The following is a 54,360-nucleotide window of genomic DNA, read 5'->3' on the forward strand; positions in this document are numbered from 1 at the left end:
AACGGCCAGCGGTTCGACGTCCCCTTCCTCGAGACGTGTTTCGACGTCTCGGTCGATGTCCCCCACGTCGATCTCATGTACCCCTGCAAGAAGCTGGGGCTGGACGGCGGGCTGAAGGCGATCGAACGCGAGATCGGCATCGACCGCGACATGCCGGAGCTGAGCGGCCGCGACGCCGTCCGTCTCTGGCACGAGTACGAAAGTGGCGACGAGGGGTCCCTCGAGACGCTCGTCGAGTACAACCGGGCCGACACCCGCAACATGGAACCGCTGATGGAACACGTCGCCGACCGGCTCCACGAGGACGTCTTCGAGGCGGCAACGGCCGGCGACTGACAGCGATCGCGGTCCGCTCGCATCTCGAGGCCGCCGGCCGCGAGTGACCAGCTATACGGTACCCCCGCTCCTACGCGTTCGCCGATGGCCGACTACAGCTACGAGACCGAGATCGACGTCCGGCTCCGCGACATCGACTTCATGGGCCACGTCAACAACGCGGTCTACGCGACCTACCTCGAGCAGGCCCGGGAGGCCTACTTCCGGGACGTCCTCGATATCTCGCTCGAGGAAACGACGACCGTCCTCGTGAGCCTCGAGATCGAGTACGAGCGACCGATCGAGGCCGACGAGACGGTCACCGTCGCGCTTTCCGTGTCGGAACTGGGCGAGGCGAGCCTGCCGATGACCTACGAGGTCCGCGCCGACGGAGAGCGGGCGGCGACGGCCCGGACCGTCCAGGTGCTGGCCGATCCGGACGGAGACGGCTCGCGGCCGATTCCCGCCGAGTGGCGGCGCCGAATCGAGAGTCAGCGGGAGTAAGCCGTTACTCGAGGTCCGTCTCGGGGTCGGAGACTTCTATTTCGCCGTCGCTGCCGACGACCACGTGATAGCCACAGAAGGGGAATTCGACGCGGCCGGTCGGCCGCTGTGTGCCGTTCGTGCGGGTCGCAAACAGTGCATCGAGCGCCTCCGGGTTGACGACATCGTAGAGTGCCTCGTACTCGGGCGGTTCGAGATCTACCGGATCGATGCCTTCCCGCTCGGCGACAGCGGCGATAATGTCGAAACAAACTGATTGACCGGCTGTCGCGTCGGAGCGATCGACTGAGAGTAGCATTGGCCGGACTCTTACTTCGATCGGATATAAATCCTCTGGCCCGAGCCTGAATTGAATAGACAGGTCAGTTCAATAGCAGCCACTTCAGTACTCTGGTGTATTTGTTGGAGGCTAATTTATGGATGGTTCTACTATACTCAACAAATCTAAAACTATTCAAGGGTCGACAGTAACAGGGAAATAACCGGTTATACCACCGATAACGGCACCTCAGTGAAAACGGACGGCCGACGACGAATCGAGGGGTACATGTTCGGGAAACCGTACTGGGTGGTTCGGGCAGTAGGAACGAGTACGATGAATCCCTTCTCGAGCGGGCGATCGGCGGACGACGGCGACGGGTTCGACGACCCCGAGGAGTTCGTTCCGGAACACCTCCCGGAACCGGGACGGTTCCTCGAGGGTCACGACCTCCTCGAAAGAGAGGATCACGTCGCCTTCCACGATATCTCGCGGGAACTGTTCGAGGAACGGGGCGTCTACGACGCGACGTTCGGCTACAACCTCGCGCGACTCAACCTCGACCAGCGCCATCCCGACGCCGGCTACCGGTACGCGGTCGACGCCGACGACCCGACGGTCCTGCGGGCGGAGTTCAGTCCGACCACGGAGTTCTGTCCCCAGGCCGACGCCCTGGTCAAGGGGTCGTTCCGCGCGTGGAACGGCCTCAGCGAACGCCACGAGTACGATCTCGTCCGAGTACGCGTCCGCGAGAGCCATCACCAATCCGATACCCTGAACGACGCGCTGGCTACCCTCGAGGATACCTACCTCGAGTCGGGCGAGATGCCAAGCGAACCCGATGGGCCGGCCGTACCGAGTCCGACCACCGCCGACGGGGACGAGGACGACTCGAGCGTCCAGTCGCCCTTCTGAGGATCGATGGGCGCGTCCGGGACCGCGGCGGCGACGGTCACGCGGTGGTCGCGGACGTTCGTCGCGGTCGGCGTCGGCTTCTTTCTCGCGTGGCAAGTCGCCGTCGCAGCCGGTCTCCCGAGGGCGGCGACGGTCCCGCTCGGCGTGTATGGATTCGTCTTCCACGTCGTCTTCGGGAAGGCCTACACCCTCGTCCCGTCCTATTTCGCACGGGAGTTGGCAGTCCCGCTGGCACCCGCGATCCACCTGCCGTTCGCGCTGCTTGGCACGCTCGGGTCGGTTGCCGCCGGTGCCGGACGCGGGCCGGCTATGGTCGGTCCCGTGGCCGCGATCTGCTGGTTCGCCGGCGTGATCGTCTTCGTCGCCGCGATCGGCTGGACCGTCCGCGACAACCCGACGGGACGGGAGACCGGTACCGGCGACACCGACGCCCACCGCCGGCGGGTCGACCGGCTCGCGAACGCCGCCGTCCCCGTCGTCGTCGCCTATCTGCTCGCCGGATCGGCGCTGGAGATGGCGCGGGCGTTCGGCCTCGAGCCGACGATCGCCCCCGCTGCCGGCCCGGCAACGACCCACCTGTTCGCGGCGGGAACGGCTGCTCTCCTCGTGTTTGCGATCGGGTTTCGCTTGCTGCCGCGGCTGCTGGTCGCCGATGTCCACCCGGCGCTCGCGGCCGTCGTCTTGACTGGCGGCGGCGTCGGCCCCGTGCTGCTCGCCGTCGACTTCCGCAGCGGACCGGTCTTCTCGCTCGGGGCCGGCCTCGAGGCGGTCGCGCTGGTGGGCTTCGCGGCCGCCGTCACCGATCTCTCCCGACAGAGCGACCGCGACCGTGTCGGAAGCCGTGCGCTGCTGGGGGCCGCCGGCTGTGCCGGGGCCGTTGCCCTACTGGGGCTCGGGTTCGCGTTCGCGTCCGCTGGGCTCCTTCCGGCGACCGCATACACAGCTCACTACCGGCTCGCCGTCGGCGGCTTCCTCGCGCTGACGATCGTCGGCGTCAGCTACCGCTTCTATCCGCCCGCGGTCGCCTCGGCGTCCGGGATCGGCGACCGCACCGCGCGGGTCTCGATCGCGGCCCTGCTCGGCGGCCTCGCGCTCGAGGTCGCGGGCCTGCTCGGATCCGTGCCCGCGCTCGTCGGCCCCGGCCGGTGGCTCTCGGTCCTCGGCGCGGCCCTCTACGCCGCGGTCTGCTGGACGATCTTCCTCGAGCGGTCCGCGCTGACCGGCTGACGGGACGGCCGTGCGGTATCGAACGAGGAGAGCAAGTCGGGTCGCGGCTCGGTCGCATCGCGCCGTGACGTTTTAGGTCCCGGACGAGACGTATCGGACGATGGCTACCGAGGCTTCCTTTACCGTTCCGGCGGACGAGTTCCCGCTGGGGACGGTGTTCGAACGGTTGCCGGACGTGACGGTCGAACTCGAGCGGATCATCCCCGCTCGAGACGTCGTGATCCCCTACTTCTGGGTTCGCGGAACGGAGATCGACGACATCGAGAGCGCGTTCACGAACCATCCGGGCGTAGAGCGAATCCGGTTCGTCGACTCCGTCGAGGACGAGTATCTGTTGCGCGTCGAATGGGCGGTTGATTACGACGACGTGTTGACGGTCCTGACGGACACGGAGATCGCGCTCATCGAAGCCGTCGGAACGAACGTACAGTGGACCTTCGAGATCCGAGGCGACGACCGGAGCGACATCGCGGCGTTTCAGTCCCGCTGTCGGGAGTTGGGCATCCCGATCACGTTGACGGGACTGAACGCGCTCACGCCGGTCGAAACGGCCACCGAGGCGGCCGTGACCGAGACCCAGCAGGAGGCGCTGGAACTGGCCTACGAGCGGGGCTATTTCGAATCGCCGCGCGAAGTGACGATGGAAGAGATCGGCGACGAACTCGGGATCACACAGCAGGCCGTCGCGTCCCGTCTCCGGCGGGGCATCAACCACGTTCTCGGCAACACGCTCTCCGACGTTTCGGCCGATCGCCGAGAGAGTCCTTAAAAGGGTTTTGAATACTAAAAAGTGAACGTGAAGCCCGAAGGCATGCTGAAACACGCGTAATGAGCAAGAAGCCGATCGCGTTCGAAACGGTACTCGACCTCTGTCGGAATCGGCGCCGCCGCGTCGTCCTCGCAGTACTCGACGGGGAGCGGCGGCCGTTGACGGTGAACGATCTCAGGCGGACGGTCCTCACTCAAACCCATCAGACGTCAGTTACCGACGTTTCCGACGGTGTGTTAACCGAAATTCGACTCTCGCTCCGTCACACGCACATTCCGAAGTTGGAATCCGAAGGCGTGATCGAGTACGACTCGGAGCGAAAGCTCGTGCGACCGACGGACCGGTTCGACCGGCTACAGCCCCAGCTGTCCGCGATCCTCGGTGCCGATCCCGAACTCGAGGACGGAATCGAACTCCGGATTTGAACGGGAGATCCGCTGCCCGAACGGTGCGATGGGTGCCGCTCGAGCGGGGCGATTTTGCCCGTCGTTTCGACCGGCGGGCCGTCGCGTCGCGGACCGTTACTCCCGGTTCTCCGCCCGCGCCTCGAGCCAGCGGACCGCCGGCGTCGCGGTGATCCCGTGGACGACGACCGAGACGAGGACGACGGCCCCCACGAGCGCCCACAGGCGGTCGGCGTCGGGGAACGCGGCGTGGTTCAGCGCGTAGGCGAGGTAGTAAAAGGAGCCGATCCCGCGGACGCCGAAGAAGGCGATCGTCGCCCGCTCGGCCGGGTCGCGATCGAACCCGAGGAAGCCGATCAGCCCCGCCAACGGCCGGACGAGAAAGACGATCGCGACGACCGCAACGACCGCCTCGAGGGTGAGCGGTTCCAGCAATCCGCCGACGATCGCGCCGCCGAAAAAGAGCATGATCAGCGCCATCATCACCTGTTCGGCGAACTCGCTGACCTCGTGGAGCGACCGGTTGTAGTCGTGGGAGCGCTCGTAGTGGCGGACCATCAGGGCAGCTACGAAAACGGCGATGAAGCCGTAGCCGCCGACGAGTTCGGTCGCGCCGTAGACCGCCAGCGTGCCCGCGATCGCCTCGAGCCCCTGTACCGATTTGGCGACCGGCGTGTCAGGCTCGGTGGCGAAGACGAGGCGAGCAGTCAGAGCGCCGGGGACGATCCCGGCGATCACGCCGACGACGATCCGGTAGCCCACGTCGACCAGCAGCCACTCGCCGATCCAGTTGCCGGGCGCGAGTCCGACGAGCGCGGCGGCGATCGCGAGGTTCGTGAAGGGGAAGGCGAGCCCGTCGTTCAGCCCGGCCTCGGAGGTGAGCGCGAACCGGACCTCGTCTTCCATCCCCGCCTTTTCGTCGGCCGACTTCGCCTCGGTGCCCATCCCCGGCCCGCGGACCTGCACCTCCGAGGCCAACACGGGATCCGTCGGGGCGATACAGGCCCCGAGCAGGACCGCGGCCGGAACGGCGAAGCCGAGCCACCGGCCCAGCAGCGCCGCGCCGGCGATCGACAGCGGCATCGTGACCGCCAGCAACCGCCAGGTCGAGGCCCACTCGCGCAGTCCGGGGACGCGGTCGATCTTCAGTCCGACGCCCATCAGGGCGACGATGACGCCGATCTCCGCGAGGTGTTCGGTCGTCGTCCCCTGCTCGAGGGGGTCCGGCGCTGGCAGACCGATCGGCAGCCCGAACGCGAGCATTCCGAACGCCACGAAGAAGATCGGCAGCGAGATCGCTCGGTCGGAGACAAACCGGGGAAGGACGGCGACGCCGAACAGCGCGACCCCGATCACGACGTGGCCGACGGTGTACAGCTCGAGGGCCATCCCGGGGTGAGCGACCCTACGGGAAATCGTCCCTTTACCCCGCTGCCGGCGTTTGCAGAACGAACCCATTTGCCCCGCGGCGACGAGACCGAACGTATGGATCGGGACGCGACGGAGACGGGCGGTCGAACGCGGACGCGCCGTCGGTTCCTGCGAGCGGGAACCGTCGCCGCGACCGCCGCCCTCGCCGGCTGCATCGAGGAGATGGGAACGGAGTTTCCGACGAACGAGAAATGGCCGATATCGGAGTACGTTCCCTCGCTGCCCGTCGCGGAACGGAGCGCGATCCTCGAGGAGCGGATTCCGGAACTCGCAGGTGCCGACATCACCGATCCCGAGGGGCTCGGATCGGCCCTCGAGGAGTACGACGTGGCCGTCGAGTCGATCGAGCGCGAGCGCGACGTACTGACCCTCGAGTACGTCAATACGGACCGCCACGACGAGGGCAACGTCCACGACGTGGCGCTGCTCGCCGGCGGCTACGCCGCGCTGATCGAGACGGGGTACGACGCCGTCGCGTTAGGGGCGACGATCCTCGACGATGCGCCGGCGTCGTACGGATCGGCGACCGTCGAGACGACCTATGCCGAGGAGTACAACGCGGGCGAACTGACCGCCGCCGAGTACGGCGAGTTGGTGGTCTCGACGATCGAGTCACAGCGGTACGAGCCGGGGGTTGACGTCTCCCCCGACGAGTAGAGTCCCGTCTACTGGTCCGGCGGCACGTCGACGTCGGGCTCGCTACCCGCCGCGGGCGACTCCTCGCCCGACTCGAGCGCGCTCGAGAGGACGCCCGCGAGTCCGTCGGGCCCGTGGCGGTGGATCGTCCACAGCATGTTCGCGACGAACAGGCCGACGCCGACGGTCGCAAGGGCGCTGCTGGCCGCGACGGCGGCCCCCGGGAGGTCGACCAGCGGCGCAGCCGCGAGGCCGGCGAACCCGACGAGCGTGGCCCAGAAGTCGGCCCGCTCGAGGCGGTCGTCGTAGAGATCGTCGATCATCGGGACCTGTTCGAAGCCCAGCCGGTCGCTGTAGCGCTCGATCCAGATGATGAAGGGGACGATGTGATACAGCGACCCGATGACGACGAAGCCGAAGACGCCGAACAACAGGAGGTTCCGCCCGTCGGGATGGCCGAAGAGCGCGTCGTAGGCGAGCGGGTCGGCCCACCACGTCGGCGCGGCCAGCGCGATCCAGGCGAACAGCGCCACGACGACGACCCAGTAGCGGGCGAGCATCGGCGACTGCTCGACGGTCGCGCCGACCAGTAACCGGCTGATAACGACCGTGAACGCCGCCAACCCGATGAGTAGCCCGACCGCGCCGGCACGGGCCAGCGGTTCGACGGTGAGCCCGCGGCCGAGCGCGAGCGCGACCAGCCCCGCGGGGAACGTGACCTGCTCGAGTCGGAGCAGCCACTGATCGAGCCGGTCGGGGTCGGCCTGCGTGAACATCTTCCCGAGTTGGTAGAGCGCGCCGACGACGGTCGAAAGCAGGGCACCGAACAGCGCGAGCGTCGCGTGCGCGAGATGCACTTCGAACCGAGCGACGCCGACCGAGTCGAACACGGGTCGCGTGAACCCGACTGCCAGCAGGATTCCGAAGGGCGCAACGAGGGCGAACGCGGCGAGTGCGAACGCGAAGTGTCGCTCAGTGAAATCGAACGGGCGCGCGCGGGCGAGCGTCCGGCCGACGTTGTAGACGAACGTCCAGATCCCCGCCAGCATCAGGGCGGCGGGGACCGGCAACGCGGCGTAGGTACCCGCGAGCAGCGCCGTCGCGAAGCCGGCCACGCCGACGACGAGCAGCCACAGCTGTGCGACCGCGAGCCGCCGCGAGTGGATCGTCACGCCGGACCAGACGGGGACGAACTGGGTCATCGCGCCCATGATCGTCACCGCGACCCAGCCCACCAGCAGCGTGTGCAGGTGGGCGAGACCCGACAGTCCGGGAAGCGACGCGACGGCCATGACGAACCCGCCGCCGACCCCGACGACCAGAAACCCCAGCGCGAGGACGAAGTGTCGCAGCGGGATCGCCATCGGGGGCTGTTGATCGGTCCGTAACCCGCCCGGTATCCCGTTCATGTCCCGGGGTTCGGCCCGGATCGCCGTCCCCTTCTTCCCGAACACGTTCGGAGGGTACTGTTTGCCCGCTCGGACCGTACGCATACCCATGCAAACGGACCAAGCGACCACCGGTGAGACGCGACCGGCCACGACAGCCGACCGAGACATCGAGACGACGACCGTGACCGTCCGCTGTACCGGTCACGTCCGGACCGCCGTCGGGACTCACGAACTCGAGTTCACCTTCGAGGGCGACCGCCTGCGGGACTTCCTCGAGGACTTCTTTGCCGAGTACGACCTCGAGGACATGCTCATCGCCGAAACCGAGGCGGACGCGACCCACAGCGGCTGGGCCCCGGTGCCCGACGATCTGCCCGGGACCTGGCGCAAGAACCCCGAGGGCGACCAGACCAGGCCCTACGCTCGCGTCTGTGTCAACGGCCGCTTCAACGAACACCTCGGCGGATTCGAGACGGAACTCGACGAGGACGACCGCGTCGCCCTGATCTACCCGTTCATGTTCTGCTGTTGAGACGGGTGTGGGGCCGCGACCCTCGACGGGGACCGGGACCATGGGCGAAGACGTTCGGCTCAGTCCTTACCCCCGTCGACGGCCGAGTGACGACTATGACCGAAGACGTCTCCGGCGTCGAACCCGTGACCCGCGGCGAACACGACGCGTCCTGGTCGGCGAACCTCGAGGGGCCCGAACACGCGATGGACCGGGACCTCATCGTCGAACAGGCGAAAGACGCGATCGTGGCGACGACCGCCGGCTACCACGTCAACCTCGTCACCCACGGCGACCACGGCCACCCCGAGACCTACCTCTGGGACGAACTCGAGGCGGCCTTCGACGGCCTCCGGCTCGAGTACGTCGATCAGTGTGGCTGTGGCGGCCACGTCACTCGCGCGCACGTCCTCGAGGAGTAGATCGACCGACGGCGACGGCCTTGCAAACGTCAGCCCGGCGGCTATTCGCTCCCGTTTCGTAGCGTCGCCGATGCGTTCTCGCACGACCTCGATCGACGACCCGGTCACCTGTCGGCACTGCGGTACGGAAAACGAACACCTGTACACCTACTGTCGCCGCTGTACTGGCCACCTGCCGGCGCGGCCCGACGCCCGACGCCGAGCCGGCGGTCCGGACTGAACGCCCGCTCGATCGTTCGCTTCGTCCGATTCCCCGTCAGTCGGCTCCAGCCCCGGCCGCGCCGCCGACGGCCGACCCCGTACCCGCGACCTCTTCGTCGGTGAGGTAACACTGCGGGTCCGGCGCGAACAGATCGCCCGTCGTCGCCAGCGCCCGCAGCCGCGACGCACCGCGACAGATCGACTTGTACTGACAGTCCGCGCACTTGCCGTTCAGCCGCTCCTCGCGGTTCCGTAGGGCCTTGAGCAACGGATTGGACTCGTCCTCCCAGATCTCGCCGAAGGGCCGGTCGCGGACGTTCCCGAGGCTGTAGCCCTGCCAGAACTGGGTGAGGTGGACGTTGCCCTGGTAGTCGACGTCGGCGATCCGCTCGCCAGTCGGATCGCCGCCGTTTCGCTCGAGGTAGTCGTAGACCGCCTGCGCCTTCGCCTCGCCGAACTCCTCACGGGCGTACTCGACGAGGTAGGCCGCGTCGGCGTAGTTGCCCACGAGCAGGGTCTCGATCTCCTCGCCGCGGTCGTGGTACTCGAGCGTGAGGTCGGCGACCTGCTTGACCGCCTCGCGTTTCTCCGCGGGGGAGAGGTCGGCGTCGACGATTTCGGCCCCGCGACCGCCGTAGTCCAGATGGTAGAAACAGAACCGGTCGAGACCTTTCTCGGCCAGCAGGTCGACGACGCCCTCGAGATCGGGCGCGTTGGCCTCGGTGATCGTATAGCGCAGGCCGGTCTTGAGTCCGACCTCGAGGCAGTTCTCGATGCCGCGGACGGCGGCGTCGAACGCCCCTTCTTCGCCGCGGAACCGGTCGTTGCGCTCGGGGAGTCCGTCGACGGAGATCCCGGCGTACTGGAGCCCGGCGTCTTTCAGGGCCATGGCCTTCTCGCGGGTCAGCAACGTTCCGTTCGAGGATAGTACCGGGCGAACGCCCCGGTCGGCGGCGTAGCCGACGAGTTCGATCAGGTCCTCGCGAACCAGCGGCTCGCCGCCGGAGAACAACAGGACGGGCGCGCCGAAGTCGGCGAGCTGGTCGATGAACGTCTTCGCCTCGGCCGTGGAGAACTCGCCGGTCGCGGCCTGGTTCTCCGCGCCGGCATAGCAGTGCGAACAGTAGAGGTTACACCGGCGGGTGGTGTTCCAGACGACGACCGGTCGGTGCTGTTTCTCGTCGGTGATCTGGGGCTTTTTCGACTCGTCGGCCGCGTCGTAGCGCAGCCCGTCGCCCTCGGCGTCGAGATCACAGAGCAGTTTGCTGATCGAGATCACAGGCTGTTCACCTCCGACGCGCCGGCCGTCTCCTTGTAGACGCGGGGTTCGTCGCTCCCGTCGTCATCGTCGTCGGCCTCCTCGTCCGGCCGCTCCTCGGCGTCGGCGGCCAATCCGCGCGTCGAGAACCGTTCGACCGACTCCGCCGGACAGACCCACAGATCGACGGCGTACCAGCCGAACAACCGACCGGCGTGTTCGTGGGCTTCCGTCGCGCTGGCCGCGGCGACGCTGCCGACGTGGCGCATCGGATCGCCCGCCTCGTTGCGGACGAAGACCTCCCACTGTGGCGTCGGGTTCCCGCGTTCGTCGCTGTCGACCGGGGCGCGGCGTGCTTTCTCGACCATGTCGATGTCTTCGGGACGAAAACGAAGGCCGTTGCGCGACCTCCCAACACGCGGGAATTCCCCTCGGCCGGCCCGAACATCTTCCGGTCTTCCCGACCCGCGGGAACAGGAGCGGCGTTTTCGGTTCGACGGTCCCGAGACTCCGCCATGCGCCCCGGCAATCTCGACACGTCCGAACGGCCGTTCGTCCTCATCTGGGAACTTACCCAGGCCTGTGGCCTCGCCTGTGACCACTGTCGGGCCGACGCCAAGCCCCAGCGCCACCCCGACGAACTCTCGACCGCCGAGGGGAAAGCGCTGCTCGAGGATGCGGCCGAGTTCGGCGACGGCCAGTTGGTCGTCCTTTCGGGCGGCGACCCGCTCGTCCGCGACGACGTTCCGGAGCTGATCGCCCACGGCGACGATCTCGGCTTGCGGATGACGATCACCCCCAGCGGGACCGGCTCGCTGACCGCCGACCGGATCGAGGAGATGGCCGACGCGGGGCTCAAACGGATGGCCGTCAGCCTCGACGGGGCCTCGCCGGAGACCCACGACGCCTTCCGCGGCGAGGACGGCAGCTTCGAGGAGACGATCAGGGCCGTCGAGGACGCCCGCGAGGCTGGGCTGCCGGTCCAGGTCAACACCACCGTCTGCCAGCAGACGGTCGCGGAACTCCCCGCGATCCGGGACCTGCTGACCGAGATCGGGGCCGTCATGTGGAGCGTCTTCTTCCTCGTCCCCGTCGGTCGTGGACGGGTCCTCGAGCCGATCGCACCCGATCGGGCCGACGCGGTCATGGAGTGGCTCCACGAGGTCAGCGACACCGAACCGTTCGGCGTCAAGACGACCGAAGCGCCGCAGTACCGGCGGGTCGCGATGCAGCGGCGAGCCGACGAAGACGAGGGCGGCCAGAGCGGCGGCCGACCCGGCCCGGGCGACGGGATCGAACGACGGACGGGGATCGTCGCGGGCGACGGCTTCGCCTTCGTCAGCCACACCGGCGAGGTGTTCCCCTCGGGATTCCTGCCGGAGTCGGCCGGCAACGTCCGCGACCGACCGGTCACGGAGCTGTATCGCGATTCAGAGCTGTTCCGCTCGCTCCGGGACCGGGACAACCTCTCGGGCAAGTGCGGGGCCTGTCCCTACCGCCACGTCTGTGGCGGCAGTCGCTCGCGCGCGTTCGCCCACACCGGCGACCCGCTCGCCAGCGACCCGCTCTGTCCGTTCGTTCCCGAGGGCTACGACGGCCCGCTCCCCTGGGACGACACCGAGGGCGACGCTCGAGGCGTCTCAACCGGCGACTGATCGACACTCGTTCTCCGCGACGCGTGCTGTCCCCAACTCGAGGACCGCTACCGGCGACTACAGAGAACGGGGGTCGAGAGAAGCAAGTCGGAGACGGTCGCGGCCGCGGTATAGCCGCCACGAAACTGGCGACAATGGCTGACCGAACGACCACTGTGACGCGTCGATCGTTCGACGCAGCGCGACCGTCGTCCGTGACGATGGCTCGGTGCTGCCGCACATCGACATACCGGTCGCGTTACCGATCGTATTCGCGGGCACGCGGCGTCGAGTATGGATGGTGGGTGGCGGTCACCGGGGTCGCTCTCCGCTCCCGGTCGACCGCCCGCAGGGTCTCGCCGACGTCGCGTGCGATCGATCGTTGGGCAGGGACCCCCTTCGCCGTTCGGGCGAAGACGTTCGTCCGCGGGCGAGCGCTACTCGAGGACGACTAACGTGTCGCCCATGTCGACGCTCTCGCCTTCCTCGACGGCGATCTGGGTGACGGTTCCGCCGCGAGAGGCGACGATGTCGTTTTCCATCTTCATGGCTTCGAGGACGACCAGCACGTCGCCGGCCGCGACCTCGTCGCCCTCCTCGACCTCGACGTCGAGGATCGTCCCCTGCATCTCGGCGTCGACGGTCTCGCCGTCGCCCTCGAGTTCGGCACCGCCGTCGTCGCCGCCGGAACCGCCCGCCGGCTCCGGTCGGCTGGCACCGCCGCCGGCCTCGACGTTGCCCGTCGGGATGGCTGGCGCACCGTGTTCCTCGAGTTCGACCTCGAAGCGCTTGCCGTTGACCTCGACGGTGAACTCGCGCTCGGTGGACTCCTCGTCGTCTTCACTGCCGCCGGAGCCGGTGTCGCCGCCCCACTGCTCCTGGGCCTCCTCGATACGGCTCTCGTCGAGTTCCTCGTCCAGATACTTCGTCGTGTGCGTACTCGCGACGAACTCCTCGTCGGTGAGCATCAGCCGGTGGAACGGGATGATCGTCGGGATCCCCTCGATCTCGTACTCGCGCAGGGCCCGCAGCGAGCGCTCGATACACTCGTCGCGATCCTCGCCCCAGACGACGAGCTTGGCGATCATCGAGTCGTAGTCGGTGACGAGTTCGTCGCCCTGTCGCAGGGCGTCGTCGAGTCGAACGCCGATCCCGCCCGGCGGGTCGTAGGTCTCGAGGGTCCCACCGGTCGCGGGCGCGAAGTCGTTGGCCGCGTTCTCGGCGTTGATACGGAACTCCATCGCGTGACCGTCGATATCGACATCGTCCTGCTCGAAGTCGATTTCCTCGCCGGCGGCGACCTCGATCTGGCGCTTGACGATGTCGAGGCCGGTGATCTGCTCGGTGACCGTGTGTTCGACCTGAATGCGGGTGTTGACCTCGAGGAAGAAGAAGTTCGCGTCGGGGCCGAGCAGTTCGCCCGCCTCGCGGTCCTCCTCTTCGACGAGGAACTCGACGGTGCCGGCGTTGGTGTAGTCCGCGGCGGCGACGCCGCGACGGGCGGCCTCGCCGATCTTCTCGCGGAGTTCGTCCGAGAGCGCGGCCGATGGTCCCTCCTCGATGACCTTCTGATGACGTCGCTGGAGCGAACAATCACGCTCGCCCAGATGGCGGACGTTGCCGTGTTCGTCCGCGAGGATCTGGACCTCGATGTGACGGGGCTGTTCGAGGTACCGCTCGAGGTAGACCGAGTCGTTGTCGAAGTAGGCCTCGCCCTCGCGCTGGGCGCTCTCGAGTTGGTCTTCGACCTCGCTTTCGTCCCAGACGACCTTCATTCCGCGACCGCCGCCGCCACCTTCGGCCTTGATGGCGATCGGGTAGCCGTGTTTCTCGCCGAACTCCTTGACCTCCGCGGGCTCGGTGACGGGGTCGGTCGTCCCGGGGACGATCGGCACGTCGGCCTCGTTCATGATCGTCCGGGCCTTGGTCTTCTCGCCAAGCGACTCCATCGCATCGCTGGACGGGCCGATCCAGGTGATCCCCTCGGCGTCCTCGACCTTGCCCGCGAACTCGGCGTTCTCCGCGAGGAAACCGTAGCCGGGGTGGATGGCATCGGCGTCGGCCTTCCGTGCGGCCTCGATGACCCCCTCGTGATCGAGATAGGAGTCGGCAGCCCGCGCCGGCCCCACGTTGTACGCTTCGTCCGCGTAGCGGACGTGTCCCGAGTCCTTGTCCGCCTCGGAGTACACGGCGACGGTCCCGATATTCAACTCCTCACACGCCCGCATGACGCGGACGGCGATCTCCCCGCGGTTCGCCACGAGAACCTTCCTGAACATTCCTGTGAGAACCGTCGGCAGGACCCTACCTTACTTTTTCGCAACGGGTTCGACAACGCGTCAGTTTTTGCCAGTTGACGACCCCGATCGCCGCCGATTCGAGTCGGACTCGGCGACCGCGATCCCTCACCGACCGGACCCATGCTAGTTATGGGCAATCGTTATCCGATCACGGACCCTGAATCAGGCATGTCCGAGTTCGTACCCGGTCCGCTACAGACCCAGTCGGTACTCGAGGACCCCCTCTTGCTCATCGGTGCCGTGGGGCTGTTGCTCGTGGTGATCACGGTCTGGCAGATGGTCGAGATCGTCGACGCCTACGACCGGGCCGCACTGACCGTCTTCGGCGAGTATCGCAAACTGCTCGAGCCGGGGCTGAACATCGTGCCACCGTTCGTCTCCCGGATCTACACGTTCGACATGCGGACCCAGACGTTGGACGTGCCCCAGCAGGAGGCCATCACGCGGGACAACTCCCCCGTCACGGCCGACGCCGTCGTCTACATCCGGGTGATGAACGCCAAACGTGCCTTCCTCGAGGTCGACGACTACCAGCGCGCCGTCTCGAACCTCGCCCAGACGACGCTGCGGGCCGTGATCGGCGACATGGAACTCGACGACACCCTCTCCCGACGGGAGATGATCAACGAGCGGATCCGGACCGAACTCGACGAACCCACCGACGAGTGGGGTATTCGAGTGGAGTCGGTTGAGGTCCGCGAGGTCACGCCCTCCGCGGGCGTCAAGGGCGCGATGGAGGAACAGACCTCCGCCGAGCGCCGCCGCCGTGCCATGATCCTCGAGGCCCAAGGTGAACGCCGCAGCGCCGTCGAGAAAGCCGAAGGGGACAAGCAGTCGAACATCATCCGCGCACAGGGTGAAAAGCAGAGCCAGATCCTCGAGTCACAGGGCGACGCGATCTCGACCGTCCTGCGAGCGCGTTCGGCCGAGTCGATGGGCGAGCGCGCGGTCATCGACAAGGGGATGGAGACGCTGGCCGAGATCGGGCAAGGTGAATCGACGACCTTCGTCATGCCTCAGGAACTCACCTCGCTGGTCGGTCGCTACGGCAAGCACCTCTCGGGCAGCGACGTGAAGAAAAACGGCTCGGAACTCGACAGTCTCGAGTTCGACGACGAGACGCGCGAACTGATCGGGCTGGACGACATCGCGGACATCATCGGCGAGATCGACGAACAGGCCGAGATGGACGTCGAAGCGATGGAACAGCAGGCCCAGGCGATCAAGGAAGGGCAGGACGTAGGCATGGATCCGGACGAGCCGATCACCATGTCCGAGACTGACGACGAACCGGAACCCGAACTGGGCTCGGACTCGGAATAGCGCCGTCCGGTTCCGTCGGTGTAAGATCGCTCTTTCTGGCCGACTAACCGATCGAAAACGGGTCGTCGGACGCTTAGAACTGCTCGGTCCGTCCCGCTGCCGACCACGCGTCGGTCGGCGCGCCGCGGGGCACGCGGACGGTCCGGTGTTGCTGTGCGCGGACCCGGCCGGCGAAGGCCCACCGCTTGTCGTCCCACGTCTCCTCACCGTCGGCGGCGGCCGCGGCGGCCGCGAGCGCGTGGTCGTGGAGGTGGGCACCGATCGCGGCCGCGATGGCCGCGGCCTCCTCGTCGTCGGCGTCGTCGGGCAACTCGATCGAAACGTCGCCGGGCAGGGCCGCCTCGAGGCCCATCGACGCATCGTCGTCCCCCGCGCCGCCCGCGTCGGCGGCCCGGTCGTCGGCCGACGGCTGTTGCTGGGAGGTCATGTTACAGCGGGATGTTGCCGTGTTTCTTGTCCGGGTTCGACTCGCGTTTCGTCTCGAGCATCTCGAGGTCCCGGATCAGCCGCGGTCGGGTTTCGGTCGGGACGATGACGTCGTCGAGGAAGCCCTTGTCCGTCGCGGTGTAGGGGTTGGCGAACTCCTCGCGGTACTCCTCGATGAGTTCGTCCCGCAGTTCGTCGGGGTTGTCCGCTTCCTCGAGTTCCTCGCGGTAGAGGATGTTGACCGCGCCCTGGGGACCCATGACGGCGATCTCGGCGGTCGGCCAGGCGTAGTTGACGTCCGCGCCGAGGTTCTTCGAGGCCATGACGCAGTAGGCACCGCCGTAGGCCTTCCGGGTGATGACGGTCAGCAGGGGAACGGTCGCCTCGGCGTAGGCATAGAGCAGTTTCGCGCCGTGGCGGATGATCCCGCGGTGTTCCTGGTCGGTCCCGGGCATGTAGCCGGGGACGTCGACGAAGGTGACGATGGGAATGTTGAAGGAGTCACAGAAGCGGACGAACCGCGAGGCCTTCATCGAGGCGTCGACGGTCAGCGTGCCGGCGTTGACCCGTGGCTGGTTGGCGACGAGGCCGACGGAACGGCCGTCGAGACGGCCGAAGCCGACGACGATGTTCTGGGCGAAGTTGTCCGCGACTTCGAAGAACGAGCCTTCGTCGACGACCGAATCGATGACGTCGGTCATGTCGTAGGGTTTCTGCGGGCTCGGCGGGACGATGTCTTTGAGTTGCTCGTCGCGCCGGTCGGGGTCGTCCCACGGCTCGACGCGGGGCGGGTCCTCGACGTTGTTCTGCGGGAGATAGGAGAGGAGTCGCTTGATGTCGTCCAGGGCCTGCTCTTCGCTCTCGCAGGCGAACTGGGCGACGCCGGTCTTGTTGGCGTGGGTCATCGCGCCGCCGAGTTCCTCGTGGGAGACTTCCTCGCCGGTGACGGTCTTGGTGACACCGGGGCCGGTGATGTACATGTGGCTGGTGTCCTTGACCATGAAGATGAAGTCGGTGATCGCCGGGGAGTAGACGGCCCCGCCGGCACACGGCCCCATCGTCGCGGAGATCTGCGGGACGACGCCGCTGGCTTCCTGATTCCGGCGGAAGATTTCGGTATAGCCGGCGAGGCTCTTGACGCCTTCCTGAATGCGGGCGCCGGCGGAGTCGTTGAGCCCGATGACGGGCGCACCGACCTCCATCGCCATGTCCATGACCTTACAGACCTTCTCGGCGAAGACCTCGCCGAGCGATCCCCCGAAGACGGTGAAGTCGTGGGCAAAGACGAAGGTGGTCCGCCCGTTGACCTCGCCGTAGCCGGTGACGACGCCGTCGCCCGGGACCTTCTTCTCCTCCATCCCGAACTGGCTCGTCTGGTGGGTCCGGAGCTGGTCGAACTCCGTGAACGTGCCGTCGTCGAGGAAGTAGTCGATCCGCTCGCGGGCGGTCATCTTCCCCTTGTCGTGTTGCTTCTCGATCCGCGCTTCGCCGCCGCCTTTGCGTGCCTCTTCGCGAAGTTCCTCGAGTTCGTCGATGCGGTCTTCCATCGTCATAGGGAAACCCTCCCGTGGCGACTCATTGGCCGTGGCAACGGCCACCGGAATAAAAAACGTTCTGTAACTCGTATTATTTCCCATGAGGGTTCGGGTGTTGTCGTATCACACGGGGCGGCAGCCGACCGGCCGCGGTTTCGTTCGGACGCGACGGTACAGTTACGCCGGCTCGACGGCCACTAGGCGTGAAACACATTCACAATGTGATGGACTATTACGCCCCACACGCTTCGATTCATAAACAAATACGGGACGAATACCGACAAATGTCACTGATGGTGGAGAATACTGAAGATAGTCACCGAATGTAAGGTTTTAAGGGATGGTGAGAAAGGGTTAAACCATGGCAGAGCGCGAATCATGGGCCACACGAACAGGCTTCATCCTCGCTGCGGTGGGGAGTGCAGTGGGATTAGGAAACATCTGGCGGTTCCCGTATCAGGTCGGTGAACAGGGTGGTGCGGCGTTCCTGTTCATCTATCTCCTGTTGATCGTGATGGTCGGGTTCCCGGTCATCCTCGTCGAGTTCGTCGTCGGCCGAAACACGGAGCGAAATCCCGTCGGGGCACTGAAACGGATCGGAACCGGGGCATGGACGAAGATCGGTTGGGTCTTCGTCACGGCCGGGTTCGTCATTCTGTCCTATTACAGCGTCGTCGCCGGCTGGACGGTTCGGTACGTCTTACTCGGACTTCAGGGCCAGTACACCGCTGACAGTGCACCCGAACAGTTCGGTGCAGTCGCAACCGGACTCGACGCCGTCGTCCTCCATGCGATCTTCATGGTGGCGGTCATCGCGATCGTCGCACTCGGCATCGAGCGCGGGATCGAACTCTCGGTGAAGGTGATGGTTCCAGCCATTATCCTCATTTCGATCGGCCTCGCGGCCTACGCGTTCACGCTCGAGGGAGCCGCCGACGCGTACGCCTACTACCTCTCGCCGGAACTCAGTACGATCACGTCGGAGTGGACGACGATTCTCCCGGCGGCCGCTGCACAGGCGTTCTTCACGCTGTCGCTGGGGATGGGCGTGATGATCACGTACGCGTCCTATCTCGGTGAGGACCGGAACCTTGCGTCGGATGCCGGTATCATTGCCTCGCTCGACACGTTCATTGCCTTTACCGCCGGACTGATCGCGTTCCCGGTCCTGTTCGCCGCGGGGATCGATCCGGGTGCGTCCGGTCCGTCGCTGATCTTCGTCAGCCTCGCGGCGGCGTTCGCCGAACTGCCGTTCGGTGGCATCCTCGGTGCGATATTCTTCGCGACCGTCGCCATCGCCGCGCTCTCGAGCGCGATCAGTATCATGGAAGTCGTCGTCGCCTATATGATCGACGAACAAGGGTTCGACCGGATTCCCGCCACAGTCGCGCTGGGCGTCGCGATCTTCCTCGTCGGGACGCCGGCCGCGCTCGATCTCATCTTCGTTGACCTCTACGACGGCTTCGCGAACAGCATCCTGCTCATGCTCGGTGGCCTCCTACTTTCGATCTTCGTCGGCTGGGTCGTCCCCGAACTGGCGCTCGAGGAGATCGGGAAGGGGATCAAAGACACCGGGTCGCTCGGCCTCGCGTGGCTCTGGTTCGTCCGGGTTCCCGTCGTCGTCGCACTGATCGCACTGGTCGCGCTGAACGCGTGGGACTACTACGGCTTCCTGACCGGTGACTTCGCCGACTGGTTGAGCGGGAACTTCTGATCGACGCGGACACCGCTTTGAGCCGCCGTTTTTTCGACACGGCTCGAGATCGATCGGGCTCGTAGCGCGGACAGTGTTTTCTCGTTACGGCCGCCAGGGCGCGTACCGCACTGTCGTGTTGTCGCTCCCGGAGACCGCCGATCGCAGTCGGCGATGTCGTCTCGAACAGCGACTCGAAGACCGGCGCCGAAAACGATGGGTGCGGCCGAGATCAGGCCTCGCCGTACACTGGCACCGCAGCGCCGCTCGTCACCGCCGCGGCGTCGCTACAGAGAAACGCCATCACGTCGGCGATCTCGAGCGGATCGACCCATGCGTCGTGATCGGCGTCGGGCATCATGTCGCGGTTCATGGGGGTGTCGATGACGCTCGGCATGACGCAGTTGGCTCGCACCGTCCCGCGGTTCTCCTCGGCCAATGTCTCCGTCAGTAGCCGGATGCCGGCCTTCGTGATCCGGTAGGGGCCGTCGCCCTCGCCGCCCTCGAGTGAGGAGCGGGCGCTGATCCCGACGATCGCTCCTTCGGTTTCCTGCAGGTGGGGCAGGGCGTGTTTCGCGGCGAGGAAGGCCGTCTTCAGGTTGACGTTCAGGAGGAGGTCGAACTCCTCGAGGTCGGTCTCCTCGATGTGGTCGCCACCGCGCCACGTCCCGGCGACGTTCAGCAGGTGGTCGATCCGGCCGTGGTCGTCGACGATCGTGTCCATCAGTCCGGCGACCTCGTCCTCGTCGGTCAGGTCCGCCTCGTAGAAGGCGAGGGCGGACTCGTCGGTGGGATCACGCTCGAGCAGGCTGTCCTCGTCGTCGGGTGCGATCACGTCGACCGCACAGACGGTCGCGCCGGCCTCGCGGAAGCGATCGACGGCGGCGCTGCCGAGCGCGCCGCTCGCGCCGGTGATCACTGCGACAGTCCCCTCGAAGTCGACCTCGAAGTCGGTATCGAGTGACATACGGGTGGGTGTGTGTCCCTGTCGCATCAAAGGCGGGGCTGCACGCGGCGTCGACTCATACGGGCCGTGTAACGACGGACCGGGACAACCACAGGACGGACGCGGTTGCACCGAGCATGACGGACACCAGTCCATTTCACGCCGCGCGTGCTACTGTCGCTAGCAGCCGATACGAAGCCGATCGAGAATTCGCGGCCGTCCATACCAGCGACGGCCGCAGTGATGCGACCGATCGTCACGTCGTTCCGTCAACAGTATTAGCCGTCGCCCACCGGCAGGGCCGCGCGTCTGAACCAGAACTCCGCGACCGCTTCGACCAGTTCGGTGTACCCTTCGGCGTCCGTCGGCTTCTCGAGGGAGGCGTTCGCGCCAAGGCGGTAGCTCTCGCGGACCGCCTCCGAATCCCCCGGTCGGGCCAGCACGAGGACGGGACGCCGTCCCAGTACCGCCTCGTCGGCGAGTGCCTCGAGCAACTCGAGGCCGTCGGTTCGCGACAGGTCCCGGTCCAGCAAGACGAGATCGGGGCCGGCCGACGAGTCGGTCGCCGCGTCGGTGAGGATCCGAAGCGCCTCGGTCCCGTTGGACACGACCTGAACCGACGTTTTGACGGCGATGTCGTCGAACTCGGCTTCGATACGGCTGCTCGTCTCGTCGTCGTCCGCGACGAGGAGGACATCGACCGCGTCGTTACATCGACCTCTCATGCGTGGATCAGAACTGATCGGGCAGTCGGTGTCCCGCCCGGTGCAACAGTCGTCTCCATCTAGTCAGGCGGTTCTTTTAACAATACTTGCTAAGTGCTTTGGATCGGTCCCGATGACTCTCCGCGGATCCGACGGCTGCGACCCGCCGACCGACTGAAGCCGCTGGGCGACGATCGACCGCTATGCGCTGTATCGCCCACCGGGGGTTCGCCGCGGTCGCGCCCGAGAACACGATCGGCGCGGTCCGCGCTGCGGCAGACCGCGCCGACGCCGTCGAGTTCGACGTGCGCCGCTGTGGGACCGGCGAACTCGTCGTCGTTCACGACGAGACGATCGACCGAGTCACCGACGGGACCGGCACCGTCGCGGCGCTGTCGCTTGCGGCCCTCGCCGACCGGTCCGTCCGCGGGACCGGCGAGGGGATCCCGACGCTCGCTGCCATGCTCGCGGCCGTCCCGCCGACAGTCGAAGTCCACATCGAACTGAAAGAGCGCGGCCTCGCCGCCGACGTTCTCGCGATCCTCGACCGAACCGACCTCCCCAACCGAGTCGTCGTCACCTCCTTTCTGCCCGGCGAACTGCGGACGATCCGCGAGCGTGATTCGAGCCAACCGATCGGCCTGCTGGCCAGCCACCGCCTCGAGACGCCGGTGACGACCGCGGTGGAACTCGACTGTGCCGTCCTCGGTGCGAACCGCGTTCGGTGTCTGGCGACCGGGATCGTCCCGCGGGCGACGGCAGTCGATCTCGAGGTCCACGCCTGGACGGTCGAGCGGGCAGCGACGGCGCGGCTGCTCGAGCGGCGGGGCGTCGACTACGTCTCGGCCGATCGGCCGCTCGACGTGTAGCGGGCGAGTGACGACCGCCGACCGGCCGCTCGCCGAGACGACGCGATCGGCTACGCCTCGGTCGTCGTCACCGAGACGGTCCGCGTTCGCGGCCCGTCACATTCGACGAGCAACACCGACTGCCAGGTCCCCAGCGTCGGCTCGCCGTCCGCGACCGGGACCGTCACGTCGGGGCCCAGTAGCGCGGCCCGCAGATGCGAGTCCGCATTGCCGTCCAGTTCGTCGTGTGCGTGTCCCGAATCGGGCACGAGGTCCCGTAGGAACGACTCGAGGTCGCCCCGGAGCCGTGGCTCGTTTTCCTGGACGACGAGCGCGGCCGTCGTGTGTTCGACGAAGGCCGTACAGGTACCCGACTCGCAGTCGTCCGGAACCGCCGCGGCGATCGACTCGGTCACGTCGACGGTCGTCAGTCGCTCGTCCGTCTCGACGGTGAACGTCATGGGCTGGCCTACGGCGGCGAGAAAGGGCTCGGTTTCGGTTCCGTCGCGGCCTACGACAACCGACCCGCAGCCCACGACGCGCGGTCGCGGACGTTCGGTGCCGGGTCCCGACTCGCGAGGTCGGCGAGTCGCGGTTCGGCAGCTTCGACGCCGCCGTGTCCGAGCGCGACGCAGGCGTTCGCCCGAACGTGTGCGTGGTCGTCGGCGAGCAACGAGAGCAACTGGCGGCGGACCGGGTCCACCGCGGTTTCGGTGCCGGCGGCGATGCGGGCGATCGTCACCGCGGCTGCGGCCCGGGTGTCGGGATCGTCACAGGAAAGCGCGGTCCCCAACTCCGCAGTGACCGATTCGACCGCCGCTGGGTCGTGGTGGGCCACGTCGCCGAGACAGCCGATCGCCTCGTGTCGGACAGCCGGGTTCTCGTGATCGACGAGCGCCGCGGCGTGGGAAACGAACGCGAGCGAGCCGAGATCCCCCTCCGACCGCGCCAGTCGCCCGAGCGCGCGCAGTGCGGGCCGCCCGTTCTCTGCCGGAGCAGCCGACAGCGCCGCTTTCAACACGGATACCGCCGGCTCGAGTGCCATCGGATCGACCCGAGAAACGTGCGCCAGCGCGTCGAGGCCGTCCGTATCGTAGTCCGACCGCTGCTCGAGGACGTCGGCGATCGCCACGGTATGATCGACGACGACGTCGGGTCGCTCGGCAGCGACGGCCGCGAGACACCGGAGCAACTCGCCGGTCATCGGCCGATCGGGGTCGTCGCGGGCGACGGCGACGATCGACCCCGTCGACGGTGCGACGTCGGTCGGTGCCTCGGCCGCCAGATCGGCGAGGCAGGCGGCGACCGTCTCCCGGAAGTCGATCTCGGGCCGCTCGAGCAGCGACCGGAGTTTCGGTACCGTCGGGGCACAGCCGGCCGCCCCGTCCCGCTCATCGATCGCGGTCCGGATCCGGTTTACCGCCGCTCGTTGTTCGCTCGGCTCCCCGTCGAGTCGCGTCAGGACTGCTGGCAGGTCGATCCCGGTGGCTCCCCGGCCCCGGGGCTCGACGGCCTCGCCCCCATCCCCATCCATCGTGTCTCGCCAATCGAACAAAACCAGCAAAAGCCTTCTGGCCAACGCGATCGGCCGTTCACCCGCCCTCGAGAGCCGGTGCCGGATCGAACGCGGCCGTTCGGCGGCGTCCGACGGCGGACCGGCTCAGGCCAGCCACTCGTCGGGCTTCGTGTCGTAGTCCACGTCGTCGGCCGCGAGGTGTTCGACCTCTTCCCAGGGGACGTCCTCGGTCGTCATCGTCTGGCCGTCGTATCGGATCAGTTTGCCCTGCTCTTCGGCGTCGGGCTCGCGGTTGCGCCGCTTTGCGACCTCGATGTCGTGTTCGTCGACCTCCTTGACGATCGTCAGCAGGTTCACCGGCCGGCCCCACAGCTCGAAGATCCGCTTCAGCGTCTCCTTGGCCTGCCCGAGATCGAGCATGACGCCGTTGTACTGGTGACCGAGCAACAGTTCGTTGGCGTTGTTGTAGTTGCCGTCGTAGACGGCGATGGTCGGCTTCCCGAAGTTGGTAAACTGCAAGAGCAGTTTCTTCTTGACGTCCGCGGCGGCGTCGCTGGCGACGTGGAACTGCCCCGTCGCCTGCGAGTGTTCGTAGGTGAAGTAGTTGTTCTCCGTGATGAACTCCTGGGTCAGGAACTCGTCGAGGAAGGTTACGTCGTTATGGCTCTCCCGGACGTCGAACAGCCGGTCCCAACCGGCCGTGTAGTCGATATCCGCGAGCGCCTCGTCGACCGAGTCATAGCGCGCGTCGTCGAAGAGGTAGCGGCCGATCCGCTCGAGGTCGTTCTGGCTGACTCGCTTGAGGAAGCCCCGATGCTGGCGCTTGACCAGCGAGTAGTGCCGGCGGGCCAGCCCCTCGTAGGTCAGGACCTTCCAGGGGTACTTCTCGACGTCTATCTCGCCCTCGTGGGCCCGCTCGAGCGCCTCGTGATCGACCCACTCGTCGGGCAGTGTCGCGACGTCGTCGAGCGTGTCGGGCGAAATCGTCTCGAGCGCCGCGGGCGGCTCGAGCGTCTCGAGGACGTCGTCGAAGTCGACGACGTCGGTGAGGTTGCGCCAGGAGACGCCCTCGACGCGCAGCAGAGCCTCGAGGACTTCCTGCCGGTTGGTGGTGTTCTCGACGTACTCCCAGAGTTCCATCCCGAGGCTGTAGGGGTTGAGCCCGCCCGAGGCCAGGACTTTCGCCATGTGGTCGGCGTAGTTGAGGAACTCGTCGTCGCCGGCGAAGGCCTCGTCGGTCATCATCGTCGATTCCCAGTAAGCGGCCCACCCCTCGTTCATCACCTTCGTCATCTTCTGGGCGGCGAAGTAGTAGGCCTCCGCGCGCATCATATCGAGGATGTCGCGTTGCCACTCTTCCATCTCGACGCCGCGGCCGGCCTCCGCGTCGTACTGCTTGCCGTGTTCGCGGACGAACGCCAGCAGGTCCTTCTGTGGCTCCTCCGGGAAGCTCCCGGTGATCTCCTCGCCCTCGAGTTTCTCGACCCACTCCGCGTCGAAGACCTCGCCTTTGATCTCGTCGGAGAGATCGAGTTCGTCCAACTTCTCGGCGAGATCCTCGTCGATCTCGCCCGCGGGACCGTCGACATCGAGCCGACGGGTGAAGACCTGATGCTGGTCGATGTTGTCCTCGAGGCTCAGACAGTGGTCGATCCACTTCTCGACCTCGGCGCGGTCGATGTCGGGATCGGACATGTACTCGTCGATGGCTCTGGCGTGGCGCTCGAGCATGGCGGCGGCGTTGACCTGATCCTCGTCGGCCTGGCCGCCGGTGAACATGCCGAACCAGTCGTTGTTCGCGAAGAAGTCCGAGTGGGCCTCGACGTGGGTGATCACCGCCTTCTGGTCGGCCACCGTGTTCGACTCCTGCAGGAAGGCGTGGGCCGGGTTATCGTTGTTGACGATCTCGAAGGCCTTCCCGCCGCCGTACTGGCCCTGTTTCTGTTGCTTGTCGTACTGCATGCCCCACCGCCAGTGGGGATACCGAGACTGGAACCCGCCGTAGGCGATGAGTTCGTTCATCTCGTCGTAGTCGATGATCCAGTACTTCACGGGGTAGGGCTCGAGGCCGAGTTTCTCGGCCAGATTGCGGGCCTCTTCGACCGGCTCTTCGAGCTCGCCCGCGATCGCCTGTTTGCGGAAGCGGTCCGCGTTGGAGTTGCGTTTACTCATCTGATTCGCCCTCCGTCGAGAGGATGTCGTAGATCGCGTCGGTCACGTCCGACTGGTCGTTGACGTAGGCCACCGCCACGTCGTCGGCGTCGGTCCCGAAGTGGCGCTCGAGTTCCTCGGCGTGGGTGGCGTTGATCGCGTTGCCCGACGGCTGGGTCTCCACGTAAGCGTGGAGGTTCGCCGGGATCTCCTCCATCAGCGGGATGACCCGTTCCTCGGTGTCGTTCGAGGAGTTCTCGGAGTCCCCCGCCGCGAAGACGTAGCGGTTCCAGTCGCTCCAGGGGTATTCCTCTAAGAGCTGCTGGGCCAGTTCGTACGCGCTCGAGATCTTGGTCCCACCGCCGCTGCGGATGCCGAAGAACTCGTCGCGCTCGACCGCCCAGGCGTCGGCGTCGTGGGCGATGTAGACGAACTCGGCGTTGTCGTACTTGCCCTGCAGGTACCAGTCCAGCGGGGTGAAGGTCCGCTCGACGAGTTCGCGTTTCTTCTCGCGCATCGAGCCGGAGACGTCCCGGATGTTGACGACCACGACGTTCTTCTCCTTTTCCTCGATGATCTCGGGATGGCGGTAGCGCTCGTCCTCGCGGCGGAAGGGGACGTGTTGGATCCCCTCGCGGCGGATCTTCTGTTGGACGCTCTCGCGCTCGACGTTTTCCTCGACCGCCTCGATGGAGTCCCATGTACCGCGCTCCTCGTCCGGAATGTCCTTGTAGGCCTCTTCGATCCAGGCCATCGACACCGGGAGGTTCTCGCCGCGGGCCCACTCGAAGACCTCGCGGGGCGAAATCCCCTCGACCTTGCAGAGTTCCCGCAGGAACTCCTCGTCGAAGTCCATCGCGAGCTTGCGCTTGAGTCCCTCCTTGAACATCCGCTCGAAGTCGAGCGTGCTGTTGGGACCGGTCCGGGTGAGGTCGGTAAACGGTCCCTCCTTCTCCTCGACGACTTTCTTCCCCTTGGGATCGAGGTCGAGCCCGAGTTCCTCGTCGAGTTCCTCGGCGAACTCCTCGGGGTCCATCTCGTAGTACTCGTGGTCGCCGCCCTCCTCGCCGGGCTCGCCGTCCTCGCCGTCGTCGTCGCCCGGCTGGGGCTGTGGCTGGCCGACCGGCTGACCGGCGTCGGGGGTCCCGTCCTCACCCTGGCCGACCCCGCCCTGATCGCGCTGATCGTACTCGAACTCCGGCAGCGAGACGATCTTGACCGGGATGTTGATCTCGCCGGGGCCGCTCCCCGCGAGGTCGCCGTACTGGATGAAGTCGGCCAGGTCTTCGCGCCGTTCCTCGCCGACTTCGCGGAACCGCTCGAGGTCGTCTCTCAGTCCCATCTGTAACTCACCTGTCCCATGACGTGTCTACTGGTTAGCTCGGCCGACGCCGCCGAGTAGCCGAAGAGGTCGACCATGGTCTCGATCGTGTCTTCCTTGACCGCCGCGGTCTGGGTGTCGCTCGGCGGATCGCTCCACTGTCGTGGATCGAAGTCCTCGAAGGTCCGCTCGACGTCGTCCCAGTCGTGGCTCTCGAGGACGGTTTTGATCACCGGGATCGCGGTGAGATCGACGTCCTCGACCGAGAAGTCCTCGTCGCGGTGTTCCCACGCGTGGCGGTTCAACGACGTGATGACCTTCTCGCGGCGGAAGTTCCGGACGCTCTCGCGGGGCTGATTCCCGTCGTACTCGCTCTCGGAGAACCGGCCGAGGTGTTCGATCTCGAATAGCTTCATCTTCAGCGGATCGGGCTCGACCCGCTCGCCGCGGTCGTTGTACAGCGGTTCCTCGGTCTCCCACGCGTAGACGTGTTCGACGTACTCGGCGACGGTCTCCTCGTCGACGCGCTTGTCGTACATGATTGCCTCGATGACGTCGCTCTCCTGCTGGTCGTAGACGTAGTTTTTCACGGGGACGACGCGGTTCTCGAACTCGGAGCGCTCGCCCGTCGAGAACACCGGCGCGTCGACCAACCCCTCGACCATCGCGTTGAGGACGTCGCGGGGCATGACGACGTCCTCGACCGGGAGGTCGGCGTGGTGGCGGTCGCGGTCGGTCTGGAGCAGTTCCGCGAGCGTGTCCCGCGTGTACGTCACCGGAATACCGTGGTCGCCGTCGTTGCCGTCGTCGTCGAAGTCGAACTCCTCTTTCTCGCGGCGGCTGTCGCCCTCCTGCAGGTAGCCCTGATCGTAAATCAGTGCCTTGTCGACGAGATCGAGCCCGTTCGGGAGGGTTTCCTCGTCCAGTCGCGTGACGACGGCATACAGCGCGGCCGCCTCGATCGCGTGGGGCGCGAACTCCTGGACCCGCGTCTCGCCGTCGCGGTCCTTGATCGTCACCCGCACCGGCGCGCGGATCCGGTCGGCGAGTTCGTCGTAGCTCCCAGCTTCCCAGACCGCCGTCTCGTTCGTCAGTTCCCGCCGGATCAGCTCCGTCTCGAGGCTGAGGTTCGTCAGGTAGCCAAAGCGGTGTTTGTCCAGGCGCCGTTTCAGCGCCTTCAGCGGGTCCATTCCGTTTCGATCGGAGTGCTGGTTGAGCTGGGCCTCGAGATCGGGGTTGGAGATGATCAGCATCTGGCTGTCGACGTCCATCCCGATCCCCTTGTCCAGTTTCACGGACTGTTCGTCGGGGACGTTCAGCAGCTTCTGGAGGAGGTCGGCATGCTGGGCCGCGTCCTCGACGATGGTGAGGACGCCGTTGCCCTGCGACAGGACGCCGTCGTAGCTAAAGGCCTGCGGGTTCTTCCGGCCCCGCGAGTCCAGTTCCTGAAGCATCCCGTGCATCCACGAGCCGACGAGCCGTTCCTTGGGCCGGCCGTCGTCTTCGGAGTGGAGGACGCCGACGCCCTGTCCGACGTCGACGACGTAGTTTTTCACGCGCAGGTGATCCTCGTCGGTGATCGCCGAGAACAGGTCGTCCTCGCCCCGTCGGCGATAGCGTTCCTCGAGGAAGTCGTAGGCCTCCCGCGAGAAGGGGTCCAGCGCCGCGTCGACCTGAATCGGGACGTGATCGTCGAGTTCGTCGTTCAACTCGGCGAGCAGGTCCTCGCGGACGGCGTCGGGGAACACCGACAGGGGATGGGCCTGGACCGGGCTCTCGTACCAGTTCTGTTCGTCGGCGGCGCTCGTGCCGCCGTCGTCGCCGTAGCTCAGCCCGCGCTCGCCGCCCTCGGCGGTCGAGATGTTCCACTCGACGGTGTACCGGCGGCCCTCGGGCGTCTTCGAGTACTCGCGCAGCCCGTTGACCAGACACCGCTTGAGTTCGGACTTGCCCGTCGCCGTCGGGCCCTCGAACCAGATGATCTTCTCGTCTTTCGCCCGGCCCGCGGCGATCGACCGCAGGTCGTCGACGAACCCGTTCAGGACCTCGGTGTTGCCCAAGATGGCGTGTTCGCCGTCGTTGTACGGGTCGTCGAAGAAGCGGTAGCGCTCCTTCTCCTCGCCCTCCTCGACGACCGTGCGGGTGCCGGCGGCCTCGATCGCCTCGAGGAGGTACTTCGAGGCGTGGGAGGCGATCTGTGGGTTCTCGAAGAGCCGATCGACGTACGCCGCGAGGCTCATCGGCTCCTCGTAGGTCTCCTCGAGGGCGCGGTCGGCCTCGGTGACGTAGTCGTGTCCGGTCATGTTAGTCTTCCATCTCGGTTTTGGCGACCTCCGCGCCGGCGAACTCGAGTACTTCCTTCGCGCCGCCTTCGGAGTAGCCCTGTTCGATCAGCGCGTCGATCCACGCGGAGCGTTCGTCGTCGTCGAAGTCGTTGGCCGACACCAGCGCGGAGAAGTTGATGTTGTGCTTCTTGTCCTCCCAGAGCTTGCGTTCCAGGGCACGGCGCAGGCGCTCGTTGTCCTGCGGGTTGAACGCCTCGCCCTCGCGGGCGCGCCGCGAGACCCAGTTCGAGACCTCCTGGCGGAAGTCTTCCTTCCGATCTTCGGGGATGTCGAGTTTCTCCTCGACCGAGCGCAGGAACGTCTCGTCGGGCTCTTGCTCGCGGCCCGTCAACTCGTCCTCGATGGTGTCGTCGTCGATGTAGGCCATCACGTGGTCCATGTATTTCTCGCCCTGGCGCTGGATCTCGTCGATGTCGTAGGCCAGCGCGTGGCGGACGTCCTCGATGGCGCGTTCCTTGTACTCCTCGCGGACCGTCTCGAGGTAGCGGTAGTACTGCTCGAAGTTGTCCTCCGGGATGGAGCCGTGGTGTTCGAGGTTCTCCTCGAAGAAGTTAAAGACGGTCAGCGGCGAGAGGAACCCGCGCTGGCGATGTTTGGAGTCCATGATCGCCTCGGCGATCTCGTCGCCGATAAAGCGCGGTGAGACCCCGACCATGCCCTCGCCGATCTCGGCTTTCGCCTCGGCTTCCTCGCGGAGCTTTTTCGTGTCGATATCGTCGCCCTCGTCGATCTCGCCGTTGTAGGCTTTGGCCTTCGAGAGCAGCCCGACGGTCTCGGTGTCGGGTTCCTCGATGCGAGTCAGGACGCCGAACAGCCCCGCCATCTCGAGGGTGTGTGGCTCGACGTTGATGTCGGGCACGTCGGCGTTTTGCAGCATCTTCTCGTAGATGTTGGCCTCGTCCTCGTAGGAGAGGACGTAGGGGAAATCGATCCGCTTGGTACGGTCGTTGAAGGCCTCCATCTTCTCGTCGCCCTTCTTGTCCTTGTACTCGGGCATGTTCGTCCGGCCGACGATCACCTGGTCGATGTCGATCCGGGGGTTGTTCTTGGGCTTGATCGTCTGCTCTTGGGTCGCGTGCAGGAAGTCATAGAGGAACTCCCGCTGGAGTTTGAGCAACTCCTCGCCGGAGAAGATGCCCCGGTTCGCGTTACAGAACGCGCCGGAGTAGTCGAACGCTCGGGGGTCGCTCTCGCCGTAGATGGCGATCTTCGAGTAGTTGACGTCGCCGGTGAGTTCGGTCTCGTCCTGGTTCTTCTTGTCCTTGGGCTCGAAGGTCTCGAGGCCCTGTCGCTTGTTCTCGTCGGCGACGAAGCGGACGATCTCGACGTGGTTCTCGAGGACCTGCTGGAGGTCGTCCTCGTAATAGGCCAGCAGTTTGTCCATGTAGAACTCGCTTTCGGGATCCAGCGCCTGCTCGTTCTGGATAGTGTAGGGGGCATCGAGGTTCTCGTTGAGATCGTCGATGACCCGCTGGCGCTGCTCGAGGGGGAGGAGGACGAGCGGGTCCTGGTTCATCGGCGACCGGACGGTGTCGTCGGCCGGGTCCTGGTCCTGGATGACGTCACAGAGGTTCGTCCACCGGAAGGTGTACATCCGGCCGTCCTCGCGGAGCGTGTAGTCCTCGAAGTACTGCCGGACCTGTTTGTCGAAGTGGGACTTCCCGGAGCCGACCGGCCCCAGCAGGAGCTTGATCCGCCGTTCCGGCCCGAGCCGGCGAGCGCCGGATTTGACCTTGTTGACGAACTCGTGGATCGACTGGTGGATCACCTTCCCGTAGAAGGTGTTCTCGCCGTCACCGAGCGGGTCCTCGCTGGCGAGTTGGTACTCGACCATCCCCTCGGTTTCGTCGTAGGTGGTGCCGTAGTAGTCGAACATGTCCGCGACGCGCTGGTGGGCGTTGCGGGCCACCTTCGGGTCCTCGTACACCTCCTCTAAGTACCAGTCGAAGGACTTGGTTTCCCGCAGGTCCGCGGGCATCGACTCTTTGTAATCGGTACTGAGCTGCTCGAGTGTCTCGATGTCACCGGTCATGGTATCGTTGAGTGGGTTCCCCCCGTTTGCGGTCGTCCGTGATCGCACGGAGTGAAAGCGGACGTCTTCGACCAGCCGAGGCGTCTCGCGGCCGAACCGTCGGAATCCGTCGCCTCGCTGTACCCGACGTGAGCGTCGAACTCGTCGGGCTCCTCGAGGGGACTCTCGGGGAGCGTGACCCGTTCGTGGGCGGCGTGGTAGCGTGTCATCTGTCACCTTTCACCACTCTCCGTTGCCCAACACCGTGTAGGGGGTCGAGCAACGGTGCGCCGGGGACGGGCGCGGAGTGGATCGGTCCGGCGATCGGATACCGATAGTATTTAATGAGTGAGTAATCCAGGTACTTAACCTTAGCCCCAAAAGGTATTTGTCAGAACCTCATTCCACACGAATTCTGCTAGAAACATATGTTGGGCCTAGGTATCACACCCCACATTCGGGCGACTACGGTATAAGTTGCCAGCCTGCATAGGCAGCGTGGGCTCGCGCGCGCCAGTTCGGGGTCGCGGCGAGTCACTGGACCACCCTCGTCCCTCTGGCCACCGTGACGAGGGGGATTTAGGCGCGGGGCGTCTATCGGAGGCTATGTCGGACTCGACCGCTGACGACGGGGGTATCGACTCGCGGCTCCCCGAGGCCTGGCAGGTCTGGAGTCGGGGCGAGGACGGCCGGCTCGTCCTCGCGTACCGACCGGATGTCTTCGACGCCGCGGACTTCCCCGCTCCCTGTCTGCCGACGCTGTATCTCACCCACGGCAAGCGAACCCGACGTCCCGGCGTTCACCCCGGCGACACCGCCGACACCGCGGACTGGTTCGTCACGCTCTATCTCGAGCCCGACGTCTCGCTGGACGAGACGCTGCGGTACCCGACGCGCGACGCGGCCCTCGAGGAAACGGTCGCACTCGCCCGGCGGTTCGACGACGGCGAGATCGACTACCGCAGGTTGTATCAGGTTCCCCGCGAGGCGTACTTCGAGCGACTCGACGACCTCACCGGCGACGGCTGCGAGGACTGACTCCCGAAACGGTGATCGACTGGACCGTCGCGGCCGCCGTGACGTGACCCTTAACCGCCAGTGGCGAGTATCCATTCCCATGTCGACCGTTACGCTCGTCGGGTCCCGGCTGGCCGAACCGGGGACCGAGTTCATCTACGAGGGCGAAGCCGACGCCTGTGCCGGCTGTCCGTACCGGAGCCAGTGTCTCAATCTCTCGCCGGGCACGAAGTATCAGGTCACCTCCATCCGCGAGAACGCACAGACCCTCGAGTGTGCCATGCACGACGGCGGGGTCCGGGCCGTCGAGGTCGAACCGGTCTCCGTGCGCGCGAACATCACGTCGAAGGGTGCCTTCGCCGGCAGCAAGACCAGCCTCCCCGGCCCCTGCCCCTACGTCGAGTGTCCGAGTCACGAGTACTGCGAGCCCGACGGCGTCGCCTTCGACGAGGAGTACCGCATCGCCGAGATCGTCGGCGAGCCGCCACACGAGGTCTGTCACCTCGATCGGTCGCTCGAGTTGGTCGAACTCGAGACCGACGAGTGACCGCTCTTTTCTATCGTTCTGACGCGTGATTCCACGACAGCGGACGCTTCGAGGCCCAATCACGGCTCGGTGCCGACGATCACCACCAGCCCTGCGCCGATTACGCCCGCGATGTCCGCGCCGACGAAGGCCGGTGCGTACGTCCCCGTGAGGTCGTCGGTGAGACCGACGGCCACGGAACGAGGGTCCCGAGACGGCGAAAGACACCGAGACGAGTCCGAAGACGACGAACGCACCGCCGAAACCACCGGGGACGACCTACCAGCCGCGGTCAACGCGGCGATCGGGCGTCGGACCCGTCGCGTCGTCAGTGCAGGCGGTATCGCGAGGCCGGTCGGGATCGCTATCGGGGCCCATTCGATCGTCCTGTTTGTTTCCGACACAGAATATTTAGCGAGTCGTTCAACAATGCCTAAAATTTAAAATGGAATACAGTATCGACAGTGTATGGGAATGACAGACAGGACAGCCCCGACGGGAAATGTCGTCGAACGAGTAGGGAACCGAGTCGCAGACGTGGTCGAACGGTGGATGCCGAGCCCGTTTCTGTTCGCGATTATCCTGTCCTACGCGGTGTTCGTGGTCGGCATGATCGTCGAGGGACAGGGGCCGACGGAGATGGTCCAACACTGGTACGACGGGTTCTGGGCGTTTCTTACCTTCGCGATGCAGATGGTGTTGATCATCATGACTGGATTCGTTATCGCCTACCATCCGCGGGTCAACGACGGACTCCAGCGGTTGGCAGCGGTCCCGAACACCAGCACGCAGGCCGTCGTGCTGGTCGGCGTCGTCTCGATGCTGCTGGCCTGGGTTCACTGGGGGCTCAGCCTGGTCGTGGGCGCCATCTTCGCTCGAGAGATGGGCAAGGCGGCCTACCGGGAGGGGATCACGGTCCACTATCCGCTGCTCTGCGTGGCGGGCTACATGGGGATGGGGCTCACCTGGCACTGGGGTCTCTCCGGTTCGGCACCCCTCCTGCTCGCGACGTCGGGCAACGAGTTCATCGAACTCGGGATCATCGACGAACCCGTCAGCACCTCCGCGACGATCTTCAGCGGCTACGCGCTCGCGCTTACCGCGCTGTCGATCCTCTTTGCGGCGACCGTCCTCTATCTGCTGACGCCCTCGGCGGAGCGCTCGCGGGAGATCACTGACTACGTCCCCGAGGAAGACCTCTTCGGGTCGGTGACCGACGGCGGCGTCGACGACGCGACGGCGGACGGAGTAGCCGCCACGGAACCGTCGCACGACGACCGCGTTCCCGCCGAGCGGATCGATAACAGCCGGTTGCTGGGCGGGGTCATTGCACTGACCGGCGTAGCGGTGATCGTCTGGGAGTTCGCGACGAACGGGCTGGATGCGCTGAACCTCAACGTACTGAACTTCGGGTTCCTCTTCGCCGGTCTCGCACTCTACACCCGCCCCGCACTCTATCGCGACCGATTCGGCGACGCCGCAGACGCTGCGGCCGGCATCATCCTCCTGTTTCCCTTCTTCGCGGGCATTCAGGGGATGATGAGCGGGTCCGGATTGGCGGAGACGATGGCCGAGGCCCTGCTGGCGATCTCGACCCCCGAGACGTTCCCGGTCATCGCGTGGCTTACCGCCGCGGTCGTCAACCTCTTCGTCCCCTCCGGCGGCGGGGAGTGGATCGTCCTCGGACCACCGATCCTCGAGGCCTCACAGGCGGTCGGAGTGCCGGTCGGCCAGACGACGATCGCCTACGCCGTCGGCGACGCCCACACGAACCTGCTGAACCCGTTCTGGGCCCTCCCGCTGCTGGCGATCACGAAGATCCGGGCCCGGGAGATGTTCGGCTACGCCGTCACGATGTTACTCGCGTTGATCCCGTTCCTCGCCGTCGTGCTGTACGTCCTCCCCTACTGAGGCGGATTCCCTCTGTTCCTTGAGGCGAACGCGACGGAAAAACAGCGATCGCTGACGCTACTGTGCCTCGAGCGCGCTCTCCTCGAGCCAGCTTCCCGCCCAGCACTCGATCTCGCCGAAAACCGGCTCGAGGGACTCGCCCTTGTCGGTGAGGCTGTAGAAGGTGGCGACGGGGGCATCCTCCTCGATGCGTCGTTCGACGAAGCCCATCTCGCCTAAGTCGTCGAGAACCCGCGAGAGGGTGCGGGCGTTCGCGCCCGTCGAGCGCTTGAGTTCGTTGAAGCGCTGTTCGCCGTCCAGTAGCTCGTGGAGGACCGCCAGTCGCCACTTGGAGCCGATCTGCTCGAGGGAGGCGATCACGGGACAGGCGCCGTCGTCCTGTTCGCGGGGTTCGGGCCGTTGGGATGCCATTGAGTACCGCCGCCTACGTCGCGAACCGTTTTAGTAGTTCGCATACGAACCGGGTATCATCGTGTTAGTAGATTGTGCGCGGCGACCGGCAGCGCCGACGCCGGCCCGACGGGTGAGACGGCGATGACCGACGACGGAACGGCCGGAACGGACGGGTCCGACGCCCTCGAAATCGATGCCGCCGACCACGACGGCTCGCTCTATCGGATCCTCTCGAGCGCGGTCGTCCCCCGGCCGATCGCGTGGGTGAGTACCACGAGCGAGGACGGCGTCGACAACCTCGCGCCGTACAGCTTCTTCACCGTGGCGTCGGTCGACCCACCGGTCCTGCTGTTCGCGCCGGTCGATGGAGCCGACGGGCTCAAGGACACGCCGCGAAACGCCCGCGACACCGGCGAGTTCGTCGTCAATCTCGTCACTGCGGACCTCGCCGAAGCGATGAACGAGACCAGCGCCACGCTGTCGGCCGACGAGAGCGAGTTCGACCACGCCGGCCTCGAGCGCGCCGCCTCGAGCGCGGTCGACGTACCGCGGGTCGCCGACGCCGCGGTGACCTTCGAGTGTTCCCTCCACGACCTCGTCGACGTCGGCGGCTCGACGCTCGTGCTGGGTGAAGTCGAACACGTCCACATCAAGGAATCGGTGACGACCGACGGGAAGATCGACGTCGACGAGATCGACGCTCTCGGTCGACTCGCGGGGAGCCGGTACGCCCGAACCGGGGATCGGTTCTCGCTCGAGCGACCGCCGTAGCTCCCGACCGTCTCCGTCGCGAACGCGGGTCACGGCCGGCGCTACTCCGCCGGCGGGTCGCTCTCGAGCAACGTCTCGAGGTTCTCCAGCGCCCGCAGATAGACGGGGACCGAACCCGCGGCGTGGACGGGGAGTTCGAACGCGATCCGACACCGCCGTTCGCCGAGGTCGTCGACGCGGTGGCCGGCTGCGGGGATCCCGGTCACGCGCCAGGTCCAGCGCCGTTCCGTACGCGACGTGATCTGGAACGGGACCCACGCGCCCGGCACACGGATCCGTCCCCGCGTGTCGGGACGAAGCCGCCGGTCGGTCGCCTCGACGCCGTTGACCAGCGGCGACCACTCCGGCCAGCGGGTCGTGTCGACCAGGAGGTCCCAGGCCTCGGCCGCGGGAACCGAGAGGACGTGCGACACCTCGAGGCGGCGGCCGTCCGGGGTCGTCGCGGTCCGAACTCGAGTCATGGGTTCCCTAGCCGCTCCTCGGATATGAGGGTTTCACGCCGACGGGCGGGGCGGCTCAGTCTAGCCGTCGGAGGTCGCCGTACAGCTCTTCGTTCTGGACGTGCGTACAGAACTGGGCGCACAGCCGGCAGAGCGCGGTCGCGTCGTCGAAGGTTCGGACGCTCCCGTCCCAGCGCGTATGCACGGCACCGAGCATCGCGCTTCGGACGTCCGGTTCCGTCGCCACCATGAACCGCTCGGCGCGCCGCGGCGGGTTCGCGTCGGCCGGATCCCCGTCGGCGTCCGATCCGAGCATGTCCTCGAGGACGCTCCCGATCTCGATCCCGACACCGAGGTTGTCACCGACGGCAGGTGCGACGAACACCGTCGCGTTGCTGGCCCTGGCGAACTCGATGCTCTGGGTCGCCGCGTCCATCTCCTCGAGATCGATCCCGACGTCGATCGCCAGAAAGGCGTTGAAGCCGCGCTCGCGCAGACAGTCTCGGGTCTCCTGTAGCAGCCGGAGAACGTCGTCCTCCGCGTACGACCCGGAGCGCTCGTTCCACGTCGCGAACGACGGGAGAGCGTCGTCGGTCGAATCGGCGTCGTCCGGGAGCAGGGCCTCGACGTCGAACGTTCGGTACGGACCCATCACGTACACCAGAAACCGCTCCCGTTCGACGGGCGAGAGCGCGTCGGAATCGCCGCAGTCCCGCGGGAGATTCTCGATGATACGCTGTCGCATTGGCGTCGGCTACCGAGGGACCACATATAAAATCGGCCGCTATAGAGAGTTCTCTAGTAGACAACGCCTAAGTCGATCGGGCGACAAGCGATTCACACGAGACGGTATGGCAGACGCAACTAACCGAGACGCAGGGGACGTCCGGCAGCCGGAGCCGCCGCTCCCGGAGAACAGCGGGTTGACGCTCGAGGAGTACCTCGACATGCAGCGGGCGATCGGCCATCCGGTCCGGTACCGGTTGCTGCGAACGCTGGTCGCGAACGACGAACTGAGTGCGTCGGCGTTCAACGACGCCGTCGACGTGGCGTCGCACAACTTCCACTATCACCTGGACGAACTGGTCGACGTCGGACTGGTCGATAAACGACAGCGGCGGACGCCAGATAGCAGCGGCTTCTACACCTACTATCGGCCGACGGCGATGGGACGGGGCATCCTCGAACACGGCGTCCACGAACTGATGCGCCGGGAACGCGAGTTCAACGACGCCTACGCCTGACCGCGGCCGATCGGTTCCCGGACCTGACTATCGTCACCACTAGACTTTACTGGGGTGGCTCCCTCCGTCGGACTATCGAATGGCGATACTCGAAGTGGACGACCTCCGGAAGGAATACGGCGGCTTCACCGCCGTCGAGGGCAGCTCCTTCGAGATCGAACGCGGCGAGGTCTTCGGCGTCGTCGGCCCCAACGGTGCGGGCAAGACGACGACGCTGAAGATGCTGGCCGGGCTGATCGAGCCCACCGACGGCACCGCCGTCGTCGCCGGCCACACCCCCGGCGAGCGCGAGATGCAGCGCCGACTCGGCTTCCTCCCCGAGGAGTCCCCGCTCTACGAGGAGATGACCGCGGTCGGCTACCTCGAGTTCTTCGCGGACCTCTACGACGTGCCCGCGGACGTGGCCACCGAGCGGATCCACGACTCGCTGGACCGCCTCGATCTCGAACACCGGGACCGGCGGATCGGGAACATGTCCAAGGGGATGCAACGGAAGGTCGCGATCGCGCGGGCGCTGGTCAACGATCCCGACGTGTTGATCTTCGACGAGCCCGCCTCGGGACTGGACCCACTGACGACCAACTACATCATCGAGTTCACCCGCGAACTGAGTGACGAGGGGAAGACGATCGTCTTCAGCGCGCACAACCTCTTTCACGTCGAGAGCATCTGCGACCGACTCATCATCATGAACGACGGTCGGATCGTCGCCCGCGGCACGCTCGAGGCGATCCGCGAGGCCCACGGCGGCACCGAGTACCACGTCTACGCGACGGCCGACGGTAGCGACGGGCCGGCCGACGCCGACTCGCCGCTCGAGGTCACCGAGGAGAACGGCCAGATCCGCCACGTCGTCGCCGACATGGCCACCGTCGAGGCCGTTCGAGAGGCCGTCGAGGCCGCCGGCGGCCGCGTGACCGACATCCAGACGAAGACGCCGAGCCTCGAGGAGATCTTCCTCGAGGTCGCCAGCGAACCGGAGGAGACGGAGACGTGAGTGACGGCCGCCGCAGTGCGTTCGCCGACCGCCTCCGACGGCTCTCCAACTCCATCGTGCGCACGGGACGGATCGCCCGCTGGGAGGTCACCTCCAGCGCGGGCACCGTCGACCGGAAGACGGCAGTCGCGCTCGTGGTGTTGGTCCTCGCGGCCGGAACCGCCGGCGTCTCCGTCTCTGACGAGGGGCTCGGCCTCGAGCGCGAGATATACGTCGTCGGCGTCGCCGAGGAGAGTCAGTACCACGACGTTGCGGTCGAAGCAAAGCAGTTTCGCCCGGTACCACTGGAAGACGTAGTGGCCGAATCCGGTGGCGGGAACGCCGACACTATCGCGCTTCGGGAGGACGCAAACGTCGACGTGGTGGTGTCCCGCGACGGGCGGATCGCCCACGACGGCCCGAACGGCGCGGCGGCCTACGACGAGTTCCGGAGCGCAGTGGAGACGTACAACGCGAACCTGATGGATCGGGAGTCGGACCAGGCAGCGGCCTACCCTGTCCTCGTCTCCCTCGAGTATCAGGACCGCGACCTCGGGGGGACGACCGCCGACGGGACGAGCGACGACGGGGGCGGAACCGCGGACGAATCGAGCGATGGCGGGGACGGAACCACCGACGGCGGGACCGACAGCGACGGTGACGAACCCGCGACCGGTGGCGGCGGGGGCGGGGACGACGGCGGCAACGACCGCCTCCAGGTCCCCAACGTCGGCGGTGACTCGGGGGCCTCGAGCGCGCCGGGGACGCCCGGCTCGATCGCGCCGCCGTTCCCCTTCGACTCGCTCGTGTTGGCCTTCCTGTTCGTCGTGCCGATGAACTTCGTGATTCAGGCCTACGGGAGTACGATCATGGACGAACGGCTCAACCGCCGCGGCGAACTCCTCCTGGTGTCGCCGGCCTCGAGCCGCGAGATCGTCGCGGGGAAGACACTGCCGTATCTGCTCGGACTCGTCGGGATCGTCGTCGCGATTGCGGTCGGTATCGGCGGGAGCCCGCTCGCAGTCGCCGCGGCGCTGCCGATCGCCCTGCTCTTCCTGGCAGCGTCGTTTACCGGCGCGATGTTTGCCCGCTCGTTCAAAGAACTCACGTTCGTGACGGTCACGATCAGCGTCTTTCTGACGACGTACACGTTCATTCCGGCGATCTTCACCGACGTGAACCCGATCGCGCTGATCTCGCCGCTGACGCTGATCGTGATGGACTTACAGGACGAGTCGGTTCGGCTCGGCGAGTACCTGTTCTCGACGGGGCCGTTTTACCTGAGCGCGGCGGTACTGTTCCTGCTCGGGGCCGGCGTCTACCGCGAGGAGGACATGTTCGCCCAGAAGCCGATCCCGGCGAAGGTCCTCGACGCGGTCGCGAACCGGCTCCACGGCCGGCGGAGCATCGCCCTGCTATCGATCCTCTTTATCCCGTTCGTCTTCGCCGGCCAACTGCTCTCGGTCGCGCTGTTGTTCGCCGTCCCGGAGGTCGTCGCGGTACCGGCCGTGGTCGTCGCCGCCGCCGCGATCGAGGAACTGGCCAAAAGCGTCGGCGTCTACGCCGGGTTCGCCCGCTCGCGGTTCGACGCCACCGCGAAGACCGCCGTCGTCCTCGGCGCGTTCTCGGGGGCCGGCTTCTTCCTCGGCGAGAAGGTCACCCACGTCGTCCAGTTCGTCGGCCTCCCGGACCTGCCGGTCGGCACCGCCGCGTTCGGCCCGACCGTCTCGAGCGATCCGCTGTTGCTCGCGGTCGTCTTCCTCGCACCGCTGGGGCTACACGTCGTGACAGCGATCCCCTCGGCCGTCGGTGCCAGCCGCGGGCGGACCGGCTACGCCGTCGGCTTCCTCGCGGCGACGCTCGTTCACGTCGCGTACAATCTGGGGGTGTTGACTCTTGTCGCGTAACGGCGATCCCGGTCGGGACCGGGACGCGGAACCGCGCGGTCCGAACCCGCCGCAAGCCGACGGCGGTACCGATACGGGCTCGAGCCGGCGAGCTAGGTGGGCGGTCGCCCGTCGCGAACTGGGATCGCTGCGCTCCGAGAAGACGATCATCCTGGCGCTGGCGATCCAGCTGTTCATCGCGGCCTTTTCCTCGTTTCTGGTCGTCGGGCTCGTCTCGTTGTACGATCCTGGGGCCGTCGACAGCTACGAGCTAGATGTCGCGGTCACTGGCGACGACACCGAGACCCTGCTGTCGGTCGCGAACGAACGCGACGGCGTCACTGCCCGGCAATTCGACGACCGTGGGGCGGCCTACGAGGCGTTCGATGCCGGGTCCGTTTCGGCCGTCCTCGACGCCAACCGGAACGACGACGGTCGGCTCAGCGTCAGGGTGACGGCTCCGGAGGAGGGGATCCGGACGACCCTGCTCGTGGTCCAGTTACGGGACACTCTCCAACAGGTCGAACGCGTCGAGCGCCAGCGAAACGCCGACGCCGGCCGCCTCGAGCGCTCGCCGGTCCCCGTGCCGAGCGAGATCGAGGCCAGCCCGTACGTCGGCTTCACCTACACGATCCTGGTGCCGCTGCTTTGCTTCCTGCCGGTGTTCATCAGCGGCTCGATCGCCGTCGACTCGCTGATCGAGGAGCGCCAGCGGGGCACCCTCGAGTTGCTCCGGGTCGCGCCGCTGTCGCTCGCCGAGGTGGTCGACGCGAAGCTGCTGGCGATCGCGGCGCTGGCACCGGTCCAGGCGATCGCCTGGCTGGCGCTGCTCGCCGTCAACGGGACGGCGATCGCCGGCCCGGTCGCGCTCGTCGCGCTGGTCGCCGCGCTGTCCTTGCTCGTGGTGACCGGCGGCGTCGCGGTCGCGCTGTGGGCCCCCGACAGGCGACAGGCACAGTTGCTCTACTCCATGGGCACCGTCGGCGCGCTGGTCGTCGCGACGGTCCTGCCGGAACACCCTGCAAACACCGTCGCGAAGTTCGCGATCGGCAATCCGACGACGACCACGTGGGGACTGCTCGCCGGCTACTGCCTGCTCGCGATCGCCGCATTCCTCGCGCTGCAACGCGGCGTCGACCGCCTCGAGCCGGAGTCGCTCTGACGGGGATCGGGCGCCGGCGCCGTCCGGCGGAACCGGGGGAGATCCGAAACGATTAGTCGCTTCCCGAATGCGTATGCGGTAATGAGCGATTCGGATCCTCCCGACCGGCAACGGACGAACCGAGAGCCGCCCGGCGGGGGCTACAGGACCGACGACTCGACGGAGCAAGAACAGGTCCGCGAAGCGGTCGAACGATCCAGAAGCGGGGCCCCGGCGGTCGGCGCGGTCGTGCGCGACCGGTTTTCCTCCGACGAGATCTTCCAGCGGATCGTCGCGGCCGCCGACGAGGAGGTCACCTCGGGGGGTCGCGAACTGTTCTTCAGCGGCCTCGCAGCCGGTTTCGCCATCACGATCACGTTTCTGCTGTACGCGACGTTGACCGCCTCGACCGACGGTCATCCCATCCTGAGCAAGCTGTTGTATCCGCTGGGCTTTATCTACATCATCATCGGTGGCTACCAGCTCTACACCGAGAACACGCTGCCGCCGGTCGCGCTCACCTTGGAGCGGTTGGCCAGTATTCCCGCACTGCTTCGTCACTGGTCGATCGTCCTCGTGGGCAACTTCGCCGGCGGCGCGCTCGGCGCGCTCGCGCTCTCTTACGGCGGCGTCTTCGACGACGACTCGGCGGCCGCGGCGATGGACCTCGCACGACACGGCGTCGAGACGTCGTGGTGGACGCTGTTTTCCAAGGCGGCCTTCGCGGGCCTGATCGTCGCCGGCGTCGTCTGGATCGTCTACGCCTCCCGCGACACCATCTCGCGGCTGGTCGTCGTCTACATGGCCTTCCTCGCGATCCCGCTGGGCGACCTGTTCCACGTCGTCGTCTCCTTTACCGAGATGGTCTATCTGGTCCTGGCCGGCGAACTCGCCGTCCTGACCGGACTCTACGGGTTCGTCCTGCCGGTCCTGCTCGGCAACACCATCGGCGGGATCGTCCTCGTCACCGTCGTCAACTACTTCCAGACCAGCGAACACCGCCTCGAGTCGGCCCGGTTCGAGGGGGCCGACCGCCAACTCTCGATTCGGGAGTGGCTGTTCGGCAGCTATGCCGGCCGCTCGTACGTGCCGCTGATCGACACCGCGGAGGCCCACGCGAGCGAGAACGGCGACTATCGGGTCCTCGTCCCGATCGCCAACCCCCGCACGGAGTCGACGATCGTCGATCTGGCCTGCCGGCTCGCCAGCGGCCACGAGAACGCGACGGTCCACGCCGTCCACATCGTCCAGATGCCGGGTCGGGCGTCGATGCGGTACGGCGCGGGCCAGACCGAACGCATCGTCTCCGAGTCCGAGGACCGCATGGAGACCGTCCGCCAGCGCGCGGCCTCCTACGACGTCGACTTCGAGACGTCGACGGTCGTCTCGCATCGCTCGTTCGAGGACGTCTTCGACACCGCGGAACGGGAACGGGCCGACCTCGTGGTTCTCGGCTGGGGCGATGACCGTCCCTGGGGCCAGGGCCGTGCCGAGGGCCGGATGAACGAACTGACCAGCAATCTCCCCTGTGACTTCCTCATCCTCAAGGACCGGGAGCTGGATACCTCCCGGATTCTGCTCCCGACCGCCGGCGGCCCGGACTCGGATCTGAGTGCCGAAGTCGCGCGTACGCTCCGGGACCGGTCGGGTGCCGAGATCACGCTGCAACACGTCGTCGCCAGCCCCGACGACCGGGAACGCGGCGAGGAGTTCCTCGCCGAGTGGGCCGCCGAACGCGACCTCGAGGACGCCGAACTCGTCGTCGACGACTCCGGCGACGTCGAGCGAGAGATCTGTCGCCGGTCCCGGGACAACACGCTCATCCTCATCGGCGCGACCGAGGAGGGGGTGATCTCGCGGCTGATGAGCGACTCGCTGCACATGGACGTCGTCAACGAGGTCGACAGTTCGGTCCTGTTGGCCGAACGACCCAGCGACCGCACCGTCATCCAGCGGCTGTTCGGGCACTGGTAGCCGGCGACGGATCACGAACCCCTCGCTGGACCGTCGGCGCCGAACACACGTCCGGTTCAGGAGACGATGCCGGAATCGAGCGATGTGGTATCGTTTGCCGCACCACGTACCGTTTTCCGGCCGGTTCTCGTAGCGCCGGTATGGAATATACCACCCTCGGGTCGACCGGCATGCAGGTCAGCCGCATCTGTCTGGGCTGTATGAGCTTCGGCTCGAGCGACTGGCGCGAGTGGGTCTTAGAGGACGAGGCGAGCAAAGAGATCATCGACCGTGCGATCGATCTGGGGATCAACTTCTTCGACACCGCGAACATGTACTCGCGCGGCGAGTCCGAGCGGATCCTCGGGGAAGCCCTCGAGGGTCGCCGCGACGAGGCGGTCGTCGCCACGAAGGGGTTCTTCCGGATGCGCGACGACGACCCGAACTCGGGCGGACTCTCGCGGAAAGCGATCGAACAGGAACTGGCGGCCAGCCGCGAGCGGCTCGGGATGGAGACGATCGACCTCTATCAGCCCCACCGCTGGGATTACGACACGCCGGTCGAGACGACCCTGCGGGCGCTCGACGATGCCGTCCGCCGGGGCCACGTGCGCTATATCGGCGCCTCCTCGATGTGGGCCCACCAGTTCGCCGAGTCCCTGGGGACGAGCGACCGGCTCGGCCTCGAGCGATTTCAGACGATGCAGAACCACTACAACCTCGTCTACCGCGAGGAAGAGCGGGAGATGCTACCGCTGTGTGACAAGGAAGACGTCGGCGTCATCCCGTGGTCGCCGATGGCTCGGGGCTATCTCACCCGGCCCCACGAGGAGATCGACGCGACGGCCCGCGGCGAGACCGAGGAGTACCTGTACGAACACCCCTACCGCGAGGGCGGCGGCCGCGAGATCAACGAGCGGGTCGCCGAGGTCGCTGCCGATAAGGGTGCAACGATGGCCCAAATCGCCCTCGCGTGGCTGCTCCACAAGGACTGGGTCGACGCGCCGATCGTCGGGACCACCAGTGTCGAACACCTAGAGCAGGCGGTCGAAGCCCTCGAGATCGACCTCTCGGACTCCGACATGGCCTACCTCGAGGAGCCCTACGAGCCGGTGCCGGTGTCCGGCCACCAGTAAGCGAGTGCCGAGCGACACGGCGCGCCGATTACGGGTTCGGGTGCCCCGTCACTCCCGCGAACAGGAGCCGTCGTCGGTCGTATCGATACCTAACAGGTAGTTGCCGCCACAGAAGCGGGCCGTCGCGTTGAACAGCAGGCCCGCCGCCCCGACGGCCAGCACTGCCGCGGTCGCGCGGCGGCCGGCGACCAGCGCGGCGACGGCAACCGCAAGCACCCAACTGCCCAGGACGGCCCTGACGATTCGATCCAGTCCGCCGACGTTTCGCTGCATACGCGAGCGGAGGGGCTGCGAGGACGTATCCGTTCGGCCGAAAATATCGGCCCCGTTTATCCCTGCGGGCCGGCGCTGCGTTCGCTCGCGGCCCACCGGGGGCAATCGTTTTTAGCGTCTTATTCGAAGGCTGACTCATGAAACGCGTTCGCATCACGCTCAGTCCGCGAGGGGCGTACGCGCCGCCGATATACGAACGCCTCGCGGGCGGCGCGAGCTACCTCGAGCGGGCCCTGATCGTCAACTGGAACGTCTCGTCCCCGCCGACGGGGTTCCTGTTCCGGCTCGAGGGCGAGTACCGGCGTTTCGAAGGCGAACTCGCCGACAGCCCGATGGTCTCGGACTACGAGGTACTCCCGATCACGGACCGGGCGTGTTACTGCTTTCTCGAGGGAGAGGTCTCGGTCGCCGCGCGGGCGCTGTTCGAGAACTTCACTCGCGGGAGCCTCATGACGGTACCGCCGATCGAGTGCAACGACGACGGGACGAACACGTTCTCCATCGTCGGGACGGAGACCGACATCCAGACCGCGGTCGACGGCGTCCCCGAGGGCGTCGGCGTGACCCTCGAGCAGGTCGGCGGGAAGCGAGTCGCCGCCGACAGCGTCGTCGGCCGACTACCACCCCGGCAGCGTGAAGCGGTCGAAACGGCCCTCGAACTGGGCTATTACGACGTTCCGCGGGATGTGACGACCGAAGCCGTCGCCGACGAACTCGACTGCGCGACCGCGACGGCGGCTGAACACCTCCAGAAGGCCGAGTCGACGGTGATGGCGTCCCTGCTCGAGCCGCGAGGCTGAATCCTCCCGTCGGCGATTGGGTTCGAGTCAGGGTCCCTATCGTCGTGGCGTGCGGACGAAAAAGAGCGGCCGATCGCCGGGGACGGTTGATCGACGCGCCGAGCGACCACCGATCGCGATCCGTTAATTGCCGCCGTTCGTGGCGTCGGATCGCCACCAGTCGTCGCTCGCGAGGATCGACTCCGCGACCTCGTCGCTGATGGGGTTCGCGTTGACCGTGATGAGCTGCTGGTTGTCGCTGAACGGCGTCCACTCCTGGTTCATCTCGAACACCTGCGGCCAGTTCTGTCCTTCCTCCGGTTCCGGGATGTACCCGAGCTCCTCGTTGTACTGGCCGAGGTTGGTGTCCTCTGAAACGAACAGCGACACGACTTCGCCGGTGTTGAGCCACCGGATCTGGTAGGTGTTGTAATCCGTGAACCAGCTGTCCTGTACGTCTCCGTAGTTAGGGGCCCACTCGACGACGCCGGAGACGATGGCGAACCGTGCCTCGGGGTGGAAGTTGTTGGCGAAGATGAGCCCGCCCCACGATTCGTCGGGACTGTCGAGGATACCGTCGTCCTGTGCGGTCGCCGTGCCCGACCCCGCGCCGACGAGCGCCATCCCGGCCGTCGCTGCAGCGCTCTGTTTCATGAACTTTCGTCGCGTCGACTCCTCGTCGTCCGTCAGTGAAAGTGACTCTCGATCCATCGTAACCTCCGTTTCCGATCAACGCCTCGGTCGTGGAATAAGGGCGGGGATCGTTTCGGCGACCACCAGGACGACGACACCCTTTCGGCTCGTGCAGCCTCGTATTGAGAGTTCGAAGTATCGTACTGAGTCCGGTAATCCGCTCTTAGGAGCGTCACGTATATCCGATCGCGAGTACGCCGGCCGTTTGACCTGGGTGTCAGAAGGGCGATCAGTTCGGTTCCGAACCGGCGGCGGGCCGGACCGCGAGAACCGGGACGGGCGCGCGTCTGACGAGCCGTGCCGTCGTACTCCCCAGGAGGACTCGATCGAAGCCGGTCCGACCGTGGGTCCCCATCGCGACGAGGTCGATGTCGCGGTCATCGACGTACTCGAGGAGACCCTGCGACGGGATGTCCTTTTGGACGTGCGTCTCGACGTCGAGTCCCGCATCCCGCACCGTCGTGGCGACCGTTTCGACCGCGGTTTCCGCGTCGGACTCGAACTGGGCGAGGATATCGTTGGGGGCCATGATGCTCGGCCTGCCCGCGACGGTGCTGACGTCGACGACGCTGACGACGTGGACCGTCGCGTCCGCCCGCGTCGCGATCGCGAGCGCGTGGTCGACCGCGGCGGCGGCCGGCTCGCTGCCGTCGGTCGGCAACAGTATCTCGTCGTAACCCCCGGCCCACTCGCTTCGCTCGGTCACGCGGGCGGTCATCACCGGCACGTCCGACTGACGGACGACGCGTTCGGTGACGCTGCCGGTGAGATAGCGGTTCACGCCCGTTCGGCCGTGAGTCCCCATCGCGATGAGATCGATGTCGTGTTCCCCGACGTACTCGAGGATCGTCGCTGCCGGGCTGCCCTTCAGGACCGCCGACCGAACCCGATCGGTGTCGGTCATCGTCTCGATTCGTTCGACCGCGGCCGCCGCTTCGTCCTTGAGGCGCTCGACGAACGCCGGGCTGACGCCGCCGGCGTCGAAGACGCCGCCCGCAGCGCTCACGTCGACGACGCTGACGACGTGGACCGTCGCGTCGAACCACCGCGCGAGCCCCAGCGCGTGACCGGCGACTCGAGCCGCGTGATCGCTGCCGTCGGTCGGAACGAGAATGGAATCGTACATGAATCAGCAAACGCGGCCGCGTCGCTTAAATCGGTCCCGTCGATCCTGCGGGCCGGGACTACACGCCGGCGACGAGCGCGGCGAGTACGGCGCCGTGCCAGAGGACGATCGCCGCCGTGTATCGGGGCTCTGCCGTCGGCACCGGCGGGCGACGAACGATCGCATCCCAGAGGAATCCGGTCGACAGCAGCGCGCCCGCGAGGAGGCCGTACCGAACGTCGACGGCCAGATACAGCCCGAGGACGGCCCCGAGGAGCAGGGACGCGAACATGCCGACGAGCAGTCGATCGTAGTGATCCATCTTCCTACGTGGATGTAATGGACCCGACTCGAAAGGGCATACGTCGATTCCGAGCCGGCTGGAGTCGTGACAAGGACTGAAGGTCCCGAAGACCGGTGTTTACTACAATCGGACGGAACTCGAGATGGACTCGAGGAGGCCGTCAGGAGAGGCGAGCGGCGACGTCGGCCTCGGTGATGATCCCGACGGTCTCGCCGGCCTCGGTGATCATCACGGCCTTGTAATGCTCGAGCAGGTTACTGATCTCGTCCAACGTGGCGTCTTTCGAGACGGTCGGGAAGCTCTCGCTCATGTGTTCCTCGATCGGTTCGTCGCGGTCCTCGGAGTCGAGGTGGACGAGGTCGCTCTGACTGATCGAACCGACCGGAATCCCGTCCTGAATGACCGCCAGCTGGGAGTAGGCCTCCTTCTCCATTCGCTGGGCGGCCTCGCTGACCGGGTCGTCGGGCGAGACGCTGACGACTGCCTCGTTCATCAGGTCCGCGGCGCGGATGACGTCGTGCTCGGCCGTCTCCAGCGCGTTGACGATCCGTCGGAGCGTCGACAGCCGTGGGTCGACGTCGCCGCCCTCGATGCGGGCGATCAGCGGCTGGGAGACGTCGGCCGTCTCGGCGAGTTCGCTCTGGGTGAGTCCGAGGTCGGTACGACGTTGGCGCAGGTCGGCGGGCGTCGGAAGCTCCATACGGAACAATAACTGCGGGTTATAGAAAGAGCTTTGGGTCCCTCGGCACCGCGTCGCGAGTCGCTACTCGTCGTCGTCGGGGACTTCGGCGATATCGACGACCGACAGCGGCACGTCCCGCAACGCGCCGCCGACCTCGCTTTTCGCGATTCGGGAGGCGTGTTCCTCGCCGTCGGCGTTGAACACTTCCATCTCGAGTGCGAGTCCGACCAAGGCGGTGTCGGCCGCGATAAAGGCCGAGTCGAAGGGTTCGCCACAGGCGGGACAGCCCGTCGCGCCGACCTCGACCTCGACGTAGTCCATGTCTTCGCTGTTGAGTCGCTTCCCGGCTTCGCTGACGGCGACGCCGATCGCGTCGTCGATCTGCTCGACGTCACGAACGAGCCATGCCGCTTCCATCGCGACGAGATAATTGCCCATACGTGGTGGTCGTTCTGGGGGGTTTCCTGTCTTGCGGTTCGTCGGCGTCGCTATCCGCGGCCGTTCGGAGGGGGTCGGCGGGCGACTCGCTCGGGGCGAGGGCGAGCGTCGACGGCTGCCGCTCGGCTTCGGCCGACCGTGCGCACGTGAATCGCATTATTCGCATAAGTTACGGGAAATCCCCCGATCGATTCCCCCCGACATACCCGTAGATCGATCCGAGTACGCCTCGAGTTGGGCCTGCAGAAACTGTAGTTGAATCGCAAGCAGGCGTCGACCCGATAGCCTATTTACTATCATTATGATTTCCTATTTTCACAAAGGCTTATATAGGGGCTCCGTCTGGGGACTGACGAACGCTGATGATATCCCGCGCGTACCACGCGACGCTGTTCGCACTGTACCAGCTCTGTATCGTGATCGGCATCGTCGCGATGCCGCTCGCGATCGCCGCCCGACAGGCCGGCCTCACCCTCCCGATCCACCGCCTCATCGAGACCGTCGAGGGGGCGTACGAATCGACGCAACGCTAAGGACCCGACTCGAGTCGCTCGTTTTCGCGAACACTCCGACGCAGAGCAGTCGGTATCGGCCCCTGACTGGCCGCTCGCGTGTCGAGGAGAGCAGCCTCGACCAGGTGTCGAGATTCGTACCCGATTACGCGAGATCTGCGTCAGCCGGCGAAGTGGCTGTGGTCGCCTGCCGACGATCGGATCGTGGAACTGGTGAATGACGAGGGGAACGTGACGCCTCGCGCACTTCCCGTGACGGGGACATCCCCGGATCGACATCAGTTGTGGCGACGCCGGCGATCGCTGTCGCAAACTCGTCGAGTACAGACTTCCTGAACGGCTCGATTGCGCCCTCTACCGCCTTACTGACAAAGGTGGGGTCTATCTGGAAGACGATCTCGACGCCTCCGAGTTCGAACCGATCGACGCTCCGATGGTCGACGAGTGACATCGTTCTCTCAGAGTTCTCCGCGGACCAGTTCCATCGTGTCGTTCAGCCAACTGGGCAGCAGCCGCGCCGGCGGGTCGCAATCGACGCACTCTCCCTCGTCGTTGAACTCGAGCGTCCACTCTTCCTGGCCGAGTTGATCGAGATCGTCCGGCCGCCATCGGGACCGTAACCCGATCTCTAACGTGGCCCGCGTTGGCTCTTCGGGCGGGACTTCCTGCCCGAGGTCGCTCTCGATCTCTCGCCGGTCGCGATCAGTTGTCGTTGACATGGCAACTGGAGGTGACGGGCGCTACCCCTTTTGAACTAACTTACAATTCCGAAGTTCACGGGGCGGTGAACGTCGTCGGCTCGGAGGGCCGAGGCTATGTTAGTTTCCAACCTAACACTTATTATGTAAGGATCCATACTAACATACAGGGATGAGCGAGGACGTTACTGTCGTTCGCGACGAGGTCGAAGCCTACGCGGACGGTACTGTCGCCCGCGTCCGCATACTCGCGGTCCCTGAGTCGGAGAAGTTCCCGGACGGCATCAAATATGCCTTCCACTACGGTGACACCGGTGCTGACGACCCGATCATCCGGTTCGACAACACCACGGCGTCCACGAACTGCATCTCGGATCACGGGTATTCGAGACCGACTACCCGGGACTACAGACGCTGTATCGCGCCTGGCGTGCAGCACTTCCGTTCGACAAGCGAACCGACTGGTGACCGACCTACCCCCTAAACCCATGACCCGAACACTCCACGTCCGAATCAACTCGTCGTCCGATCGCAGCGACCTCGAGGACACGCTTGCAGCACTCGATGCCGGCGAGAGTGTCGATCCGAAGCCGTCGACGCTCTCTGTCGAGGATCTCGAGACGTTCGGCCGGATCTTCCGACCAACGAACCTCGAACTGCTCGAGGCGATCGCTGATCACGAACCCGAGAGCATCCGTGAACTCGCCCGGATCGTCGACCGTCACCCGCCGGAGGTGACCGACAACGTCACCGAACTCGCCGACTACGGCCTCGTCGACCTCGAGGAGAACGGGCGCGCAAAGCGGCCGGTCGTCTGGTACGACGAGATCGATGTCGACATCCCGATCGGCCAGCACTCGCCCGACACCGCGCCGGCGTGACGCACGTCGATCTGACAGTTCCAGCTGTCGTGGACGACCGCGACGATCATGGCGTCCGTCTTCGAGCGGGGCCCGTCGCCGGCGTCCGACACGCGTCGGCTCGACCCGTCGTCGGAAGCGGAAACGACGGTTGTGACCGCCGGTGTTTTATATCGTCCCGGCCGTAGATGTCGGTCAATGCATACGCCCACGAACGACTCCGATTTCTCCCGGACGGTCGAGCAGTTGGCCGACGAGCCGAGCCCCTACGAGCCCGAGGTCGGTTCCCTCCCCGAGAACGATCTCACGCAGGCCGACCTCGAGAACGTCAACAAGACGGGAACGACGACGATCGGCATCTCGACCGCCGACGGCGTCGTCATCGCGACGGACATGCGCGCCAGCCTCGGCGGGCGGTTCGTCTCGAACAAGAACGTCCAGAAGGTCGAACAGATCCACCCGACCGCCGCGTTAACGCTCGTCGGCTCCGTCGGTGGGGCCCAGTCCTTTATCTCGACGCTTCGGGCCGAGGTCAACCTCTACGAGGCCCGCCGCGGCGAGAACATGAGCATCGAGGCGCTGGCGACGCTTGCGGGCAACTTCGCCCGCGGCGGCCCGTTCTTCGCCATCCACCCGATCCTGGGCGGCGTCGACGACGAGGGCAGCCACGTCTACAGCATCGACCCCGCCGGCGGCGTCATGGAAGACGACTACACCGTCACCGGGAGCGGGATGCAACTCGCCTACGGGCACTTAGAGCAGGCCTACGAACCGGACATGTCCACCGAGGAAGCCAAGACCGTCGCTGCCCGCGGCATCAAGTCCGCCGTCGAGCGCGACACCGGCTCCGGCAACGGCGTCTTCCTCTGTGAGATCACCGACGAGGGCGTCGACATCCACGGTCACCACGACTTCGACGACGTTCTCTAATCACGGACGAACCGGGCGATTTTGCGTTTTTACCGACGAGGAGTCCCGACCTTCTCGAGCGACTCGTCCCAGGGTCCGTTCGACGGTGTCGGTCGTCCCGCTGCGCGGTTGTCGTCGCCTATCGAAACGGACCATCGAAACCGGACCGCAGAACGATCGAACCGATCACTCCAGTCGCGTCGCCTGCTCGATCTCGGCGTCCGTCAGCGTCGACTCCGCAAGCGTCACCGACCGTCCGGACTCGCTCGAGCGATAGATGGCGTCGATGACCCGCTGGACGGTCAGGGCCTCCTCGACGGTGTTCGACTCCGGCGTCGTACCCGACGAGACGGCATCGAGGAACTGTGCGTCCTGTTCGGCGTAGCCGGTCATCGCCGAATCGCCGGTCATGTCCACGTCGGTGTAGTGGTCGGCACCGGCGGTACCGGACTCGAGGATCTGCAGGTTCGTGTCACCGATGTCGAACTGGGCGCCCGCCGCCGTGCCGCGGACTTTGAAGTCCATGCTCTCCTCGCGGTTGGTCGCCCACGCGGCCTCGAGCGAGATGGTTCGCCCGTCGTCGGTTCGGATGAAGGCACTGACGGAGTCGTCGACCTCGTAGGTCTCGGCCTCGGCGTCCCAGTTGTCGCCGAAGCCCTCGGGGTCGGCGTACTCCTCGCTGGTCCCGAACGTGGTCCGGGTGACGCCGCTGACCTCGGCGATGTCGGGGAAATCGAGCGCGTAGAGCGCGAGATCGAGCGCGTGAACGCCGATGTCGAGGAGGGCACCGCCGCCGGCGAGTTCGGAATCGGTAAACCACGAGCCGGGACCGGGGACGCCACGCCGGCGGACGTAGTCGGCCTCGACGTGGGTGAGATCGCCGAACCGACCGCGGGCGTGTTGTTCGTCGAACATGGCCATCGATGCGGCGTGGCGGTTGTGAAAGCCGACCATGCAGATCCCGTCCGCGCGGGCGGCCGCTTCGGCGATCCGTTCCGCGCTCTCGAGGGTGTGTGCGAGCGGTTTCTCGACGAGGACGTCGCAGTCGGCCTCGAGGGCCGCGACGGCGATGGGTTCGTGGAACCGGTTGGGCGTCGTCACGATGACGGCGTCGACCGCTTCGTCCTCGAGGAGGTCGTCGTGGGTCTCGTAGGTCCGTGCGCCGAACTCCTCGGCGAAGCGGTCGCGCTGCTCGGGGACGAGGTCCGCGCCGGCGACGACCTCAGCACCGAGGTCGCGGACGCTGCGCGCGTGGAGGGTCCCCATCCCGCCGAGACCGACGACGCCAACCCCGATTCCGCCGCCGATCATCGTCCAACCCCCGATCCCGTCGCATCGGCGAACGGCTCGCAGTGAGAAAGGTGCCGTTTCGATGTCGCTTGTGTTCGATCCCGTTCCATAGGCAGAAGCGGTCGGCGACCAAAATAAGGGTTATGACCGATTAATGCGTGTGAGCGTTTTGCACTTCGGGTTTTACTATACTATTTTTGCGTGAATTTCCTTATTCAGTGAATAAATAGCATCTTTCGGATGACCAGTCAGCGCACTGACCGAGCGTGCTAAGGACTCGAGCCCCGACCGCCCGGTCATGGTCGCAGTCACCGTTTGGAACGAGTACCGCCACGAACGGGAGGACAGCGACGCCGCGGCGGTCTACCCCAACGGCATCCACGAGACGATCGCCGAGGCCCTCGCCGCCGACCACGATGTCCGGACCGCGACGCTCGACGAACCCGACCACGGGCTCACCGCGGACGTCCTCGAGACGACGGACGTCCTCCTGTGGTGGGGCCACGAGGCCCACGACGAGGTCGCGGACGGCGTCGCCGAGCGGGTCCGAGATCAGGTTCTCGAGGGGATGGGGTTCGTTCCGTTGCACTCGGCTCACTACTCGAAGCCGTTCACACGGCTCATGGGAACGTCCTGTCGCTTACAGTATCGCGAGGACGGCGAGACGGAGCGGCTCTGGGTCGTCGATCCCGGCCATCCGATCGCCGACGGCCTCGCGGAATCGATCACCCTCCCCGAGACGGAGATGTACGGCGAGCCGTTCGACGTCCCCGAACCCGACCGGCTGGTGTTCGTCAGCTGGTTCGCGGGCGGGGAGGTGTTTCGCAGCGGCTGCTGTTACCGACGAGGAAACGGCCGGATCTTCTACTTCCGGCCGGGCCACGAGACGTATCCGATCTACGAGAACGAGGGGGTTCAGCGCGTCCTACGCAACGCCGTCGCATGGGCGGCCCCGACCGAAGGCTCGCCGCGGACGTTCGGGGAGCGCGAGTAGGCCCCTCAGCCGCTTCGCTGCGTATCGACCAGTTCAACGACGACCTCGAGATCGACGCCGACCGCCGCCTCCAGCCGGTCGCGGACGTCGTCGGCGAAATCGCCCGGGAGCACCTCGCCCGGCGGTCGTTCGACGAGAACGGTGATGACGGGCCGATCGCCGGTGTAGACGTCGATGAGTTCGTAGTCGACGTCGCTCTCTCGGAAAGTCAGCCCGGCTTCGCTAGCCCACTCCTCGTCGCTCATCGCCTCGAGTTCGGTCTTCGCATCGTGTTCGACGGCGGCAGTGCGGTACGTCCCGTACGTGACGCCGCCGAGGACGACGGAGAGAACGACGATCGCCACGAGGAGGACGACGATTCGGGAGCGAAGGCGACCGTAGACGCGCTCGATGTCCGCGGCCCGGTGCGGTCGGTAGCCGGACGCCCACAGCA

Annotated in this window: 58 protein-coding genes and 1 pseudogene (2 of these 59 cut by a window edge); 30 read left to right on the forward strand and 29 right to left on the reverse strand. The window is 66.2% G+C overall.

Annotation, left to right across the window (positions count from 1 at the left end; all coding sequences use genetic code 11):
- Both ACERIM_RS00580 and ACERIM_RS00585 read left to right on the forward strand, forming a co-directional pair.
- A protein-coding gene (locus ACERIM_RS00580) for a ribonuclease H-like domain-containing protein (RefSeq protein ID WP_373630703.1) crosses the window boundary here: on the forward strand, positions 1-336 show its 3' portion. The gene continues 417 nt to the left of window position 1, outside the view; the window shows 336 of its 753 coding nt (coding positions 418-753); its start codon lies beyond the left edge, outside the window; the stop codon is at positions 334-336.
- A gap of 84 nt (positions 337-420) precedes the next feature.
- Positions 421-819 (forward strand): thioesterase family protein, encoded by a 399-nt coding sequence (locus ACERIM_RS00585; RefSeq protein ID WP_006648894.1) that lies wholly within the window; start codon positions 421-423, stop codon positions 817-819.
- Between the two features lie 4 nt (positions 820-823).
- Here the strand turns inward: ACERIM_RS00585 and ACERIM_RS00590 are convergent, their stop codons facing one another.
- On the reverse strand, positions 824-1,117 hold the full coding sequence (locus ACERIM_RS00590; protein ID WP_373630704.1) for a HalOD1 output domain-containing protein: 294 nt from the start codon (positions 1,115-1,117) through the stop codon (positions 824-826).
- A gap of 249 nt (positions 1,118-1,366) precedes the next feature.
- On the opposite strand from ACERIM_RS00590, the gene ACERIM_RS00595 reads away from it, so the two are divergent.
- From ACERIM_RS00595 to ACERIM_RS00610, 4 genes are all read left to right on the forward strand, one after another.
- Positions 1,367-1,993, forward strand: coding sequence for a hypothetical protein (locus tag ACERIM_RS00595; protein ID WP_373630707.1), 627 nt, complete (start codon positions 1,367-1,369; stop codon positions 1,991-1,993).
- Between the two features lie 6 nt (positions 1,994-1,999).
- Positions 2,000-3,220: a hypothetical protein gene (locus ACERIM_RS00600; RefSeq protein ID WP_373630709.1), complete on the forward strand. Its 1,221-nt coding sequence runs from the start codon at positions 2,000-2,002 to the stop codon at positions 3,218-3,220.
- A 100-nt stretch (positions 3,221-3,320) separates the two neighbouring features.
- The gene (locus ACERIM_RS00605) at positions 3,321-3,989 is read left to right on the forward strand and encodes a helix-turn-helix domain-containing protein (protein WP_373630710.1); all 669 of its coding nucleotides are present in this window, start codon (positions 3,321-3,323) and stop codon (positions 3,987-3,989) included.
- 59 nt (positions 3,990-4,048) lie between these two features.
- Positions 4,049-4,414, forward strand: coding sequence for a hypothetical protein (locus ACERIM_RS00610; protein WP_049964396.1), 366 nt, complete (start codon positions 4,049-4,051; stop codon positions 4,412-4,414).
- A 96-nt stretch (positions 4,415-4,510) separates the two neighbouring features.
- Here the strand turns inward: ACERIM_RS00610 and ACERIM_RS00615 are convergent, their stop codons facing one another.
- The gene (locus tag ACERIM_RS00615; RefSeq protein ID WP_373630712.1) at positions 4,511-5,782 is read right to left on the reverse strand and encodes a cation:proton antiporter; all 1,272 of its coding nucleotides are present in this window, start codon (positions 5,780-5,782) and stop codon (positions 4,511-4,513) included.
- A 96-nt stretch (positions 5,783-5,878) separates the two neighbouring features.
- Here ACERIM_RS00615 and ACERIM_RS00620 point away from each other — a divergent pair, with 96 nt between their 5' ends.
- Positions 5,879-6,481: a hypothetical protein gene (locus tag ACERIM_RS00620; RefSeq protein WP_373630714.1), complete on the forward strand. Its 603-nt coding sequence runs from the start codon at positions 5,879-5,881 to the stop codon at positions 6,479-6,481.
- An 8-nt stretch (positions 6,482-6,489) separates the two neighbouring features.
- Here ACERIM_RS00620 and ACERIM_RS00625 read toward each other — a convergent pair whose 3' ends face one another.
- Entirely contained in the window at positions 6,490-7,869 is a 1,380-nt protein-coding gene (locus ACERIM_RS00625) for a hypothetical protein (protein WP_373631382.1), read from the reverse strand.
- Positions 7,870-7,957: 88 nt separating this feature from the next.
- On the opposite strand from ACERIM_RS00625, the gene ACERIM_RS00630 reads away from it, so the two are divergent.
- The 3 genes from ACERIM_RS00630 (at position 7,958) to ACERIM_RS00640 (ending at position 9,004) form a co-directional block, all read left to right on the forward strand.
- The gene (locus ACERIM_RS00630; RefSeq protein WP_373630715.1) at positions 7,958-8,383 is read left to right on the forward strand and encodes a MoaD/ThiS family protein; all 426 of its coding nucleotides are present in this window, start codon (positions 7,958-7,960) and stop codon (positions 8,381-8,383) included.
- Positions 8,384-8,478: 95 nt separating this feature from the next.
- Complete coding sequence (locus ACERIM_RS00635; protein WP_006181727.1) at positions 8,479-8,784, forward strand: CGCGG family rSAM-modified RiPP protein; 306 nt, start codon at positions 8,479-8,481, stop codon at positions 8,782-8,784.
- Positions 8,785-8,854: 70 nt separating this feature from the next.
- Complete coding sequence (locus ACERIM_RS00640; RefSeq protein WP_158413746.1) at positions 8,855-9,004, forward strand: hypothetical protein; 150 nt, start codon at positions 8,855-8,857, stop codon at positions 9,002-9,004.
- A 36-nt stretch (positions 9,005-9,040) separates the two neighbouring features.
- Here the strand turns inward: ACERIM_RS00640 and ACERIM_RS00645 are convergent, their stop codons facing one another.
- Together ACERIM_RS00645 and ACERIM_RS00650 are read right to left on the reverse strand one after the other, a co-directional pair.
- Complete coding sequence (locus ACERIM_RS00645) at positions 9,041-10,264, reverse strand: TIGR04347 family pseudo-SAM/SPASM protein (protein ID WP_006648904.1); 1,224 nt, start codon at positions 10,262-10,264, stop codon at positions 9,041-9,043.
- A complete protein-coding gene (locus tag ACERIM_RS00650; RefSeq protein WP_006648905.1) occupies positions 10,261-10,611 on the reverse strand; it encodes an Htur_1727 family rSAM-partnered candidate RiPP in 351 nt (116 codons plus the stop codon). Before ACERIM_RS00650 ends, ACERIM_RS00645 begins: the two co-directional genes overlap by 4 nt.
- Before the next feature lie 147 nt (positions 10,612-10,758).
- On the opposite strand from ACERIM_RS00650, the gene ACERIM_RS00655 reads away from it, so the two are divergent.
- Positions 10,759-11,898: a TIGR04053 family radical SAM/SPASM domain-containing protein gene (locus ACERIM_RS00655; RefSeq protein WP_373630718.1), complete on the forward strand. Its 1,140-nt coding sequence runs from the start codon at positions 10,759-10,761 to the stop codon at positions 11,896-11,898.
- A gap of 416 nt (positions 11,899-12,314) precedes the next feature.
- On the opposite strand, the gene ACERIM_RS00660 is transcribed toward ACERIM_RS00655, so the two are convergent.
- On the reverse strand, positions 12,315-14,156 hold the full coding sequence (locus ACERIM_RS00660) for an acetyl-CoA carboxylase biotin carboxylase subunit (RefSeq protein ID WP_373630720.1): 1,842 nt from the start codon (positions 14,154-14,156) through the stop codon (positions 12,315-12,317).
- 189 nt (positions 14,157-14,345) lie between these two features.
- Between ACERIM_RS00660 and ACERIM_RS00665 the strand changes: the two genes are divergently transcribed.
- Positions 14,346-15,500, forward strand: a complete 1,155-nt coding sequence (locus ACERIM_RS00665; RefSeq protein WP_006181732.1) for an SPFH domain-containing protein — start codon at positions 14,346-14,348, stop codon at positions 15,498-15,500.
- A gap of 73 nt (positions 15,501-15,573) precedes the next feature.
- Here ACERIM_RS00665 and ACERIM_RS00670 read toward each other — a convergent pair whose 3' ends face one another.
- Positions 15,574-15,927, reverse strand: a complete 354-nt coding sequence (locus tag ACERIM_RS00670) for a hypothetical protein (RefSeq protein ID WP_006648908.1) — start codon at positions 15,925-15,927, stop codon at positions 15,574-15,576.
- Position 15,928: 1 nt separating this feature from the next.
- Positions 15,929-17,473 (reverse strand): acyl-CoA carboxylase subunit beta, encoded by a 1,545-nt coding sequence (locus tag ACERIM_RS00675; RefSeq protein WP_373631384.1) that lies wholly within the window; start codon positions 17,471-17,473, stop codon positions 15,929-15,931.
- 349 nt (positions 17,474-17,822) lie between these two features.
- Here ACERIM_RS00675 and ACERIM_RS00680 point away from each other — a divergent pair, with 349 nt between their 5' ends.
- Positions 17,823-19,175, forward strand: a complete 1,353-nt coding sequence (locus ACERIM_RS00680; RefSeq protein WP_049905567.1) for a sodium-dependent transporter — start codon at positions 17,823-17,825, stop codon at positions 19,173-19,175.
- Between the two features lie 211 nt (positions 19,176-19,386).
- Here ACERIM_RS00680 and ACERIM_RS00685 read toward each other — a convergent pair whose 3' ends face one another.
- Positions 19,387-20,121 (reverse strand): SDR family oxidoreductase, encoded by a 735-nt coding sequence (locus tag ACERIM_RS00685; RefSeq protein WP_373630722.1) that lies wholly within the window; start codon positions 20,119-20,121, stop codon positions 19,387-19,389.
- A 257-nt stretch (positions 20,122-20,378) separates the two neighbouring features.
- The gene (locus ACERIM_RS00690; protein WP_006648912.1) at positions 20,379-20,825 is read right to left on the reverse strand and encodes a response regulator; all 447 of its coding nucleotides are present in this window, start codon (positions 20,823-20,825) and stop codon (positions 20,379-20,381) included.
- 182 nt (positions 20,826-21,007) lie between these two features.
- Between ACERIM_RS00690 and ACERIM_RS00695 the strand changes: the two genes are divergently transcribed.
- Positions 21,008-21,673: a glycerophosphodiester phosphodiesterase gene (locus ACERIM_RS00695; RefSeq protein ID WP_049964411.1), complete on the forward strand. Its 666-nt coding sequence runs from the start codon at positions 21,008-21,010 to the stop codon at positions 21,671-21,673.
- Between the two features lie 50 nt (positions 21,674-21,723).
- On the opposite strand, the gene ACERIM_RS00700 is transcribed toward ACERIM_RS00695, so the two are convergent.
- From ACERIM_RS00700 to ACERIM_RS00725, 6 genes are all read right to left on the reverse strand, one after another.
- Positions 21,724-22,113, reverse strand: a complete 390-nt coding sequence (locus tag ACERIM_RS00700) for a secondary thiamine-phosphate synthase enzyme YjbQ (protein ID WP_373630724.1) — start codon at positions 22,111-22,113, stop codon at positions 21,724-21,726.
- A gap of 50 nt (positions 22,114-22,163) precedes the next feature.
- Positions 22,164-23,186, reverse strand: coding sequence for a HEAT repeat domain-containing protein (locus tag ACERIM_RS00705; protein ID WP_006648915.1), 1,023 nt, complete (start codon positions 23,184-23,186; stop codon positions 22,164-22,166).
- A gap of 126 nt (positions 23,187-23,312) precedes the next feature.
- Positions 23,313-25,340 carry a SpoVR family protein gene (locus tag ACERIM_RS00710; protein WP_373630725.1) on the reverse strand — a complete coding sequence of 676 codons (2,028 nt, stop codon included), beginning with the start codon at positions 25,338-25,340 and terminating at the stop codon, positions 23,313-23,315.
- Positions 25,333-26,661: a YeaH/YhbH family protein gene (locus ACERIM_RS00715; RefSeq protein ID WP_006648917.1), complete on the reverse strand. Its 1,329-nt coding sequence runs from the start codon at positions 26,659-26,661 to the stop codon at positions 25,333-25,335. The genes ACERIM_RS00710 and ACERIM_RS00715 overlap by 8 nt, the downstream gene beginning before the upstream one ends.
- Positions 26,652-28,943: a PrkA family serine protein kinase gene (locus ACERIM_RS00720; protein WP_373630727.1), complete on the reverse strand. Its 2,292-nt coding sequence runs from the start codon at positions 28,941-28,943 to the stop codon at positions 26,652-26,654. Before ACERIM_RS00720 ends, ACERIM_RS00715 begins: the two co-directional genes overlap by 10 nt.
- A 1-nt stretch (position 28,944) precedes the next feature.
- On the reverse strand, positions 28,945-31,017 hold the full coding sequence (locus tag ACERIM_RS00725) for a PrkA family serine protein kinase (protein WP_049964419.1): 2,073 nt from the start codon (positions 31,015-31,017) through the stop codon (positions 28,945-28,947).
- 585 nt (positions 31,018-31,602) lie between these two features.
- Here ACERIM_RS00725 and ACERIM_RS00730 point away from each other — a divergent pair.
- From ACERIM_RS00730 to ACERIM_RS00740, 3 genes are all read left to right on the forward strand, one after another.
- On the forward strand, positions 31,603-32,034 hold the full coding sequence (locus tag ACERIM_RS00730) for a DUF5820 family protein (protein WP_373630729.1): 432 nt from the start codon (positions 31,603-31,605) through the stop codon (positions 32,032-32,034).
- 79 nt (positions 32,035-32,113) lie between these two features.
- Positions 32,114-32,560: a UPF0179 family protein gene (locus tag ACERIM_RS00735; protein WP_006181749.1), complete on the forward strand. Its 447-nt coding sequence runs from the start codon at positions 32,114-32,116 to the stop codon at positions 32,558-32,560.
- A gap of 447 nt (positions 32,561-33,007) precedes the next feature.
- Positions 33,008-34,450: a short-chain fatty acid transporter gene (locus ACERIM_RS00740; protein WP_373630730.1), complete on the forward strand. Its 1,443-nt coding sequence runs from the start codon at positions 33,008-33,010 to the stop codon at positions 34,448-34,450.
- A 57-nt stretch (positions 34,451-34,507) separates the two neighbouring features.
- Here ACERIM_RS00740 and ACERIM_RS00745 read toward each other — a convergent pair whose 3' ends face one another.
- Positions 34,508-34,861: a winged helix-turn-helix transcriptional regulator gene (locus ACERIM_RS00745; protein ID WP_373630731.1), complete on the reverse strand. Its 354-nt coding sequence runs from the start codon at positions 34,859-34,861 to the stop codon at positions 34,508-34,510.
- 123 nt (positions 34,862-34,984) lie between these two features.
- Between ACERIM_RS00745 and ACERIM_RS00750 the strand changes: the two genes are divergently transcribed.
- Positions 34,985-35,614, forward strand: coding sequence for a flavin reductase family protein (locus tag ACERIM_RS00750; RefSeq protein WP_373630732.1), 630 nt, complete (start codon positions 34,985-34,987; stop codon positions 35,612-35,614).
- A gap of 41 nt (positions 35,615-35,655) precedes the next feature.
- Here the strand turns inward: ACERIM_RS00750 and ACERIM_RS00755 are convergent, their stop codons facing one another.
- Positions 35,656-36,075, reverse strand: a complete 420-nt coding sequence (locus ACERIM_RS00755) for an SRPBCC family protein (RefSeq protein WP_373630733.1) — start codon at positions 36,073-36,075, stop codon at positions 35,656-35,658.
- 55 nt (positions 36,076-36,130) lie between these two features.
- Positions 36,131-36,799 (reverse strand): hypothetical protein, encoded by a 669-nt coding sequence (locus ACERIM_RS00760; RefSeq protein WP_049964425.1) that lies wholly within the window; start codon positions 36,797-36,799, stop codon positions 36,131-36,133.
- A gap of 106 nt (positions 36,800-36,905) precedes the next feature.
- Between ACERIM_RS00760 and ACERIM_RS00765 the strand changes: the two genes are divergently transcribed.
- The 6 genes from ACERIM_RS00765 (at position 36,906) to ACERIM_RS00790 (ending at position 44,390) form a co-directional block, all read left to right on the forward strand.
- Complete coding sequence (locus tag ACERIM_RS00765) at positions 36,906-37,298, forward strand: helix-turn-helix domain-containing protein (RefSeq protein ID WP_006648926.1); 393 nt, start codon at positions 36,906-36,908, stop codon at positions 37,296-37,298.
- A 79-nt stretch (positions 37,299-37,377) separates the two neighbouring features.
- Positions 37,378-38,295, forward strand: coding sequence for an ATP-binding cassette domain-containing protein (locus ACERIM_RS00770; protein ID WP_373630735.1), 918 nt, complete (start codon positions 37,378-37,380; stop codon positions 38,293-38,295).
- Entirely contained in the window at positions 38,292-40,181 is a 1,890-nt protein-coding gene (locus ACERIM_RS00775; RefSeq protein WP_373630737.1) for a PrsW family intramembrane metalloprotease, read from the forward strand. The genes ACERIM_RS00770 and ACERIM_RS00775 overlap by 4 nt, the downstream gene beginning before the upstream one ends.
- Positions 40,171-41,322, forward strand: a complete 1,152-nt coding sequence (locus ACERIM_RS00780) for an ABC transporter permease (protein ID WP_373630738.1) — start codon at positions 40,171-40,173, stop codon at positions 41,320-41,322. Before ACERIM_RS00775 ends, ACERIM_RS00780 begins: the two co-directional genes overlap by 11 nt.
- 81 nt (positions 41,323-41,403) lie before the next feature.
- On the forward strand, positions 41,404-43,275 hold the full coding sequence (locus ACERIM_RS00785; RefSeq protein ID WP_373630739.1) for a formate/nitrite transporter family protein: 1,872 nt from the start codon (positions 41,404-41,406) through the stop codon (positions 43,273-43,275).
- Positions 43,276-43,415: 140 nt separating this feature from the next.
- Positions 43,416-44,390: an aldo/keto reductase gene (locus ACERIM_RS00790; RefSeq protein ID WP_373630741.1), complete on the forward strand. Its 975-nt coding sequence runs from the start codon at positions 43,416-43,418 to the stop codon at positions 44,388-44,390.
- Between the two features lie 48 nt (positions 44,391-44,438).
- Here ACERIM_RS00790 and ACERIM_RS00795 read toward each other — a convergent pair whose 3' ends face one another.
- A complete protein-coding gene (locus ACERIM_RS00795) occupies positions 44,439-44,663 on the reverse strand; it encodes a DUF2892 domain-containing protein (RefSeq protein ID WP_006181759.1) in 225 nt (74 codons plus the stop codon).
- Between the two features lie 137 nt (positions 44,664-44,800).
- Between ACERIM_RS00795 and ACERIM_RS00800 the strand changes: the two genes are divergently transcribed.
- Entirely contained in the window at positions 44,801-45,463 is a 663-nt protein-coding gene (locus tag ACERIM_RS00800) for a helix-turn-helix domain-containing protein (protein WP_373630742.1), read from the forward strand.
- A 123-nt stretch (positions 45,464-45,586) separates the two neighbouring features.
- Here the strand turns inward: ACERIM_RS00800 and ACERIM_RS00805 are convergent, their stop codons facing one another.
- The 5 genes from ACERIM_RS00805 to ACERIM_RS00825 all read right to left on the reverse strand — a co-directional run bounded on the left by ACERIM_RS00805 (position 45,587) and on the right by ACERIM_RS00825 (position 48,664).
- A complete protein-coding gene (locus ACERIM_RS00805) occupies positions 45,587-46,153 on the reverse strand; it encodes a twin-arginine translocation signal domain-containing protein (RefSeq protein ID WP_049964435.1) in 567 nt (188 codons plus the stop codon).
- A gap of 211 nt (positions 46,154-46,364) precedes the next feature.
- Complete coding sequence (locus tag ACERIM_RS00810; RefSeq protein WP_373630744.1) at positions 46,365-47,261, reverse strand: universal stress protein; 897 nt, start codon at positions 47,259-47,261, stop codon at positions 46,365-46,367.
- A 58-nt stretch (positions 47,262-47,319) separates the two neighbouring features.
- Complete coding sequence (locus ACERIM_RS00815) at positions 47,320-47,562, reverse strand: hypothetical protein (RefSeq protein WP_006648934.1); 243 nt, start codon at positions 47,560-47,562, stop codon at positions 47,320-47,322.
- A 142-nt stretch (positions 47,563-47,704) separates the two neighbouring features.
- Positions 47,705-48,244, reverse strand: a complete 540-nt coding sequence (locus ACERIM_RS00820; RefSeq protein WP_006648935.1) for a CBS domain-containing protein — start codon at positions 48,242-48,244, stop codon at positions 47,705-47,707.
- A gap of 63 nt (positions 48,245-48,307) precedes the next feature.
- The gene (locus ACERIM_RS00825) at positions 48,308-48,664 is read right to left on the reverse strand and encodes a DUF555 domain-containing protein (RefSeq protein WP_006181764.1); all 357 of its coding nucleotides are present in this window, start codon (positions 48,662-48,664) and stop codon (positions 48,308-48,310) included.
- A 362-nt stretch (positions 48,665-49,026) separates the two neighbouring features.
- On the opposite strand from ACERIM_RS00825, the gene ACERIM_RS00830 reads away from it, so the two are divergent.
- Positions 49,027-49,197, forward strand: a complete 171-nt coding sequence (locus ACERIM_RS00830; RefSeq protein WP_006181765.1) for a hypothetical protein — start codon at positions 49,027-49,029, stop codon at positions 49,195-49,197.
- A gap of 124 nt (positions 49,198-49,321) precedes the next feature.
- Here the strand turns inward: ACERIM_RS00830 and ACERIM_RS00835 are convergent, their stop codons facing one another.
- Both ACERIM_RS00835 and ACERIM_RS00840 read right to left on the reverse strand, forming a co-directional pair.
- Complete coding sequence (locus ACERIM_RS00835; RefSeq protein ID WP_373630746.1) at positions 49,322-49,627, reverse strand: hypothetical protein; 306 nt, start codon at positions 49,625-49,627, stop codon at positions 49,322-49,324.
- 7 nt (positions 49,628-49,634) lie between these two features.
- Positions 49,635-49,895, reverse strand: coding sequence for a hypothetical protein (locus ACERIM_RS00840; protein ID WP_373630748.1), 261 nt, complete (start codon positions 49,893-49,895; stop codon positions 49,635-49,637).
- Between the two features lie 151 nt (positions 49,896-50,046).
- Here ACERIM_RS00840 and ACERIM_RS00845 point away from each other — a divergent pair.
- From ACERIM_RS00845 to psmB, 3 genes and pseudogenes are all read left to right on the forward strand, one after another.
- Positions 50,047-50,342: pseudogene (locus tag ACERIM_RS00845) on the forward strand (DUF6516 family protein).
- A 20-nt stretch (positions 50,343-50,362) separates the two neighbouring features.
- Complete coding sequence (locus tag ACERIM_RS00850) at positions 50,363-50,755, forward strand: helix-turn-helix domain-containing protein (RefSeq protein ID WP_006648937.1); 393 nt, start codon at positions 50,363-50,365, stop codon at positions 50,753-50,755.
- A 177-nt stretch (positions 50,756-50,932) separates the two neighbouring features.
- The gene (gene psmB / locus ACERIM_RS00855; protein WP_373630749.1) at positions 50,933-51,664 is read left to right on the forward strand and encodes an archaeal proteasome endopeptidase complex subunit beta; all 732 of its coding nucleotides are present in this window, start codon (positions 50,933-50,935) and stop codon (positions 51,662-51,664) included.
- A 165-nt stretch (positions 51,665-51,829) separates the two neighbouring features.
- Here psmB and ACERIM_RS00860 read toward each other — a convergent pair whose 3' ends face one another.
- Positions 51,830-52,954 carry a Gfo/Idh/MocA family protein gene (locus ACERIM_RS00860; protein ID WP_373630750.1) on the reverse strand — a complete coding sequence of 375 codons (1,125 nt, stop codon included), beginning with the start codon at positions 52,952-52,954 and terminating at the stop codon, positions 51,830-51,832.
- 277 nt (positions 52,955-53,231) lie between these two features.
- Here ACERIM_RS00860 and ACERIM_RS00865 point away from each other — a divergent pair, with 277 nt between their 5' ends.
- Positions 53,232-53,927, forward strand: a complete 696-nt coding sequence (locus ACERIM_RS00865) for a ThuA domain-containing protein (protein ID WP_373630752.1) — start codon at positions 53,232-53,234, stop codon at positions 53,925-53,927.
- 5 nt (positions 53,928-53,932) lie between these two features.
- Here the strand turns inward: ACERIM_RS00865 and ACERIM_RS00870 are convergent, their stop codons facing one another.
- On the reverse strand, positions 53,933-54,360 hold the 3' end of the coding sequence (locus tag ACERIM_RS00870; RefSeq protein WP_373630754.1) for a TIGR00341 family protein. It continues 865 nt past the right edge of the window; only the last 428 of its 1,293 coding nucleotides appear in the window; the start codon falls outside the window, past its right edge — the gene reads right to left on this strand; the stop codon is at positions 53,933-53,935.

Origin of the sequence: Natrinema sp. H-ect1 (assembly GCF_041821105.1) — an archaeon.
GTDB lineage: Archaea > Halobacteriota > Halobacteria > Halobacteriales > Natrialbaceae > Natrinema > Natrinema thermotolerans.

Bases quoted from the DNA above. Each gene is read 5' to 3' on its own strand.
- ACERIM_RS00585 (WP_006648894.1), top strand. From the start codon at position 421: ATGGCCGACTACAGCTACGAGACCGAGATCGACGTCCGGCTCCGCGAC.
- ACERIM_RS00590 (WP_373630704.1), bottom strand. From the start codon at position 1,117: ATGCTACTCTCAGTCGATCGCTCCGACGCGACAGCCGGTCAATCAGTT.
- ACERIM_RS00595 (WP_373630707.1), top strand. From the start codon at position 1,367: ATGTTCGGGAAACCGTACTGGGTGGTTCGGGCAGTAGGAACGAGTACG.
- ACERIM_RS00600 (WP_373630709.1), top strand. From the start codon at position 2,000: ATGGGCGCGTCCGGGACCGCGGCGGCGACGGTCACGCGGTGGTCGCGG.
- ACERIM_RS00605 (WP_373630710.1), top strand. From the start codon at position 3,321: ATGGCTACCGAGGCTTCCTTTACCGTTCCGGCGGACGAGTTCCCGCTG.
- ACERIM_RS00610 (WP_049964396.1), top strand. From the start codon at position 4,049: ATGAGCAAGAAGCCGATCGCGTTCGAAACGGTACTCGACCTCTGTCGG.
- ACERIM_RS00615 (WP_373630712.1), bottom strand. From the start codon at position 5,782: ATGGCCCTCGAGCTGTACACCGTCGGCCACGTCGTGATCGGGGTCGCG.
- ACERIM_RS00620 (WP_373630714.1), top strand. From the start codon at position 5,879: ATGGATCGGGACGCGACGGAGACGGGCGGTCGAACGCGGACGCGCCGT.
- ACERIM_RS00625 (WP_373631382.1), bottom strand. From the start codon at position 7,869: ATGAACGGGATACCGGGCGGGTTACGGACCGATCAACAGCCCCCGATG.
- ACERIM_RS00630 (WP_373630715.1), top strand. From the start codon at position 7,958: ATGCAAACGGACCAAGCGACCACCGGTGAGACGCGACCGGCCACGACA.
- ACERIM_RS00635 (WP_006181727.1), top strand. From the start codon at position 8,479: ATGACCGAAGACGTCTCCGGCGTCGAACCCGTGACCCGCGGCGAACAC.
- ACERIM_RS00640 (WP_158413746.1), top strand. From the start codon at position 8,855: ATGCGTTCTCGCACGACCTCGATCGACGACCCGGTCACCTGTCGGCAC.
- ACERIM_RS00650 (WP_006648905.1), bottom strand. From the start codon at position 10,611: ATGGTCGAGAAAGCACGCCGCGCCCCGGTCGACAGCGACGAACGCGGG.
- ACERIM_RS00655 (WP_373630718.1), top strand. From the start codon at position 10,759: ATGCGCCCCGGCAATCTCGACACGTCCGAACGGCCGTTCGTCCTCATC.
- ACERIM_RS00660 (WP_373630720.1), bottom strand. From the start codon at position 14,156: ATGTTCAGGAAGGTTCTCGTGGCGAACCGCGGGGAGATCGCCGTCCGC.
- ACERIM_RS00665 (WP_006181732.1), top strand. From the start codon at position 14,346: ATGTCCGAGTTCGTACCCGGTCCGCTACAGACCCAGTCGGTACTCGAG.
- ACERIM_RS00670 (WP_006648908.1), bottom strand. From the start codon at position 15,927: ATGACCTCCCAGCAACAGCCGTCGGCCGACGACCGGGCCGCCGACGCG.
- ACERIM_RS00675 (WP_373631384.1), bottom strand. From the start codon at position 17,473: ATGGAAGACCGCATCGACGAACTCGAGGAACTTCGCGAAGAGGCACGC.
- ACERIM_RS00680 (WP_049905567.1), top strand. From the start codon at position 17,823: ATGGCAGAGCGCGAATCATGGGCCACACGAACAGGCTTCATCCTCGCT.
- ACERIM_RS00685 (WP_373630722.1), bottom strand. From the start codon at position 20,121: ATGTCACTCGATACCGACTTCGAGGTCGACTTCGAGGGGACTGTCGCA.
- ACERIM_RS00690 (WP_006648912.1), bottom strand. From the start codon at position 20,825: ATGAGAGGTCGATGTAACGACGCGGTCGATGTCCTCCTCGTCGCGGAC.
- ACERIM_RS00695 (WP_049964411.1), top strand. From the start codon at position 21,008: ATGCGCTGTATCGCCCACCGGGGGTTCGCCGCGGTCGCGCCCGAGAAC.
- ACERIM_RS00700 (WP_373630724.1), bottom strand. From the start codon at position 22,113: ATGACGTTCACCGTCGAGACGGACGAGCGACTGACGACCGTCGACGTG.
- ACERIM_RS00705 (WP_006648915.1), bottom strand. From the start codon at position 23,186: ATGGATGGGGATGGGGGCGAGGCCGTCGAGCCCCGGGGCCGGGGAGCC.
- ACERIM_RS00710 (WP_373630725.1), bottom strand. From the start codon at position 25,340: ATGAGTAAACGCAACTCCAACGCGGACCGCTTCCGCAAACAGGCGATC.
- ACERIM_RS00715 (WP_006648917.1), bottom strand. From the start codon at position 26,661: ATGGGACTGAGAGACGACCTCGAGCGGTTCCGCGAAGTCGGCGAGGAA.
- ACERIM_RS00720 (WP_373630727.1), bottom strand. From the start codon at position 28,943: ATGACCGGACACGACTACGTCACCGAGGCCGACCGCGCCCTCGAGGAG.
- ACERIM_RS00725 (WP_049964419.1), bottom strand. From the start codon at position 31,017: ATGACCGGTGACATCGAGACACTCGAGCAGCTCAGTACCGATTACAAA.
- ACERIM_RS00730 (WP_373630729.1), top strand. From the start codon at position 31,603: ATGTCGGACTCGACCGCTGACGACGGGGGTATCGACTCGCGGCTCCCC.
- ACERIM_RS00735 (WP_006181749.1), top strand. From the start codon at position 32,114: ATGTCGACCGTTACGCTCGTCGGGTCCCGGCTGGCCGAACCGGGGACC.
- ACERIM_RS00740 (WP_373630730.1), top strand. From the start codon at position 33,008: ATGGGAATGACAGACAGGACAGCCCCGACGGGAAATGTCGTCGAACGA.
- ACERIM_RS00745 (WP_373630731.1), bottom strand. From the start codon at position 34,861: ATGGCATCCCAACGGCCCGAACCCCGCGAACAGGACGACGGCGCCTGT.
- ACERIM_RS00750 (WP_373630732.1), top strand. From the start codon at position 34,985: ATGACCGACGACGGAACGGCCGGAACGGACGGGTCCGACGCCCTCGAA.
- ACERIM_RS00755 (WP_373630733.1), bottom strand. From the start codon at position 36,075: ATGACTCGAGTTCGGACCGCGACGACCCCGGACGGCCGCCGCCTCGAG.
- ACERIM_RS00760 (WP_049964425.1), bottom strand. From the start codon at position 36,799: ATGCGACAGCGTATCATCGAGAATCTCCCGCGGGACTGCGGCGATTCC.
- ACERIM_RS00765 (WP_006648926.1), top strand. From the start codon at position 36,906: ATGGCAGACGCAACTAACCGAGACGCAGGGGACGTCCGGCAGCCGGAG.
- ACERIM_RS00770 (WP_373630735.1), top strand. From the start codon at position 37,378: ATGGCGATACTCGAAGTGGACGACCTCCGGAAGGAATACGGCGGCTTC.
- ACERIM_RS00785 (WP_373630739.1), top strand. From the start codon at position 41,404: ATGAGCGATTCGGATCCTCCCGACCGGCAACGGACGAACCGAGAGCCG.
- ACERIM_RS00790 (WP_373630741.1), top strand. From the start codon at position 43,416: ATGGAATATACCACCCTCGGGTCGACCGGCATGCAGGTCAGCCGCATC.
- ACERIM_RS00795 (WP_006181759.1), bottom strand. From the start codon at position 44,663: ATGCAGCGAAACGTCGGCGGACTGGATCGAATCGTCAGGGCCGTCCTG.
- ACERIM_RS00800 (WP_373630742.1), top strand. From the start codon at position 44,801: ATGAAACGCGTTCGCATCACGCTCAGTCCGCGAGGGGCGTACGCGCCG.
- ACERIM_RS00805 (WP_049964435.1), bottom strand. From the start codon at position 46,153: ATGGATCGAGAGTCACTTTCACTGACGGACGACGAGGAGTCGACGCGA.
- ACERIM_RS00810 (WP_373630744.1), bottom strand. From the start codon at position 47,261: ATGTACGATTCCATTCTCGTTCCGACCGACGGCAGCGATCACGCGGCT.
- ACERIM_RS00815 (WP_006648934.1), bottom strand. From the start codon at position 47,562: ATGGATCACTACGATCGACTGCTCGTCGGCATGTTCGCGTCCCTGCTC.
- ACERIM_RS00820 (WP_006648935.1), bottom strand. From the start codon at position 48,244: ATGGAGCTTCCGACGCCCGCCGACCTGCGCCAACGTCGTACCGACCTC.
- ACERIM_RS00825 (WP_006181764.1), bottom strand. From the start codon at position 48,664: ATGGGCAATTATCTCGTCGCGATGGAAGCGGCATGGCTCGTTCGTGAC.
- ACERIM_RS00830 (WP_006181765.1), top strand. From the start codon at position 49,027: ATGATATCCCGCGCGTACCACGCGACGCTGTTCGCACTGTACCAGCTC.
- ACERIM_RS00835 (WP_373630746.1), bottom strand. From the start codon at position 49,627: ATGTCACTCGTCGACCATCGGAGCGTCGATCGGTTCGAACTCGGAGGC.
- ACERIM_RS00840 (WP_373630748.1), bottom strand. From the start codon at position 49,895: ATGTCAACGACAACTGATCGCGACCGGCGAGAGATCGAGAGCGACCTC.
- ACERIM_RS00850 (WP_006648937.1), top strand. From the start codon at position 50,363: ATGACCCGAACACTCCACGTCCGAATCAACTCGTCGTCCGATCGCAGC.
- psmB (WP_373630749.1), top strand. From the start codon at position 50,933: ATGCATACGCCCACGAACGACTCCGATTTCTCCCGGACGGTCGAGCAG.
- ACERIM_RS00860 (WP_373630750.1), bottom strand. From the start codon at position 52,954: ATGATCGGCGGCGGAATCGGGGTTGGCGTCGTCGGTCTCGGCGGGATG.
- ACERIM_RS00865 (WP_373630752.1), top strand. From the start codon at position 53,232: ATGGTCGCAGTCACCGTTTGGAACGAGTACCGCCACGAACGGGAGGAC.